The organism is Stenomitos frigidus ULC18 (assembly GCF_003003795.1).
Lineage (GTDB): Bacteria > Cyanobacteriota > Cyanobacteriia > Leptolyngbyales > Leptolyngbyaceae > Stenomitos > Stenomitos frigidus_A.
Genome location: NZ_PVWK01000027.1, coordinates 1 through 57,671, shown reverse-complemented (window position 1 = coordinate 57,671; position 57,671 = coordinate 1). Strand labels below are relative to the sequence as shown.

The following is a 57,671-nucleotide window of genomic DNA, read 5'->3' as shown; positions in this document are numbered from 1 at the left end:
TAATCACCTCGCTCGATCTGGCTAAAGACGCGATTGTAGCGCCATACAGAGAGCGGAATCACCACAATGCCCGTCACAACCAGCACAATGCCAATGCTTTGAGAGCTGAGAAACGACGGTGGCACTACGTCCTGGTGCGTCAAGGCAGATTGCAGTTCACGCAGGAACAGACCAAAGCGGGCAATCGCAAACCCAAAGCCAATAAGCGCAATGGCGGTTCGCAACCATGCTAAAAACGTTCGTTCGTTTGCCTGATGCTCACGCTGACGGTCAATTTTTTGCATACCCAATTTGCTGCGTTTGGATGGATTATCTCCTACTGCTACGCCGGCAGTCTACCAACTCCCCACTTCAGACGATCGCCTTTGCAACAGTCACTCGTTCTAACCCTTCGATCGCAAGGCGGTGCCCTGGTAAAAGCCCTAGCATATTGACAGAGATTGTGTTGCCAAAAACGTTTTGCGGATTTTGCAAGAAGTTATTTGGGTTATAAATGGGTGGACAGTGCCAATACAGCTCATAGCCAAGCTCAACCAGATATTGAATCAGCGCGGCGGCTTTGTCCTGGCGATCGTTCTCAAGATACAAAATTGGTTGACATCGCTGAATCGTTTCCGTTGCGCCTTTGAGCGCCGCTAGTTCCATCCCTTCCACATCAATTTTCAGCAGACGGCATTGCGGTAAAGCAAAACTGTCCAGCGTCGCAATTTGGACTCTCTCTCCAACAGCCTGCTCTCCAGCAGCTTTCTGGCTGCGATCGTGCTGGCTGAGACTCACACCACCATAGTTGTTGAGCTGGTGATAGTCGAGCGCCGGAATCTGGGCAAAACCTGGAGCTTCACCCAGTGCGATCGCGTAGCCATGCACGTTGGTAAGACTATTGAGCGCCAGATTTGCACATAGCGTTTGATACACAATCCGCTGCGGCTCGATCGCCAGTACGCTACCCTGCGCACCCACCGCTTTCGCAAAAAAGACGGTATGCGTACCAATATTCGCACCCACTTCTACGACCACGTCACCGGCTCGAATGAGCGGTTGGAACAGCGCCACTTCTCCTTCGCTCCACTCGCCATACAGCTCCAGCGATCGACCAATGTAGAGATCGTTGCGATTATACAAAAACGTCCCGTGGCGACAGACTTGCAGCCGATTGAAACCGTTGGGGGGGAGGGGGGAAGGGGTGTGGGGTGTGGGGTGTGGGGTGTGGGGGGAAGGCGTTTTGAGTTGGAAGGGAGAGTCTGAGGGGCTGGCTGGCTGGGGGGCTGGGAGGATGGGGACTTCCTCTGCTCCCTCTGCTCCCCCTACCTCTCCTGCTCCCTCTGCCTGCTGCCCCACTACCGATCGCAACGCCTCTGCCACTCGTTCAAAAACGCCATCCCAATCACCATCCTGCTCTTGCCGAAACAGGCGCATGGTGGGATACCAGGGCGTATTGTCTCGATCGCGCAGCCAGCGCCAGTCAGCGACGTTTGCCAGTAGTGTCCAAACCGGCTTACCAAGGGCACCAGCGAGGTGTGCAACGGCGGTATCGACACTGATCACCAGATCCAGTTGGGCGATCGCAGCGGCAGTATCGGCAAAATCATGCAGCTGCGTGTGCAAGTCCTGTACGGTTGCCTGCGCTGCCAGTCGCACTAAATCAGCTTCGGACGGATTCTTTTGGAGGCTGTAGAGGGCAACTCCAGGCAACTCTAACAGGGCTAAAAACTGGTCTAAGGCACAAGAGCGTCTGCCACTGGTAGAACTATCGGGATTTGCAGCCCAAACAATCCCGACTTTAAAGGGTGGATGAGCGCCTGGAGTGCCTTGATGATCTGATGCGTTCAAAGAGCGATCGACCACAGGCAACTTAAAATCAGACGCTGGCGACAGGTAAGGCACATCCCCTGGAATGTTTTCTAGCGTCGTTCCCAGCAGCAGCGGCAGATCCAGTAACGGCGCATGAACGTTTGTTTGGACATCCACATTTTCGCGATCGACGCAGCGATCGATGCCTGGAATGGTGTTCAGCAATCTTAGCAGCGGCTTCTGGCAGGCAATCACCACATGTCCACCCCGCTGTGCCACCAGACTGGCATACCGCGCAAACTGAATGGTGTCGCCATAGCCTTGCTCTGCCGTCAGCAAAATGACTTTGCCCTGCAAATCCGAACCGTCCCAGAGCGCATTGGGATAGCGTAGCGACGAGCATTGCCGACTCTGCCAGCGCCAGTGATACTCTTCAAAGCCTTGCTTCAGGTCACCCAGCAACAGCAGCACAATGCCCAAGTTCAAGTGAGCGTTGGCATGGTCAAGACTGTAGTGAATCGCCTGCCGATAATGCTCGATCGCCGTCTCAAATTTCCCCTGATCCACCAGCCCGCTAGCGTAGTTGTTGTGAGCATCCGCATGATCCGGCTGCAGCTGGATCGCTTTGAGGCAACTAGCGATCGCCTCCTCCAATTTGCCCTGTGCCTGGAGTGCCGAACCCAAATTGTTGTAAGCATTGGCAAGAGTTGGGTCAAGTGCCAGCGCCCGCCGATAGTAGACGATCGCCTCGTCCACCTGTCCCTGCTCTTGCAGTACCGTGCCTAGATTATCGTGAGCGCTGGCGTAATCTGGCTTCAGCTCAAGTGCTTGTCGGTAATACCCAGCCGCCTCTTCCAGTTTGCCCTGCCTCTGGAGTGCTGTCCCCAGGTTGTTATAAGCGCTGAAGGAATCCGGCTGAAGGGCGATCGCGCGTTCATAATGCTCAATCGCTTGCTCCACCAGCCCCTGCCGAAACAAAGCAACACCCAAACCATTGTGCGCGTTCACATGGCTGGGATTAAGCGTGACGGCCTGCTGGTAATGGGCGATCGCCTCCTCTACCTTGCCCTGTTTGTACAACGCCATCGCCAGATTGTTGTGCGCCGCGCCGTAGTTTGGCTCCAGCGTGAGCACCTGCCGATACTGGGCGATCGCCTCCTCCACCTGACCAGCCTGATTCAAGATAACACCCAGGTTGTACTGCGTCTCCGGTTGATTCGGTTTCAGCACTACCGCCTGTTGCTGGTGCGCGATCGCCTCCTGTATGCGCCCCAAACGACACAGCAGCGTTCCTAGATTACTGTGCGCTTCTGCACTCGGCTGCACTGTCAGAAGGCGATCGTAATAGCCAACGCTCTCCTCCGGTCTACCCGCCTGATCTGCAATTAACGCCAACCAGGTCAAGGCTGCAATCTGTTCTGGATGCTGCTCCAATACCTGATGGTAAAGCGCTTCCGCTTCCGCAACTTGTCCTGCCTGGTACTGCTGATGTGCAGCAGTCAGTTGATCAGTCGTGTGATCGAATAGTTGTGATGACATGGGGGCAAGGGGTAGAGGGGGGCAAAGGGGGCAGAAGGGGCATCGCTCTTTGAACACTTCGTGAGGCCGCTATGCAAAAGGGACTTCCCTCACTCCCACCGCGTCCCCAGAGTCTTCTGTTTCCTAATTTCTCCCTCTAAAATTCCCCTTATGCCAGCGGAAAGAACACCCGAAAATAGGTTGTCAGGATCGCCTCACCTAAAAACACCACGATCGCCGAACCGAGTGCTAAAAACGGGCCAAAGGGCATTGCCTGACGACGATCGAGCCAGCCTAGCGCGATCGCACCACCGCCAGCAAAGGCTCCGATCGCGCAGGCAAGAAAGCCTGCCAGCAGCAAATACTTCCAGCCCAACCAGGCGCCCATCATGGCAGCGAGCTTGGCATCACCCGCACCCATGGCTGCTTGTCCCAACGCCATTGAGCCCGCGATCGCAATCAGATCCAGCAACCACAACCCTACAACCGCACCCAAAACACCATGCATCAGTTGGGTCAAAGCCCCTGTGAAGCTAGCATTCACCGAGAAGCCAACCAAGGCCTGAAACAGCAGTCCGATCACCAATCCTGATTGTGTGAGTGGATTTGGCAGGGTCATTGTATCCAGGTCAATCAGCGACAGTGCCACCAACCAGCTTAAAAATATCCAGTAGCCGATCGTTTGCCACGTCCAACCAAACGTCCAGAATGTGAAAAGAAAGAAAAGCCCGGTAGCCGCTTCCACTAAAGGGTAGCGGGCAGAAATCGGACGTTTGCAGTGCCGACATCGCCCCTTGAGCAAGAGCCAACCCAGCGCCGGGATATTCTCACGCTTGCCCAAACGATGCAAACATTGCGGGCAGCGCGAAGGCGGAAACATTAGCGACAAGCCCGCAGGCAACCGATACACCACTACATTTAAGAAGCTACCAATCGATGCTCCTAGAATGAAGACCGCGATCGCCGCAGGCAGCTCAAATAAAAAGTCCATGAGAAAAACGGCTAGGGAACGTATTGCCAACAGTCGGCTTACACGTTTAACTTACCCCGCTGCTACAGAAAAAGTGTTGCTGCTCAACGTAAAGAAGCGATCGAAAGCCCCGACTTCTTTGTTCAATTCTGAGACGTTGGTTGAACCTGATTCAGAAGTCGGGGTTTAGTACCCACCGAAAGCCCCTACACCCCAAACCTGATCCCCTAATACATCTCCGACTCAATCTGGCTAAACGGCACAAAGCATTCCTGGGGCAGCAAAACGGGCTTTCCAGAAAAGATCAGCTTGCCTCGATGCGTAAAGCGATTGATTGCGACTCCTAGCGGCCGTTGAATGAGGCCGGGATGCACTTCGTAGTAGGTTGTGTAGATGAGCCGCGCTGAACGAATCAGAGCGGGGTCTAGTAACGCCGTAAAGTCCGAGTCATCCACCCTGCCTTGATTCTGTTTCTGCGAAACGTATACCACCTTTTTGCCCCTTTGTTTTTGCTGACTTTAGTATATCTGTACGTTCTCAGGAAGGGCTCATTCCTTTAAATTAACCCTCGATGACCGCCTCAAAAGGTCAAAAAAATTCAGATCCTAGACACGCTTAGAACATGCCCATGCATCCGAGTGTTCTAGTGTTGAGCCTGGAACCAGCGGTTTGGCAGAAGAGAACCAGCACCCAAAGCGACGGAAACCTCGTAAAAGTATACTCAGGTTCGACGGGTTGGAGCCGATCGCGCCAATTCTTTATAAAACTATACGGATTGGAGTGCCTGGATGAGCGCCTTGCCCATTGCCTGACAGCCCAAGAGCGTCATCCCTTCAGACATGATGTCGCCTGTTCGGTTGCCCTTATCCAAAACGGTCAGTACCGCTTGCTCAATGCGATCGGCGGCAACAGGTTGATTTAAGCCATAGCGCAACATCATCGCTGCACTCAAGATCTGTGCCAGAGGGTTTGCCTTATCTTGTCCGGCAATATCGGGAGCAGAACCGTGGACAGGCTCGAAAACGCCGGGGCCAGACGCGCCCAAACTTGCAGACGGCAGCATCCCAATACTTCCTGTCAGCATGGCAGCCGCATCGGAGAGAATGTCGCCAAACAGATTGCTGGTGACGATCGTGTCAAACTGCTTGGGCCAGCGCACGAGCTGCATCGCAGCGTTATCCACATACATGTGAGACAGTTCTACATCGGGATATTCAGGCGCGAGAGCCGTGATGCGATCGCGCCAGAGTTGCGACACTTCCAGCACATTGGCCTTATCGACTGAGCAGAGTTTCTTGCCCCGCTTCTGTGCCGTTTCAAACCCAACGCGACCGATCCGATCGATTTCTGACTCGGTATACGCCATTGTGTTGACGCCACGCTTTTCACCCGTTTCGGTGGCGAAAATGCCTTTGGGCTGTCCAAAATAAACGCCGCCCGTCAATTCCCGCACAACCATAATGTCTACCCCTTCCACGATTTCGCGCTTTAGGCTGGAGGCATCCACGAGCTGAGGCAAAATTTTGGCAGGGCGCAGGTTGGCGAACAGCCCCAAACCCGCACGCAGCCCCAGCAAACCTGTCTCAGGGCGCAAATGACGGGGTAATGTATCCCATTTGTAGCCCCCGATCGCCGCTAGCAGCACGGCATCACTACTTTTGCACCATTCCAAGGTTTCGGCTGGTAGCGGCTCACCCTTGGCGTCGATCGCCGCCCCACCCATGAGCGCCTCCTGAAACTCAAATGACAGATCCAATTGCTGACCAATGACCTTCAGCACCTCGACGGCAACTGCCATAATTTCGGGACCAATGCCATCACCGGGAAGTAGCGTAATACGGTAGAGCTGAGTCATAGTGTGTCGTTAAACGCGAGTGCTAACCTTTGCCACAGCGAATGTGCCGCAACGAGGCTGACAGGCTTGTCAGGCTAACGATCATACCGTGAGATGGACTCAACTCTAGCTTTGCCACACACGCAAAAGCGCTTGGTAGGGGCGCACGGATGTGCGCCCCTACCAAGGGTAAAAACTTTCTTGGAAACGACCTAAGGACTTTTCCCTGACTCTTGCTGCTCTATAGCGCGTTCTGTGCGGGCATTGGGATCTGCTTTGGGCTGCCAAAGCTTGAAAGAGCCAGTCATCAAGCTATTTAAGGCAACGCGAGTTTTAAAGCTGGCGCTACGCAACGGTTGAGGCAGGAATTGATCGCCGAAACCAATAAAGACTAGAGCCAAAATCAGAAAAATTGGAATCGCCGCTTTTGTGTTGAACATGGCTGGGGCAGGCAAAGGCCTGGTGGGGTAGGTAATGGCATAATTCCCATCACACGATGGTGGTCGATCGTACCCTTAATAAGCTCACCTCAATAAGCTCAAATCTGAATCTTCTCAAGTTGCGCAGCAGAGGCATGAAGCGTAAGCAACAGGGCTGCCAAACTGTCCTTTTTGTAGTGCCGAAAAGAATAGTTTTGGTTTTTGGTGTGGTTGTATGAGGTTTTAAATTCCTCAAAAAAAGCTCTGACAAAACACGATAGCGTTATCAGTCAAGTCTATCGTTCCTTATGCAAGTCTGTCGTTCATCTGTCAGAACTAGCAGTATCATGAGGCGCAAGAGGCGAGCCTCTGCTATTTCATCAGCAAGTATGAGTGGCTGTGGGCGCTAGTTTTGTCATTGGTGGAGGGTGAGTTATGGTGTACCGTGCAGTCTTCTTGGGGCGATCGCTTAGCATAGCCTTGCTGCTCTTGAGTCTTCAAGAGATCAGTGGGCGATCGGGCCTTGCCCACCCCACTAGCGAGACTCGCAGTGCTTCTACCCACACGTCCCAGCGCACCCTGGCACAGACAACGGGCGATCCTGCTGCTGCACCTCTTTATCCCTCCGCAGCCCCCCCTCCGACAGTAAACCCCCTGCCCAATCAGCGACAGCAGCAGGAAGAGCAGACGATCGACGCCGATTACCGTGTGAGCGCCCTTCAGCGCTATGGCAGCAGTACGCTTTGGGTCGGCTCCTGGCAAGGACTGGCACAAATTAACCCTGCGAGCGGCAAGGTTCGGGCACGGATTAGTTTGCCGAACCAAACGGTTGGAGCCTTAGCCATCGATCACGTTGGACGTCTCTGGGTTGGCACTTACGAAGGCTTAGCGCGCCTTGATCCCCGTACTGGTGCAGTCACTGCACAAAACTTTTCGTTACCGTCTAACCGCGTACTCTCTTTGCTGATCGATACACGTGGCTATTTGTGGGTTGGTACGGATGATGGACTGGCGCTCATTAGCCCCGATCGTGGGTTGCTGATGACGACGCTCAAAAACCTACCCGGTGTCAGTGCCAATGCCTTAAGTCTCGATGCCGATGGCAACCTCTGGGTGGGCACCCTGGATGGACTGGTGCAAATTAACACTGCCAGCGCAAGCGTAATGAAGCGGGTTGGCAATCTGCCAGGAACCACTGTGCAGACTTTAGCGTTGAGCCCGTGGGGGACGCTTTGGATCGGCACACCCAATGGCTTACTGGAACTGGACCAAGCTGGACAGGTGCGATCGGTCACGCCCTTGCGGGGGCAAAACGTGACAGCGCTCCAGTTTGACAAAGTGAACAGCCTCTGGATTGGCACCACAAACGGCTTGCTGCGGATTAACCCCTTCAATGGTGCCTCGGCAGGCGCGATCGCGAGATTGCCCTCCAGTCGCATTCTTTCTCTGTCACCTGATACTGGCGACAAGCTCTGGGTTGGCACGAGCGAAGGGCTCGCTTGGGTGAGCATGTCAACGTTTCGTACGGGGTCACACAATACATTTCGTCGCAACAGCCCATAAGGCAGTCGGGTGGAAGAGCGCAAGGTGTAGGGTGTAGAGAGGTGAGCTGTTTTTGGATCTCACCATGAAGTTGTGTGAGAACGCAGACCCTTGGCAGCAGAGCATTCGGTTATCTGTACCTTTCTCCTGGGTCTCCTCCTCTGTACGCTATTTCCTATACCCTTTTCTCGTATCCGTCTGATGTCAGTTACGACTCATCAATTAGCCCAATGGAAGCAGCAAGGACGCGCGATCGTTGCCTTGACGGCCTGGGATTATGCTCTTGCTCACGTATTAGACGAGGCCGGCGTTGACCTGATTCTGGTTGGCGACTCGCTGGCAATGGTGGCATTGGGTTACGACACCACGTTGCCAATCACGCTGGATGAGATTCTTCATCACGCCAAAGCGGTACGACGCGGTGTCAAGCGAGCGCTACTGGTCGCTGACTTGCCCTTCATGAGCTATCAAGAAAGTGTGCAGCAGGCGCTACATTCAGCGGGTCGCGCGTTGAAAGAAACTGGGGTACAGGCTGTCAAGCTGGAAGGTGGCAATCCGGCGATCGTGGCGACCGTCGCTCAACTAGTGCAGGCGGGGATTCCCGTTGTTGGGCATGTGGGGCTCACGCCGCAGGCGGTACACCGTCTAGGTTATCGTCAGCAGGGCAAGTCTCCCGAAACGGCAGAACATATTTTGGCAGAGGCGATCGCGCTGGAAAACGCTGGTGCCTTTGCCATTGTTTTGGAACACATCCCCACCGATCTCGCGCACCAAATCACCCAAAAGCTCACGATCCCCACGATCGGCATTGGAGCTGGCCCCCACTGTGACGGGCAGGTGCTGGTAACCGCTGATTTGCTTGGTCTTTCGGTACATCAACCGCCCTTCGCCAAGTCCTACATCAATTTACGGGAAACCATTACTCAGGCGGTGCAGGCCTATGGCGCTGAAGTACGGGAAGGAACGTTCCCACCAGGCTAATGCGATAAGGCAATTTCTCACCCCACTTGATTACACAAAATTTATGTAGTATTTTGGATATTAATTGAATACTGAATACATAAATCCAGTATTCAATGTAATCGTTATCCAAGGAGAAGGGTTATGACCGATGAAAGCTATGAGCGCATTGTGATCAAAGACCGGGACGGTGACTCTACTCTCAAGTTGGAGCGCCCGTTATTTGGAGACTTAACGATGACGCAAGAAGGCGGTAAAACCGTCATTCATAAAACGGCTTGGCTAAGCGGAACCACAACCTATGTGCCCGCGCCAGATGCATCGATTAAGGCAGAGAAATAAAGTACCACAACGAAAACTAATCGATCACAGCGCTCAACCTCGGTTGGGCGCTGTGTTTAGGAGGCTGTACCGATGAACAAGCAAGCGCCCCGCTACAATATTGCCCTTCGGTTGACGGGTTGGCTGTTGAAAAGCATCTACCTGCTGCTGCTGGTTCTACTGCCACTGCATCTCGTACTCCTAACATTCAACGTGACGTTGCCAATGGAATGGCTCTTACCCTATCTGGGCAGAACACTGCTGCTAGCAGTAAGCTCTTTTTTATTCGGTGGCTTTTGGGCAGCGCTGTCGCGGTAGCGATCGTCAACGACGTCCAAGCCCACATATACGGCTAACGAAATAGCCGTATGTGCAACAAACGCCCATCTAATCGGCGTGGATTTATATGTTTAAATTTATATATAATTTATGTTTGCAGTACACCATTGATATGTGGTAGATTGTGCAAATGCGAGATAACGCTTTCAACAGCGTTGTACTAGCTGGGCAAAGATCCTAAGTCCAGTCGAAGGCTTGCGATGCCTTCTCCTAAAGAAAGAGCTTGAGCTAAGGCTCTGAATTTTGCCGTGAGCCAGTTGGCTTTGTGCGGTTTCAGGCGCTTGATCGATTGCTTCATGCTCTAAACAAGTGAGTCGGGACAGGGTGCAGAGGTAAAATTCCCGCTTGGGAGCTTTGTTCCCAAACCTCTTTGATTTCAATGCTTTGCACTCTCCGGCAACAGCTGTAGAGGTGATTGCTGCTGATTTTTGATGAAATGTGTGAGGAACGATGACTGCTGCGAAGAAGAAACGTTTGAATCTAGACCTGACTCCCGAAGCCTATGATTTGCTGCAAAAATTGGCAGACGAATCTGGCAAAAATATGGCAGAAGTTTTACGTACTGGCTTAGCGCTATACAACATTGCTCAAGAACAACGACATGTCGGTCGCACGCTCGGTGTTGTGGAGGGCGATCGCGTCGTTAAAGAGATTCTAATTACTTAGGCATTTTCTGAGAAGATTTTACCGCTGTAGGGCGCAGAGCCTTGCGTCCCTAGAATAGAAGACTGATCAGCAGATCCATCATTTGTCAGTCTGGAAATTTTCTTAAAAGCCTGGATTTAATAAAGTCGGTAAATGGTCTACAGGTAGGGGCGCAGGCCGTGCGTCCCTACCCTTACGGGGAATGCTGTAACGGTCAGCCATCAATTTTTTCTGACCGCTGACCGCTGATCGCTGATAGCTGACCGCTAAATCCTACCGCAGCGCTCTTCCTCGAAGCGTCGTACTCCGTTGAGCCAAGATCGGGAAGTTTCTCGCCAAAATGCCCCATTTAACGCCAGCAGTGCCTTTCAGCATGTCGCCTTCAATGCGTCCGTTAAATTGAACTATGCCTTGCTGCCCTTGAATCGTTTCGGTGCGGTTGAAGGTGAGCCGATCGCCCATGAGCGTAATGTTAGGGATGGTGTATTTCTTACCCTCCACGATCGCGTCACCCTTAACCTGCTGAAACTGTTGGGTAAACCGCAGCGTATACGTCTGAGCACGTCCGGTTGCGTATTCTACCCGTCCTTTCCAATCACCAGCAAGGCGTTCGGGCACCACCCAATAGTAGAGAGTTTGGGGTGATGACGCACCAGGAACAGTAATCGTCTTATCGGGTTTCCAGTCACCGAGCGCAGGCGTGCGAGCAACAATGCGAGTGCCTGGTTTCAATTCACTCAAGAGTCTGGCGCGCAGTTTGAGAGCCGTGTCAGATGACGCATCAAGGTTCACGACACTAGCATCACGAAAATCGGCTTGCACCAGATCTTGCTGGAGAAACTGGGCGCTACTGCCCACACCTGCCTGCTGAGCGTTGGTGTTACTTAATTGCACCAGTTCAGGGTTGGTTTCTACCCCCACACTTCGCCGCACTCCGTACGTTTTGACTGCCGCGATCGTCAGCCTGCCATCACCAGAGCCGAGGCTATACACCACATCGTCGCGGGTAACGCCAGCTAGCTTCAGCAGTTCGGCAATGGTGGCATCGGGAATCGGTACGTAAGTGCTACTGGTCTGGCTGGGCGATATCGTTGTTGAGGGTGTGCCTATTGAGGGTGTAGCTGTTGAGGGTAACGATTGCGCGATCGTCACTGCTCGATCGCCCGTCCCACTCAACAGCACAAGGCTTAAACTCGCGCACAATCCCCACGCACTCAGTCTCATTGCTTTCTGTTGTAATGTCACAGCACCTACTCCCACTAGTAAAACGCAGACAATTCTAAACGCAGACAATATTTTTTCGTAGCGTATCAATCGGGCGACTGCTGGCTCTCACTTCTGGATAGACCCATGCGCGATCGATTAGTTCCCAAACTCTTTTAAACGAATTTAGTAGTGCGATTGTAAACCTCTGACCGCTTTTTGCTATGCTTAGTAAGTCTCAAAGCAGACCAAACCTCAGGGCTGCAGTCTGAACCAGGCTCTATCTAATGATCAGTCATTAGATCCTGTCGATTCTTCAGGCTAGAGGCGTAGTTCAAACGAAAGAATCTGGTTTTTCGAGCCAGTTTGTGCGGATGTGGCGGAATTGGTATACGCGCACGCTTGAGGTGCGTGTGGCATTGTCCTTGCGAGTTCGAGTCTCGCCATCCGCATTCTTTTTTTAAGCCTTACTTCTTTCAAAATGTGAATGAAAGGATAAGGAGATTTCTAGTAAACAAACTACCCGCTGTCTATGCCCTACAGGCAGGCTACGCCAACGACTCCGCTCAGCCACCTTGCACCCTGAGCAGAGTCGAAGGGTAAAATATTTGCTGGAAATCGCCTAAGTTGAGCAATTTGCTAACTTTATGCTTGCAGACCCATTGACTCAACTTATCCTCTTAAGATGTTGTCCGCAGGTTAAGTTACTGTAAGTTTTGATAGAGCTTTTTCAGGAAGCTCGGAAAATGATCAATTATGGTCAGAAGCTTTGAGGCATTGATTTGACTACTTTAGTCTTTTCGTGGTCTTGCCCTAAGTGGCACTACCCCAGTCTGGTAACGCTACTTAGAAAAAGACGTAGCAAAAGGCACGAGCGAGCATAGAGCAGTAGTTTGTGTTCGCCTCCCTTCTCCACAAGTTCAAGTGCAAACCAAGGCCTGATGGTGCCGCTGGCTGAACTGTTGCCGTTTGTTGATGCTAAAGGCTATGAGCTATGGGTCTAGTTGGTGTTAGCTGCCGAAACAGGGAGCCAGTGCCATTGGGCTGTGGGTAAGGAGACTGAATTAACCAGTGAGATGGAACGCTTCATTCAAAACTCAAGACTCTCTGACTTATCCTTCATCCTTCCCTATTCGTCCCTTGTCTTCCAACTCAAAATTCAAAACTCTGACTTATCCTTCATCCTTTCCTTCCATGTCTCGACTTGAACTTAGAAACCTTAACAAAACATTCACCCCCAAAGTCATTCCTGTCAAAGACATCAGCCTCTCGGTTGAAGATGGCGATGTGTTGAGTTTACTAGGGCCATCTGGTTGCGGGAAATCGACGATCTTACGCATGATTGCGGGGTTAGAACAGCCCACACGGGGACAGGTGTTGATTGGCGATCGCGATGTTACTAACGAACGACCAGGCGATCGCAACATTGCAATGGTGTTCCAGAGCTATGCGCTGTACCCACACTTAAATGTGCGCGAAAACCTCCGTGCCGGGTTGAAACTCAAGAAAGTGCCGACCGATGAAATTGAAAAACGGATTGCCGAAGTGTCAGAGATTCTGGGACTGGATGACCTGATGCATCGCAAACCGGGGCAACTTTCGGGTGGACAACGTCAGCGGGTCGCTGTGGGACGGGCCTTGGTGCGGCGATCGGACGTGTTTTTGCTGGACGAGCCTCTTAGCAACCTGGATGCCTTGTTACGAGAACATGTCCGCGCTGACCTGAAGCAGATTTTCTCGGTGCAAAAAGCGCCTGTCGTTTACGTCACCCATGACCAAACGGAAGCTATGACGCTCTCAACTCGAGTTGCCGTACTCAACAATGGCTATCTGCAACAACTGGATGCGCCAGAACAGATTTACAACCATCCAGCCAATCAGTTTGTCGCTGGTTTTGTGGGCAGTCCTCAAATGAATTTGTTTACGCTTGCTTGCGAGGGCAACTATGCGCTGTTGGGAGACTTCAAAACTCCTCTCCCTGACCTACCCACTATGCCGCCTCAAATTGTGTTGGGCATCCGTCCAGAGCATGTCTACCTCACCAAAGCGGACATGACTGCCACCCTTAAAGGCAAGGTGTTTCTCGTTGAGAATCTGGGGATGCACAATCTCGTTAGTGTCAAAGTACCGAACGCTAAGGGTGATCCGATCGTGCTGCGATTGTTGCTGCCACCAGAGCTATGGGCAAATCGGGAGTTGTCTCTGACGCTGGTGCCCGAAGAACTTCACTGGTTTGATGTGGAGTCGGGCGATTCTTTAGTACGGCAGTGAGCGTCAATCGGGGTCTTGCTTGTAGCGTCTTGGGTGGTGGCGATCGGTTCCTTGCGTCTGCTCTAAATACCAGCGTCGCCATTCCTTGGAACTACGAATCGCGAGCCATAACAGTAACAAGGCAATCAAACCACCCTGTCGGGGTGCATCCAGCGCAAATAACACCAGTAAAAAGCAGAGCCCATCTTGTGCGAAGACGACCCAGAGAGGAATTTGCTTTAAGCGGTAAAACCAACCGACCTGCACCAGTTGCAGCACCAGTGCGACCAGCCCGCCGATGCCGCCCAATAGCCAGACCAACCAGGTAGGGATGCCAGCAGCCTGTGCCACGGCCATGCCCATAATCGCCCCCACCAGCGGGCTAAAGAGTAGTTGAACCAGGTGTAGCGATCGTCGCCCTAGCCGATCTTTAGACGCAAACACCTCGACCAAAGACCAACTGACCAGCACGCCCAAAACGACTGGCGGCGGAATGTGTGATAGCAGCGGCACTCGCGACCATAAGCTGCCGCCATACAGCAACCCAATGAGCAACAGCGGGAGCGCAATTCTCATCCCCGCTGCTGCAGAAGCAGAGAGCACAGCCAGGATTTCAATCATAGGAATGGTCGAACTAAATTTCGCCCCCGTTGTTGCTAGAAATAACCACTCTCATTCACGTTAGCAGTAGCATCCTACTATTCCTAGTTTGGCTTTTTTTGCGCCACTGTGCAGTGGGGTATGAGCAATTGCAAAAAGTAACAGACTGCATGGTTGCTTGCAGGCTTTCGATCGCGATGAGCTTTCGATATCAGGAGGTTGCTGGAAGAAGCAGGGCACGGTCTGTGAAGGCAGTGTGTTGAAAGTGAAGTGTAAAGTGTACCTATTGGCGTGCGAACCGCTATCTGTCTATTTGCTCCTAAGGAAACTAAACGCTTAATGAAGCCCTACTCTCAACTCACGCTTGCTTCTTATCTCATGGGCCCTACGCTAATCGTGGTGAGTCATTTTGGTGCACTACTCGTTCTTTTTACTGGTTTATCTGTGGGGGCAATTGCCTGGGCAGTGGCACTATACGCCATTCGGATGTTTGCTACGACGGGCATTTATCATCGACTGTTGACGCACAAGAGCTATCAAGCACCAATGCCAGTTTTGTGGCTGGGCAGCATTGTCGCAGCTGCGGCTGGACAAATGGGACCGAGTTGGTGGAAAGCGCACCATATGGCGCATCATCAATTCTCTGACCAGGAGCGTGATCCACATTCGCCCTACCAACCATGCAAAGGAGCAAAAGGCTTTTGGTGGTCTCAGGTAGGATGGCTATTCTCCTCAGTTTTTTTGCCTGCAAAGTTACCTGCTGATGTTGAAAGTGATGTTGTTTTAAGACTGATCGATCGGTTGCACTTTCTTCCTACCATTGCGCTCGGTGCGATCTCATATTTCATGGGTGGCATGGATTATCTCGTGGCCTTTTTCCTCAGCACGACTGTGCTCTTTCACGGGGTTGCAACGGTGAACTCACTCACCCATCTCGTTGGCGAACAACCCTTTCGTACTAACGATGGCAGTCGAAATAATTGGTTCGTCGCGCTTCTGACCTTCGGTGAAGGCTGGCATAATTTGCATCATGCTTTTCAGTCATCCGCTCGACATGGCATCACCCTGCAAAAGGGACAGGTTGCTTATTTGCCTGATCCTACATTCTGGTTAATCAAGCTGCTTGAGATTTTCAATCTAGCGTCAAAAATTCGAGTGCCGTCCGAAATAGAACTTATCGATCGCGCTAAAGACCCTAGCCATCAAAATTTGGCGATGGCGACTGAAGCAGAAAAATCGAGCTAAACCTGGCTTGCGGTTGCAAAAGGCTTCAGAATGACTATAATTTCTCAAAAGATGAAATTTTCTTTCGTAGCAGATTCTTGAATTTGCTTCACCTCGATTCGCTCAGTCAATGTGTGTCAGCGCGTTGATGCAAACCATCAATGAGCTTTACGCGTTTGTTTGGGTATTTTCTGCAAAAGATTGTGCTGATGAGGGGCGCAAGGTGATTTCCGAGAAAAAAGGTACCGCCGCCTGGTAGAAGGCAGGTTTTGCCAGTGTCTTTGCCTTCAGCCGATCGCTTTGGTGTCAAACCTTCCCCCTACGGGTCTTTTGTTTGCTAGAAAGCTCCTAAGACCTTGCGCCCCTCAGTAAGATGGGCAAGTTATTAGCAATTTGTTTTCTGAAAATCTCCTAAGCTGTTTTCATTCTGTGTCTCACGCTGGATTGCACGATTGATTCGCTGGTCAATATCTTAAATGGAGACAAGCTAAAATGACCTCTGCCAACGCATTTCCAACGCTTCAAAAGTATCTTCCCATTACAGGCGACATTAATCTCAAAACACCGATCGCGTATAAAGCAACACGAGGAGCCGCTAGAGTCGTCGATGCTTTGCAAATGGCACTAGCGGAAGTGTATATTAACGGTTTGGAAATACCGGACTCGGTCTTTCGATCGATGATCCATACGTCTATGCCCATCTTATTTAAACATAGTCCTGGGCTGCTGGCTCCCTATGATTGGGTCTTAGAGGAATCTAGTGGCATTGCTGAAAGTTCGCGAGAACTCATGAAAGTGCAATACGATCGACCTCAAGCAATGCTGAATCGGATGTTAGGAGATTGGGATGTCATTTATCCCAAGTACAGTACAGGCTTTTGGCAAAACGGTGCTGCGAATTTAGAAGAAGCCCAAAGGCACATGATCGATCAGGTCATTGAGCGGTTAGGGATTACTGATGGCGACCATATTCTGGATTTTGGTTGTGGTTGGGGGTGTGTACCCAACTACATTCTTTCTAAGTTTCCGAATGTGCGCTTCACAGGGTTGAACTTGAGTCATGAACAATGTGAATACATGCGTCACAAAATGCAAGACCCTAACAGTTACCTGAGTTCTGGACGGTTTACGCTCTATGAAGGCGACTTAAACGAGGCTCAGTTTGACGAAAAGTTTGACAAAATTCTTTCAATCGGGGTCTTCTGTCATGTTGGGAATTTGACTAACGCCTTCCAAAAACTGGCATCACTGCTTAGGAGCGGAGGAAAGGTCTTTATTCACATCATCACCGTCCGTATTCCCAACCATATGTCGTCTGGCTTTACGCATAAGTACATTTTCCCGCACGGTCGCTACTGGAACTATGACGCAGTGCCTCACCACAACCGCGATCTGAAGACGATTGATCGCTGGTACATGAATGGCACCAACTATCATAAGACGCTGACAGACTGGTTAGAACGCTTTGATGCTAATCAAGAAAGTATCCAGCATTTAGAATATGGCATGGATTACGCAAAATTTCGGCGGCTTTGGCGATTTTACCTACTCCTACTGGGAACGATCTTTGCGACGTGCGATGGCGAATATAATGGGAACGGTCAATATCTCATGGTGCACGCGTAGTTGATCGAAAAGCAAATTCTTACCTTGCGATCGGATCTAGTTCCCGGTCAGTCTTCTCATACGGCTGCTTACTTGGAGCGGGGTAGCGGTGCTCCGCTCATCATGCTGCATGGCTTTTTAGGTGATGCCACCAATTGGCTACCGCTGATGGCGTTGATGGAGCCTCACGTGCGTTGTATCGGTCTGGATTTGTTGGGTTTTGGCGATTCTTCAAAGCCCCCCATCCGTTATGACATCGCGCAAGAAGTTGCGTTTGTCCATCAGGTATTGGCGGCTTTGAAGATTGAGTCATGCTACATAGTAGGCCACTCGTTTGGCGGTTGGGTCGGAGCAGCCTATGCCTTAGCGTATCCAGAAGCCGTGAAAGGGTTGTTGCTGGCGGCTCCGGCAGGCATTCGAGACGATAGCTTTTGTGGGCGTTACGATCATCTACGTCCTTTGCTCTGGCGGACTCCGGCTGTGGATTGGGCGCTCAAGCTGGCAAAACCGATCGCCTCAATCATCGGTCAACGTCCGGCAGTCGATCAGATCGCCTGGTTTCGTCAGGAACTAATGGCCCAACCTGCTGCCTGTTCATTTTTGCTCGATCGCCTGCGGCCAGAAGACGCGATCGACACCGTAGAGAAAGAGATTTACCGTTTGCAAGTGCCCACACTGGTGATCACGGGCGATCGGGATGAGACGATTCCCCTTTGGCATTCGCAAACGTATGCCAACGAGATTTCGAACGCTCAACTGGCAGTCATTCCCAACGCTGATCATGCTCTGCCGCAAAAGCATGCTGCTGAGCTAGCGGCTTTAATTGTGCCTTTTCTTACATCGAAGGCCTGATTTCACTGACTCAATGGTCGGTATTGGCATGACTCACCCGCTCATCTTCGTCATCTGATTGACACAGCAATTGGACGCATTGACAGTATGATTGTGAGGCTAACTAGAGAAAATTTATGATCAGTGAGCTCATTCACCTGTATCTTTTCTATGAGTGCATTGATGATGCCCTTGCTGCAAGAGCAAGGGTTGACTAAACTGCTGATCACTGGAAAATTTGGCTGTTTGATTTTAGCGTGTCTATTGTTTTGATGATGGCCTTATGATGGTGCTCTCTGTTTGACTAGATGTGTTAGCGCAAGCGTAAGTTTGACGTCCTTCTATTGATTAGATTGCAGCCCAACTGCACTTGGGTTGAGTATCAGTCTATTGTTCTTTGCGATGGCTTAGTCGAGCAGTCTTTCAGTTAGATTCCCAGCCGATGTTTCTCTGGGATCAAGGTTTGCCAACTGCTACGAATAATCCCAAACTTCTCTGCCCTTTATGGCCGCTTGTTAGCAGTGAAAAAGCGTTTTGTCACTGCTCCTAGCCAAAGAGAATAGTCTTTTGCATTAGGTTGATGGAGGAAGAGCATGGGGTGGCTGTTAAGAAAGCCTTCGTTGTCTTGGTTTCGGCAAGCAGGTTGGAAGCAACGCTGTCAAGCCAAAAGCGTATGGCAATGGGAGCCCTTGGCCTTTGCAGAGCACCCGTTGCTCCAACAGGGTGCGTCCGATACGGTGGCGTACGATCGCGTTCAAACAGAGCGGCGACTTAAGCCTTATAAGGTAACCGTTGTACTGCCCATATATAACGAACAAGCGTGTATTAACGAGACGTTTGATGCGGTGCTTGAGTACGCCCGTTATCACCCTACCTACCAATTCATTTTCGTGAATGATGGTTCTGTTGATCAGACGCAGCAACGGCTGGAAAGTCGATTAGCTCATTGTCAAACCGAGCAGATGACATTAGCATCGTATACGCCTTGCCGAGGTAAAGGGCATGCGGTTAAGACAGGCGTTGCATTAGGGGCGGGTGACTATGTCTGCTTTTTGGATAGCGACTTGGCCTATTCGCTCGATCATCTTGATCGGCTACTCGACGAGCTGAAAGAGGCGGATATCGTGATTGGCTGTCGCAATCTGTTGCCGGGTGGTGCAAAGGGTGTGCATCCGACACGCCGACTGGCTGGACGCGTTTTCAATCTGCTCTCTCAATGGATTTTGGCGCTGAACTTTAGCGATATGCAAGCAGGCATTAAGGGGTTTCGAATGCAAACCGCTCGACGTTTGTTTGCGAAACAAGTATTAACGGGATTCTCCTTTGATGTTGAGCTGGTTTATCTAGCAAAAAAACAAGGCTGTCAAATCGGCGAGATTCCAGTATCTGTTTCGATGCACCACGCACAAAAGACGTCCAATGTGCATTTGTTGAAGGATTCACTCAGAATGCTGCTTGATCTATTCAGAATTCGCTACTACGACATGACGAAACGGTATGACTAAGGTTGTTCTGCTGAGCTTTGATTTAGAAGAGTTTGATATTCCAGAAGAATACGGACAACTACTTGAACCAGCCGTTAAGTTTGCGGTTTCGCTCAAGGGCTTAGAAGCGCTCTTGCCGCTGTTGGAACAACTGCAGATTCGGTCTACTTTTTTTGTGACTGCGAATTTCGCGAAGCAGCATCCGCATGTGGTGCGATCGCTTGCCCAGACGCATGAAGTTGCCTCGCACGGCTTCTATCATGACTCCTTTGCAGTGTCAGATTTACGCCTCTCAAAAGACGTCCTCGAAGGCATTACTCATACTGCTGTGACTGGCTTTCGCATGGCGCGGCTGCAAGCGGTGAGTGATCGCGCGATCGCAGCAGCAGGCTATGTTTACAACTCGTCGATGAATCCAACTTATTTGCCGGGGCGTTACAACAATTTCTGGCAAAAGCGCACGGCTTTTTACTCACAGCAACTACTGCAAATTCCAGTTTCTGTCACGCCTCTCATCCGCTTTCCGTTGTTCTGGCTGAGCTTCAAAAATCTGCCGCTGCTGGTGTACAAAGTTGCTAGCCAGTTGACCTTACAGTGCGATCGCTATCTCAACCTCTATTTCCACCCCTGGGAATTTATAGATATCACGTCCTTTAAGCTGCCAGGTTACGTCAAACGTCATTCCGGCAATGTGATGCTGTTACGCTTAGAACGTTATTTGACGTGGTTGCTGCCGCAAGCTGAGTTTATTACGTTTTCTGAGTTTAAACTGGTGCACGCCATGGGACAGTTGTGAACCCATGCCCTGATACTGATTGCATAGACACTGAGTGCTATCCTTAGTGACGGCTGATACTGACCCGATCGTGGGGTCACTAGCAGGCGCTGTTGCTCCGGAAGGTAGTCTATCGATGTCGCCTCCCAACTCTTCCAACCCTCGGCTAATCAGAGCCGTTCGTCTGCTGAGTCTCGCTCTGTTAGTGCTGGCGATTTGTTTTCGCTTCATTCATTTGGATCGCAAGGTGTATTGGCATGACGAAGCCTACACATCGATGGTGATTACGGCTCGTCCTGGTAAATATTTTAGTGATGAACTGTTCCAGAACCGACTGGTCAGACCGGCTGATTTACTGGCCTATCAACAATTTGTGCCGACGCTGACGCTGCAAGACATGATGATCCGTAAAGGAGCGGAAGATGTTCAGCATCCACCCTTGTACTATCTCCTCTTACGGTTTTGGGCGATGGTATGGGGCACATCTCCGGCAGCAATCCGCAGCCTTTCCGCTCTACTCGGTCTATTACTGTTTCCAGCTGTGTACTGGTTGTGTCTGGAGCTGTTTGAATCTGCCTTAGCAGGGTGGCTTGCGATCGCGCTCTTTGCTGTGTCACCGCTTCAATTGGCCTATGCACAGGAAGCGCGCGAGTACGGCGTTTGGAGCGTGTTGATCTTAGTGAACAGTGCACTTCTGCTACGTGCTATGCGTGTTGCGACCTGGCGCAATTGGGTTTGGTATGGCGTGTCGCTGGCGATCGCCTTCTATACGGCTTTATTCACTGTATGGATTGTGGTCGGGCACTGGTTCTATACGATCGTGCTGGATGATGGAAACCAGTGCTTCAGGCTGCCACTGCGTGTGGGAAAACGCACCGTTTTCTACCTGGCTACGCTTTTTATTGTGCTGCTGCTGTTCAGTCCCTGGGTGTACGTTATGGTTACGGCAGGAAATGCGTTGGCAGTGACGACCTCCTGGACATCAGTGTCGTTGCCTCTGATGATTAACCTGCAGTCAACTGTTTTTAATTTCAGCCGAAGTTTTGTCGATTTCAATTTTGATTGGAGCGATCCCATTGCCTATGTGCTAGCGTTGCCGATTCTGAGTCTCCAGGGTTATGCGGTGTATCGTCTTTGCCGTACGGCTCCAACACGCATTTGGTGGTTTTTGCTAACCTTTATAGGTGGTACAGCCTTAGCGTTGGGAGTACCGGATCTTTTATCTGGGGGCCAACGCTTCATGGTGACACGCTATTTGTTCCCTTGCTTCATGGGTTTGCAGTTAGCGGTTGTCTACCTTCTAGCGATCGACGGCACTCAGCGGCAGTACTGGCGAATGCGGTTTGCCACGCTGACATTTGCCCTCCTCATGTTTCTGGGTGTGCTTTCCTGTAGTGTGTATACGCAGTCGAACACCTGGTGGAATAAGGTCCTCAATTCCAACTATCCTCAAGTTGCTGCACTGATTAATGAGAGCGATCGCCCACTGATTATCACTGATGCCTACAGCTATAATCCTGCCAGCATGATTTCCTTGAGTTATCTTGTCAAACCAACAACTCAATTTTTGTTGCTGCCGCCTGTGGGGAATTCGTTTCCGGTCAACAATTTGCCGGCGGACGTTGAGTCAATCTTTTTATTCAATCTGCCGCCAGTCTTTAGGCAACAGTTTGAGGCTACCTATCATCAGCGCACGGTCTCTGTCTTTGAAGATTCCTGGAATAGCGTCTGGGAAGCGCAACGATCGTTGCCAGAGCCGTGATGTCTTTGAACATCGATTCAGTCAGGTAAACCAGCTAGACATGGAACCATGAAGGCTTTTCAGTCATCCTCTCAAACAAACGGTATCCTTTTCGTCCTTGCCATCTGGTTGCTCAGCCGACTCCTTATTATTGCTGCGATGCAGTTACTGGCACCGCTGGTGTTTACATCGCCTGTACATACTGAATGGGCCTTGGGCAGCAGTCCGCATGATTTTGTACCTGGCTATATACCCCAACGCGGTTGGGAACTTTTCTCGCATTGGGATGGTAAGTGGTATCGCAGTATCGCGATCGAAGGCTATGAATATGTCAACGATGGACAACAACATTCGATCGCTTTCTTTCCCTTATTCCCCGTGGTTCTGCGTGGAGTGATGTCTTTAGGGTTGCAGTTTGAGGTTGCAGCGCCCCTTGTGAATAACCTGGCGCTGCTGGGAACTGTCATACTGTTGTATTTTTGGGTGGCGGAGTCTCATAGTATTCAGACTGCGAAATGGGTCGCTGCCGTGTTTGTCTTATATCCCTCTTCACTGTTTGGTACAGTTGCCTACACAGAAGGGCTTTTTCTTTTGGTCTCGACAGCCGCGTTACGCGCCTATGATCAACACCACTATGGTTGGGCTGCTTTTTGGGGCGCTTTGGCTTCTGCCTCCAGAGTGTTTGGGATGAGCTTGATTCCGGCGTTTCTCTTTTTGGCCTGGAAAGAAGCTCGACCACCGATCGCCTATGTGACGGGGCTAGCAGCTAGTGGTGGATTGCTTCTCTTTTGCTTATACTCTGGTGTGCGGTTTGGCGATCCACTGGCATTCATCCACACCCAGCAAGGATGGGAGCATGAATCGCTGTTGGAGATTGTTAAGAATGCGTTGACGCTAGACAAAACGAGCCTCTTTGCTGTTCTTGCCTTGTCCATAAGCGTGTTTCTGCTGTGGCGTTTTCGCACTCAAATGCCTCCAGTTGTTACGGCTTATGGTGTTGTTTCGTTGGTGTTACTCCTGTCGGCTGGAGTCACATCGGGCCTTTCCACGGCTTCTACCGCTCGCTATTTGTACGGCATTGTTTCTGTATCGGTGGGGCTAGGTCTTTGGCTAACCCGTTACCCCCGCTGGGGCTATGCCCTTCTCTGCTATTTTGCGATCCTCCTGTTCCAGGATGCGTTTCATTTTGCTGGCTGGGATTTTGTTGGGTAGGTTGAATCAAGCTGAGGCACTCATTGCAAAGCTAACTGGCTCTGCTCAAACGCCGCTCGAGAGGGAAACACCTTAGGATCGTGGATCAAATAAGACCGGAAATTATCAAGCTTGTGGTGCCAAAGTCCAGGTGGCGGTAGAGGGTTTTGGAACTAATGCCCTGGGCGATGATCGCTTCCACCCGGGCGGTAATGGTAGTGGGGAAAGTGCTCAAGGTTTCCAGTTGTTGCACGACGGCTTGAATCCGCTGCTGGGCATCCTCAGACCGCGATGCATTGAAGGGGACGATATTGTTACTGACTTCGGTGGGGAAGCTGCCGGAGCGTTGGGGTTGGTCTCCCAATTTCCAGTAATAGTTTTCCGCTGCCCGGGCCCATACCTGCGATCGCAGTCGGATTTCATGGCAATGGCCGCACCATTGGGCATATCCAGAAGACGCGATCGCTCAACGAGCAATAGCCGTCTGTTTCAACAGCTTTCAGATCGCCTCTCAGCAGCAGAGCAAACCTACTTGGATCGGTTGCCGCTGAGTGAATTGCCAGAAACGCAGGCCTTGGCGAGGGTCTTCAATTCCAGGAATGGTTTGAACCAGATAGACCAACAAAACTCCAAAACTGATGGTCAACGGCTCTATGCAGCTGCCCTGACATTGGTGCTGATTCATCCTCTAGCCTAATCCATGCCATTGTCAAAATTTGAATTTGGAATTGCTGACGATCACGGGTGCAAAAAAAGCCTCGGTAAAACACCAAAATGAGTGGATAACCATCCAGAAAACCTAGTCTTTGATCCATCAGAGTAGGCTGTGTCAACTGAGAAAGCGCTGTTTGTTCATTCTGGTGATTAGGCCATACAAAATCGGGGAGTTGGTCACTGACTCGCAGCTTTGTTGTCATCTTTATACCTCCCGCAAGGCGTAGCCTACACCATGTACCGTATGAATGAATCGTTTCTCACCCTTCTCTTCTAACTTCAGATACAGGTACAGGTAACGAATCTAAACCTCAATGATATTGGAATCGCCCATGAAGTCATAGCCCCAAACTGTACTATGCGCACTACCGACCATGTGTTGATACAACTTGTTGACGCAGTAGTGAGCTAAACCTGCTCCTAGCGTATGTTGCTTCTTTTTATAAGCAGCAACAGCTTATCGAAACGTGGTTGTTTCGATCGTTGCCTGAGTGGGGTTTAGCGGCTGATCTTGCTTGTCATCTTCACCAAGCTGCTGAAGGAGTTGAGCGACTAAGCCAGTCCAACCCGTTTGATGGCTGGCACCAATGCCTGCTCCGTTATCGCCGTGGAAGTATTCATAGAACAGGATAAAATCACGCCAGTGCGGATCGGTCTGAAACGTTTCACTGCCGCCATACACTGGACGATAGCCCGCTGCGTTTTTCAGAAAGATCTGAGTCAATCGTTGTGATAAGGCTGATGCTACCTCTTTGAGTGTAAGCATTTGACCGGAGCCAGTGGGGCATTCAACTTTAAAGGTATCACCCAGATAGTGATGAAACTTTTGCAGTGATTCAATGAGTAAATAATTGACTGGAAACCAGACCGGACCACGCCAGTTAGAATTACCACCAAACAGTCCACTGCTGGATTCAGCGGGTTCATAGTCCACCCGGCACTCCATGCCGTTGGCATAAAAAATGTAAGGATGGTCAGCATGATAACGAGAGACGGCTCGGATGCCATAGTCACCAAAGAATTCTGACTCATCCAGCATTTTTTGTAGAATGCGTCTGAGCTTTTCCTGCGAAGCGATCGCCAGCAAGCGGGTTGCACCCATGCCTCTTGTTTCCATACAAGCGACATTTCGCCGTAAATCAGGACGATTTTGGATGAACCACTCCAGACGTTTTTTGAAATTTGGCAGTTGTTGCAAGGTTTCTGGTGCCAGCGTTTCAACCGCAAAGAGGGGAATGAGACCAACCATCGATCGCACTTTCATTTCAATCTGGCGATCGTCCGGTAAATGCAGTACATCATAGTAGAATCCATCGGCTTCGTTCCAGAGCGAGGCTTCCATATCGCCGATGTGATTCATGGCATCGGCAATATAGAGATAGTGCTCAAAAAACTTGGTCGCAATGTCTTCGTAGACGGGATTGGTTTTGGCTAGCTCCAAAGCGATGGTCAACATATTGAGGCAATACATCCCCATCCAACTGGTGCCATCGGATTGATCGATATGTCCCCCGGTGGGAAGTGTGGCGCTGCGATCGAAGACACCAATATTGTCTAAGCCCAGAAAGCCACCCTGGAAGACATTATTGCCTTCAGTATCTTTGCGATTGACCCACCAGGTAAAATTGAGCATGAGTTTTTGAAAAACGCGCTCTAGAAACTGGCGATCGGCTCTCCCATACATCTTTTGCTCAATTTGATAAACCCGCCAGGTGGCCCAGGCATGAACCGGCGGATTCACATCGCCAAACGCCCATTCGTAAGCTGGTATTTGCCCGTTGGGGTGCATATACCATTCCCGCGTCAGCACATCTAACTGGTATTTGGCAAAGTCAGGATCAATCATCGCCAGGGTCACGCAATGAAAGGCGAGATCCCAGGCAGCAAACCAGGGATATTCCCACTTATCACACATGGAGAGAATATCATCGGTATAGAGATGGAACCACTCACGATTTCGACCGCGCTTGCGTTCTATCGGCGGCTTCGGTGCAGCAGCATCACCTTTCAACCAGTCTTCAATCACGTAGTGATAATACTGCTTGCACCACAACATGCCAGCAAAGGCTTGCCGCTGGACATGGCGCTGATCGTCACTAAGTGGAAACGGCGTAATGCGCTGGTAAAAGGCATCGGCTTCCTGTTTTCGCGCTGCAAACGCTGCGTTAAATTCATGCCCCAACGGGTCGGTTAAATTTGGGACATCACTGAGTCGTAATTGAATCGTTTTGGTTTCTCCAGGTAAAAGCATGAAGACATAGTGAATAGCCGCTTTTGTGCCTGTCTGGGCAGGATTCACCGTTTCTTTGCAGCCGTTGACAACATAATCATTAATGCCATCTTTCACATAGGGGGAAGCATTCGGAGTGCCAAAGGCGCGCTCATGATTGGTCTCGTTTTCTGTAAAAAGAATGTCTGCCTTGCCTGGAGCATAAAGCCACCGGTTTCCTAATGTCGGATGGAAGGCACCGATAACGCGTCCATCATGACCCGATTGCAGTGCTTGTAGGGTTGGCTTCTCTGCATCTCCATTCCATGACCAGGTATTACGAAACCAGAGGGTCGGCAACAAATGTAGCGTTTTTGCTTCCGTGCCGCGATTGATGACAGTAATTTGGATCAGCACATCTTCCGCCGATCGCTTGGCATATTCCACAAACACATCAAAGTAGCGATTCTCATTAAAGACTCCCGTATCCAGCAACTCATATTCTGGTTGATGGCGATCGCGGTGACGATTCTCTTCTACCAATTGAGTATAGGGAAAGGCTTGATGCGGATACTTATACAGCGCTTTCATATAAGAATGCGTGGGGGTATTGTCCAGGTAGAAGTAGTATTCTTTGACATCTTCACCATGATTCCCCTCGCTGCCTGTTAGCCCAAATAAGCGCTCTTTCAAGATGGGATCTTCCTCATTCCACAGGGCGATCGCAAAGCACAGCCGTTGATGGTTATCGGAAATCCCCAATAACCCATCTTCACCCCAGCGGTAGGCACGCGAACGTGCCTGGTCATGGGGGAAGTAGTCCCAGGCAGTGCCATACTGACTGTAATCTTCGCGTACGGTACCCCACTGGCGATCGCTCAAATAGGGTCCCCATCGCCGCCAGTGGGCTTTGTGGGCGATTGCTTCTTCTAACCGCAGTTCTTCTTGAGTTGGAGTTGCCATCGTGAATGTCACCTTATACAAAAAATTAGTTTTGCTAGCTCACGCGATCGTGCCATCATCAAAAACATTTGCTTGGATTCCATCAGCCAGATTCAAGGAACAGCCGATTCAAAGAGGGACATCCAAAGATGATTGAACATCCTATGTCGCACCCATGCGTTCAACCAAATGATCACCCACCCGCAACGCATTCGCAATAATCGTCAGCGTGGGATTAACAGCCGCACTGGAGCGGAAGAAACTGCCATCCACCACGTAGAGATTGTCTACATCATGGGTGCGGCAGTTGAGATCAAGGACAGACGTCGCTGGATCGTCACCAAAGCGACAGGTGCCACACTGATGCGCCACACCTTGCAAGGGTAGCTTTTTGCGGAAGTAGAAGGAGGCAGGAATGATTTGCTCACCGCAGCCAATGCCTTTGAGAACGCCAATCCATCGATTCAGTAAGCGATCGTAGGCTTCGGTATTGTTCTCGGTGTAATGTAATTGAATGGACTCTCCCCGCAAGGTGACGCGATTATTCGGGTAAGGCAAGTCTTCCGCTGTCAGCCACCAATCGACGGAGTGAGACGCGATCGTCTCAAACGCATGCTGTTCCCGAAACGACAGCCCCAAAAACGAAGGAGATTCCTGAGCAATCATATCGGCATTGATTTTACCCAGCAATTGCACATGACCCATCGGATAGTCGAATTCCTCATCCCCCCAGTAAAAATCATTCACCGCCATCGTTTTCTGAAAGGTTGTCAAATTCGCTTTTGTAGTGACTCCAATAATGGCACCATTCTGATGCTTCATTAAGTTGCGTCCAACTTGATCAGAACTGTTTGCCAGCCCGTTTGGATGGTTGTCATTGGCTGATTTTAACAGCAGCGCCGCAGAGTTAATCGCACCACAAGCAACCACAACAATGTCACTCCAAAACAAATGAGTTTCACCGTTTAGTTCGACTTCTACGGCTGTAACTTCTCGCCCAGAAGGATTGGTATGTAGCTGTTTGACCTTTGCTTCTGTCAACAGCGTCACATTGGTGTATTGCTCGGCAGGGCGCACACAGGTGACATCCGCATCAGCTTTTGCATCGACCAAACAGGGGAAACCATCACAGGTATTGCAGCGAATACAGGCGCTCAAGCGACGATTGACTTCGTTTAGCTTAACCGCCAACGGTAGGTAAAATGGATGATAGCCTTGATTCTGCAAGGTATCGTGTATTTCTTGAATGCGGGGTTCGTGGCTGATAGCGGGATAGGGGTATGCCTCGCTTGCAGGAGGCTCGGTCGGATCAATACCATGCTGACCATGCACCTCGTAAAGCTGTTCTGCTTGCGTGTAATATGGCTCGAAGTCGCGGTACTTGAGTGGCCATGCGGGAGAGATGCCACCTTTATGAATGACCCGATCAAAATCCTGTTCTCGCCAGCGAAAGAGGGCACCGCCATAGACTTTAGTGTTACCGCCGACAAAGTAACCGACACCGGGATGGATTGCCTGTCCTTTGTGGTCATACCAAACTTCTGACGTGTGGTAACGCTCTTGCTGTACCACTTGCACAGTGTCCCAGTTGGCTTTTTCTCTAGGCAAGAACGAACCGCGCTCCAGGATGAGAATCTTTTTGCCAGTAGGCGCGAGACGATAGGCAAGGGTGCCGCCGCCTGCTCCAGTGCCGATGATGATGAGGTCGTAGTGAGTCGTCATGGGGAGATGGGGGATGGGCAGATGGGGCGATGAGGGGATGGACGTGCAGCAAAGGCAACGTAGGCTATTTTTCAACTAAGCGCATTGCATGACCATCCGGATCGCGTACGATTAATGCTTTTTTGAAGCCTAGTCTTTGCTCTGGAATGGTCACAACCTTAGGAGAGATGAACGTGGCTTGATTAAGTCGCAATCGTTCGGCGATCGCCCCTACATCCTTTACCACTAGAGTGGTTTGCCAGTGCAACAGATCATTCGGTCTAGCATCGGCAGGGAGCGATCGCCCATCCGTTGGTTTCAGGTATTCCAAGAACTCAATGCCGGGTCCAGCAGGAGAACGCAACCCGCTAATGTGCAGTCGCGCACCTTGCACATTGTTAAGATGTTCCTGCTCAGTGCCGTAATTCAGGCTTTCCCCTGCCACTCTCAGACCCAGCAAATCCCGGTAAAATTTAAGGCTGGCTGCTGTATTAGAGACCACGATCGCCGTGTGATCAATGCCTAAAAATATTTGATTCGTTGGCTTTTGCCATTTCGGATCACCTTTGCCAGATGGAAAGTAAATAATTTCTAAATTATGTCCATCTGGATCTTTAAAGTAGAACGCACGAATGCCTGCGGCAGCTTGATTGGAGTCAGGAATACGTTGGGGAGCCGTAGAAGCGTGTTGTACTTTAAATTTACGTAAGTGTTGATAGGCTTGATCCATATCGCTGACGGCGATCGCACTATGTTGAAACCAACGATCGTTGCTACAGGAATCAATGGGAATGGGTCGCCCCTTGGGTGTGAGATATTCGGTTAGCTCAAGCAATTCATTACCCAGTTGTAATTTCACTACTCGCAACCGCACACCAAAAAGCCCTTGCAGTTGTTCATACTCCGTCCCCAGCACTTCCACATCAGAGACTTTCTTGAACGACAAGACATTCGAGTAAAAAGCGACTGCCCGATCCATATCCGAAACGGTCATACCCACTGACTCGACTGCAACCACGGCGTTCTGAACCGTCTGGGTTTGAGCCAGTTGAACCGGGGTTGTTGCCTGACTCGACAGCGCACTTTGGGAATCTGCGTGCTGTTGAGGTGCCGCAACAATCACCGCAAAGGCAATGACAGAGAGGAGCGATCGCTGGAGTCGTTTATGAAATCGTGTAGGCATTGTCAAACCTTGGCAGGAGATACAGGCTGAAGAAGGGAGATTGACAGGGCTAATGCAGATTGTAAGAAGGCTTCAACTTGCTGCTGTTGCGCTTCCACACTGCTAAACTCAGTGAGTTGGGATGCAGGCAATACCGCCCCCACCCAGTGCTGAGTATGCCAAAAGCCATGACCGTCGAGAACAGGAAGACTGGCTGTGTCTGGATAGGGATAGGGCGACACGTACCAATAGGGCTCGTTATAGTTGGCGTCTCCAGGCGATAAACCAACGCCGACTGTGAGTGCGCTTCCATTTCTAGTACCGGGAAGCATGATGAGTGTTGCCATATCGAAGTGATGCGGCCAGATACGGATAGCGGTTGCATCCTCATTCGCTGTGATGATGGATTGAAAGAGTAGATACGTATTGACGTAGTAATCGGTCAGTTCGCTCAACGCTGATGGTTGACTGGCATCAAAGGTGGCACCGTGAGCCAGGGGATGATCAGGAAAGTCATCGGGTGGATAATCCAGAAACGCAATTTTGCTGGCATCTGCACCCAGTTGAGAAACCGCTTGCTGAAGCCAGCTTAGTCCTTCTACCATCGTCTTTCCATGTAAGGGAAGGGATACGATCGCTTCACTCTGCTGATTCAAGAGGATTAATTTCAGATTGACTGGATCAAGCGCCACTTGAAACGGTTGAGCGGCTCGAATGGCTGCACCCACAAATACTTCTAAAACTGGATGCCACGACAAGCTGGTGTGGCTGTAATCTGGGAGTGCTTCTGCCAAGGCCGTGCCTGTAGCGGCAATAAACTGGATTGCATAATGCAATTGCAGTCTACCTTCAGTCAGGACTTGAGGCTTGATTTTTTTTGTCATGTGCCAGGTTGTAGTCATAGTCAATGGCCATTGATTAGAGAGTTTACAAAGCTAACGCCATAAGTCATTTCAGTCGTTCAATCAGGTGGTCTCCTACTCGCAACGCATTCGCAATGATCGTTAAAGTCGGGTTCACAGCACCACTAGAACAGAAAAAGCTACCATCGGTAATGTAGAGATTGTCAATGTCATGGGTACGGCAATTGAGATCTAACACCGAGGTGGTCGGATCATCCCCGAAGCGACAGGTGCCAACTTGATGCCCAACGCCATCCAGAGGCAGTCTGCCTGTATAGGTTTGACCCGCACCCGCAAAGTAAGAGCAGTTCGGCATAATTGCCTGTCCGCATTCAATGGATTTCAAGATCTCGATCCAGCGCTGCTCCAGGCGATCGTAGGCTTCCAAATTGTTTTCCGTGTAGTCCAGAATGATTTTGTCACCATCGACTCGAATGCGATTGTTGGGATCGGGCAGATCTTCAACGGTGAGCCACCAGTCAATGGAATGAGTCGCAACGTCTTCAGGGGTCAGCGGTGCATAGGCGGCAGCATTGCCTTCCAACGCTTCTTTACTAACTTTGCCCAGGGTTTGAATTTGTCCCATTGGATAGTCGTAACCATCCTCACCCCAGTAAAAGTCATTGATAGATAGAGTTTTCTGAAACTTCGTGGGATTCGGCTTTTTACTGACACCGATAATGGAACCCAACACGTGCTTCATAAAATTGCGTCCGACCAGATCAGAACGGTTGGCGAGTCCATGCGGATGCGTTTCATTCGCAGATTTGAGCAGCAGGACAGACGTATTGATGGCACCACATGCGATCGCCACTATATCGCCAGAAAACTGCTGCACATGAACCTGCCCTGATTCTGGGTCACGCACTTCTACCTCAACGCTGGAGATTTCGCGTCCAGAAGGGCTCGTGTGCAGTTTCAGCACCTTAGCGTCTGTCAACAGCGTCACATTGTCTGCTCCCATCACCGGACGAACCGTGCTGACTTCAGCGTCCGACTTGGCATGAACCAGGCATGGAAACCCATCACAGGTATTGCACCGAATACACTCGCTCAGATAGCGTTGTGCCTCATTTAAGTGAATGCCAACAGGTGTGTGGTAAGGATGCAGACCTTTGGACTGTAAGACCTCTGAAATTTCTTGGATGCGCGCTTCATGGCTCACAGCAGGATAGGGAAACTCTGCACTCCGAAACGGTTCAGTTGGATCTTCCCCACCTTTTCCATGCACCTGGTAAAGCTTTTCTGCCTGTACGTAATAAGGTTCGAAGTCCTTGTACTTCAGCGGCCATTCGGGTGAAATACCATCTCTGTGCTGAAATTTCTCAAAGTCTTTTTCGCGGAGACGGAACAGTGCCGCACCATAGACTTTTGTGTTGCCACCGACAAAATAACTCATGCCGGGATGGAGTTCCTTGCCATCTTTGTCGTACCAGACTTCAGAGTTGTGGTAGCGATCGCTATTGAACACCGTTTTCACATCCCAGTTTTCTTTTTCCCTGGGTAGAAAAGGACCTCGCTCCAGCACCAGAATCTTCTTACCGCTTTGGGCTAAACGATAGGTCAGGGTGCCACCCCCTGCACCTGTGCCAATGATAATAATGTCGTAATGGTTCATTGTAGACATTTCATGCGTTCCTTGTTGAAGAGAATCATGGCAAAGTTTGAATATCGGTCAGTATGCTTGGTCTACCGGATCTAAAGCTGATGCTTGGCTGAAAGTTTCGCTTAGAGGGTATTAAAAAAAGAATTGTCTGTGATGTTTAGCACTCAGAGATCCCCCCTAGCCCCCCTTAAAAAGGGGGAAACAGTCTTTAAGTCCCCCTTCCTAAGGGGGATTTAGGGGGATCTGTACGATTTGCTACAACAAGTAAGACTTTTAAAACATCCACTTAGAACGATGAGAGAAGAGGCAAGCTCAACAGAACATAAAACAGAGCAACAGTCGTTTGAATAAACCTGCCTCTACAATTCGAGGACAACTTTAGCGGTCTTTGGTTTAGAGATACAAATGAGTACTGAACCGTCCTCGATCGCAGCTGTAGGCGCTGTTTGATAGTCCACTTCACCCTCTAGAAGTTTGCACTCGCAGGTGCCACAAATCCCTTGACGACAACTATACGGAGGGTTCAACCCATTGGCTTCCGCAAACGCTAGAAGGCTATCGGCATCCCCTTGCCAAATGACTGTTTGATTGGATTGGGCAAAGACGATTTCTGCTGCTTCAACGTCGGCGTGGTCAACGTCAGTGGTTACGCGATCGCTGGTTGCCTTACTTGCCTTGGTGAACATCTCAAAAAAGACATGGTTGTCAGGTACACCCGCCTGCTTTAAACCGCTACGGATGGATTCTAAAAAGGGCGGCGAACCACACAGAAAATACTCGGCTTCTTGCATCACCAGAGATTGAATGAGAGCCGTATCGACGTAGCCGACGCTGTGGTGATGATTCGCATCTTCGTCACGGGGACGGCTGTAAGCGAAATGAAGCATCAAATTAGAGTTTTGCGCTGCGATCGCCCTGATCTCATCACGAAACGCATGAAACCTGCCATCGCGTGCACCATGTAGAAACCAAACGGGGCGATCGGGATTTAGACGAGTAGCCGCTTTTGCCATGCTAATCATGGGTGTAATGCCAACTCCATTACTAATCAGCACCGCAGGCAATGTCTTATTTACATCCAGGATGAATTTACCGCTGGGGGGCTTTGCCGGAATCACCGCACCCTCATGAATCTGATCATGCATAAAATTTGAGGCAATGCCTGGTGGGACATCCAACCCGCTTGGCATCAGTTCCCGCTTGATGGAGAGGCGATAGTATACATGTGGTTCAGGATAGTCTGATAGCGAATAGGTGCGAATGATCGGTCTTGCTTGTCCTGAAATATCCAATTTAATAGTGAGAAACTGACCAGGTTGAAACGTTGGAATATCGCCCTTATCTTCTGGCTCTAAGTAGAAGGAGGTAATTTCCTCACTTTCTTTTACTTTGCGAATGACGACAAAGTTGCGCCAGTCTTTCCAGTCCGTGCTTTCGGTTGCTTGAGTAGATTGTCCATCACGTAACGTTTGAGTTGTGTTTTTCTGATCTCTCTTATTTGTATAAGCAAGACCAAAGAATGCGCCACATCCGGCTCCAATCAAGGAGGTATACAACGCTGTTTTGTAAGCAGATTCGTCTTTTGATTTGGTTACTCCTATGACGATCGCAGAGGCAAGAGCGATCGCTGAAAGGGCTGTCAATCCGGCGGTTAAACTTCTGGCAAAGGGATGCTGAATTCTTGCAAGACTCTCAAACATACTGAGTTCCTCATAAATGACGGCTGACTGATACAACCCAGGTAGGGGCACTTTAGAAGATTAGCTCGTTCAAATTAAAGCGTTTGAGCAGTTGCTTTACAGCAATGGATCGCTTAATCGCTGTGATCTATTACCGACCATCGGTTCGCGGTAGCCACAGCGAAAAATGCAGCGTTTAGTGTTGTGATGGTGCAATTTGGCGCAGCGTATCGCTTTTCGTCCTTTCCAGCGGACATAAACCTCAGACGCAGCTAACATTCCCAAGAGTGGGGCAGTAAAATAGATCCAAAGAGCCGTCCAGTTATGAGCGGGAATTGCAGAAGCCAATGTGCGAGCGGGATTCATACTCATGCCAGAGAGGGGCGCTTCTAAGGTGATGTAAGTCGCAATCAATAGTCCTGCGAAGACTCCAGTAAAGCGTGCCAGTGTCGGTGTATTGGAAACGACCAGAATCATCATCATGATGCCAAAGGAAATGATCAGTTCTGCCAGAAAAGCGATCGCAGTTCCACCCGCTCCGGGAATGGTGACAATGTAACTAACGGTGGGATGAGCGATCGACGTTCCTAGAAGCTTTGCTGCCAGCAGCACTCCCAGCAAACCGCCCACAAATTGTGCCAGGATGTAAAAAAGGGCATCCATCCGTTTAACCTTACCTAAACGAAAAAAGGTAAGAGTGACAACTGGATTTAGATGTGCGCCAGATTGTTTGCCCCAGGGAGAGTAGATGATGGCGATCGCGGTCAATCCCATCGTAATCCCAATCATCAATCGTCGCGCGAGTGGATCAGCAATGAACTGATGGATCAGTGAAGCTGGATGCTCCAAGACCGCTGTCGCAATACTGGCAGAAACCATGAAGAGACCTAAGCCAAAAGCTTCCATCAGATATTCCGGATAGTGATGACGTAAAGCATTCATACCGTTTCACCCTTCATCCTTCATCCCTTCACTATTGCTCCTGGTAATTCCAAAGCAACCCACCATCTACAAAGAATGTGCTGCCGGTGATGTAATCGGCATTGGACGAAGCCAGGAATGCTACCAGGGACGCTACATCCTGCGGTTGCCCTAAGCGACCCAGTGGAATATTTTTGAGCAAGGCACCGAGTTTTTCGGGGTCATTCAGCAGTTTGGTGTTAATGGGCGTTTCGATCGCGCCTGGTGCAACGTTGTTAATGGTGATACCCAAAGCACCCAATTCCACTGCCAGATTACGGGTAAACATTTTCATCCCGCCCTTGCTAACGCAGTATGCCGTGAAATTGGGGAAGGGGAGATCCTCATGCACTGAACTAATATTGATGATTTTGCCAGGACGCTTCGTTTCCATCAAATGCTGCACAAAGGTTTGCGTGGCAAAGAACACACCCTTTAAATTGACATTCAGCACTGCATCATAATCTGCTTCCGTCACGTCCCAAAATGGCGCGTGTTTCTCAATGCCAGCATTGTTTACGAGAATATCCAGCTTGCCAAAATGCCCAATACTTTCAGCAATCAGCTCGCGCACCATATCCACATTGCCTAAGTCTGCTTGAACCGTATAAGCCTGGGACTGTGGACACTCTGCCAGATAGCACTTACCCCCGATCGCCTTCACCTTCTCCAGGGTTTCTTCAGCGCCTTCTGGGTGAGAGCGGTAGTTAATCACGACATCGGCTCCTGCTTGAGCCAACCGTAGAACAATGCCCTGTCCAATACCCTGGCTACTGCCCGTCACAAGAGCAACTTTGCCTTTAAGTGTCATGAGGTTTCTCCTTATCGGATCGATGTGTTGTTTGTGGTTCGTTCTTTGTGCTTGATAACAACTACTGACTACCGACTGCTAACCAACTTGGCAGCACCAAACGTTGCATTAAACTTGCGGCACCAGATGGCAGCAGATTGATACTCTGCTACATTGACTGTTGCAGGAATGGCATACCGCTGAGTACCGCTAAATTTACGTAACGGTGCCAGAAGCAGATAATCCCCTGCTTGCAACGGATACGCGGGTGGCTTTGTGGCACCCAATACATTACTAGAGCGATGTAGAATTACAACGAGATCGGGACCCTTGTTGGAGGTCTTAAAGCCCTCACCAAGTTCCAGAAAGAGTTTGCCGTCTTGGGCGATAATCCGTGCCGTTCCCTGAGTGGATTGTTCGCCAGAGGCAAAACTGCCAGACTTGATCGTTGTTGGCTTTGTGGAATTCATTGCTTGAGCAATCAATTCTGACGTTATCGATTGTGCAGCAGCACTTGTAGCCGAAGGAAGAGGGCTTTCAGCCGCCTGATTCTTGATGGTTCTGCCTACATAACCAATAAAGACCAAGGACGCTAAACTTAACAAAATCCAACGTTTCACGTTCATCGTTGAAATTTCCTTAATCAACATTAGTAAGCCGTGTTTGTGATTATCAAATTCACCGACCATTGTTGCTGGGCATCATGATCGCAAGATGATAAATTTCTAAGGAGTTCAGTCCGCAATCCTGAGATTGCAGCGAGAATTTTTTAAGGTTATTCTCAGCAAGCTTTTATGTTTAGCTGGTTGAGTACAGCGGCTCAGTGCTTTTTCACCGACAAAACATGATAAATTTTATGAGATTACATTCTTGATGCAGGTAGTTCATTCCCATGAGTTACATTCAAGAAGATGATGAATCCGCACAGTACCGTGTCTGGCAGCGAGAGCGGCAGGCAATGGCAATCTTGTCTTCCCTTAACTATCGCACTGGGGAGCTAAGTTGCTATTTACACGACATCGCCTGTGCAGTCAGCCAATTGGTCAATGTGGATTGGACGGTCGTCACCCTTTGCCAGGAAGGCTTTGAAACCGTTTTGGCAAGTAGCCTGGACATGGGCGATGCGCCTCGAGTGTACTCTCTGCATGGTCAGTTGACCAGCACCGTGATCCAAAAACGGTGTACGTTAGCGGTGAAAGACGCGATCGCGCAACCAGAATATGGCGAACCAGCAGAAGGCTATCGGGCGTATTTAGGTGTACCACTGCGAACGGCTGAAAGCGAAATGATTGGTACGGTCTGTTCATTTCATCAGCAACCGCGCGAGTTTACACCAGCAGAAATTCAGATTGTTGAACTGTTTGCTGAACGGGCAGCAACGGCGATCGATCATTATCATCTCTACCAGCAACAGCGCCAATTTAATGAAGCACTAGAAGCGGAAGTCCAAAAGCGGACTGAAGAATTGCGTGTGGCTCAAGCTCAACTGCTTGAAAAAGAACGGCTAGCCGCAATTGGTGAATTTGCTGCCATGATTGTGCATGAAATTCGTAATCCCCTGACAACGATCATGATGGGGTTAAAGTATTTCAAAAAAATCGTTTTGGCGATACCGGCGCAAGAACGCCTGGTACTTGCTCTTGATGAAGCAAATCGCTTGGAGCGTCTCTTGGGTGAGATTTTGCAATATGCTAAGCCTCATATCTTGCAACTGGTTGAGTTGGAGCTAAACGAGTTTCTTCCCAAACTACTGGCAACAAGCCGCGAGATGCCAGAAGCACAAGAGCGTCAAATTGAGTTTATACCTGCTGTCTCTACGGTAAAAATTTCAGGCGATGCCGATAAACTTAAGCAAGTGCTGATTAATCTCATTCGTAATGCCTGCGAGGCAATCCCAGCGGGAGAAGTTGTCAGATGTGATGTCGATCGTTCCACTCCAGATGCTGTCTCTATCAATGTTCATAATAGTGGAGCGCCAATTCCAGCGGATGTTCTACCCAAACTGACCCAACCCTTCTGTTCGACGAAGCCCGGTGGCACTGGGTTAGGGCTAGCCATTACCAAACGCATTGTGCAGGCGCATGGTGGTACGTTAGCGATTCAATCGACGCTAGAAAGTGGGACGATCGTCAGTGTTAAGTTGCCAGTGCTAACGTGATCACGCTTCATTCGCTCTTGGTGCTTAGCTACACTACCGTCACCAACTTTGACAGTACAACGCGCTTGAGTGCCTCAAGGTGCTTTGAAAAAAAGCAATGACATCCTGATCGATGTCCGCACTAAGCAAAGCCGTACCATAAGCATTCCCCTTCAAGACTCGTAGCGTATGGCTGACGGCGGATGAGACCCTGTCGATTTGCTCTGGACCACTGATTGTGGTAGATCGCCAAAGCTTCACGGGACAGGCGAGCCGCCGCGATCGCAGCCATCATGTCTGTACTTAGGGTTAGGGAGCAAAGAGACTTAACTGAACCGGTTTAGCGGGTCCTGTCAGCGCTCTCCAATGCTGATCAAAGGCTTTCAGGTTGCGGCATTTGTTTTTCGCTAGCTTGGGAGCAACAATATAAAACTCCTCGAAAGCTGGATAAATGCCTTCTTGTCGTCGGTGGAGATAGCACCGTTTGCCGTGCAGGTCTTCTATTGTGGCATGATGACAATGGCAAATTGTCTCTAACTTGGGCTCCATCTGAGCTTTGTTGCCTTCATCTACCAGAACCACTTTGCGATCGGAATTGACGTAGGGCTTGCCGTTTTTTCCCATCAGTTGCTTATAGAACCTGTTTGACATCTTTATAATAGTAAGAGCAGGCACCTACACTCTTTACAGCTCATCGTCATGGCATTTGGGTGAGAACCCGATACGCTCACCATAATGATTAGCGCATGTGGTGTCAACTTGGCTCAAATTATGTCGTGTTCATTCTACATTCACTCAAAAATCAGCGATCGCTCACAACTGCTGATTGCTGCTATTGAAGTTATATCCATCAATTAAGGTGCACTGCTTCGTTCAGATCAGGTTCGTTCCCAACGAAACTTGCGATCGGCTTCCTGGATCAGCACATCGTTAATGCTGGCTTCGCGTCGTTGCATGAGCCCATTTACGGCAAACTCCCATTGTTCATTGCCGTATGAGCGATACCATTGTCCGGCTTCATCGTGCCACTCATATTCAAAGCGGACAGAGATACGGTTATCAGTAATGCTCCACAGTTCTTTTCTGAGCCGATAATCCAATTCTTTATCCCACTTGCGACGCAAAAAGAGTGTAATTTCTTCACGACCGTTCAAAAACTCTGAGCGGTTACGCCATTGCGAATCTGGGGTGTAGGCAAGCGCGACGCGATCGGGATTGCGGGTATTCCAGGCATCTTCGGCGGCTTGCACTTTTGCTTTGGCCGTTTCTAACGTGAAGGGTGGTAGAGGTGGTTTCGTTTCCATCGGTTGTCCTATGAATGGATGTGAATTTAAGTTAGACGGGGTTATATGGTGAGTATTCTATGAATTGCCAGCGTAGAGGCGTAGCGTTGGTAGTGGCGATCGCCTGACTCAACTCAAATTCCACTAACCGTTGAGCACCAGCAAACTCTGAGAGGCGCTCTGAGTCCCAAATAATCTGAGCGGTGCCAGTCAGTTGCAGCGTTTCACCACGTTCAAAAGCGATGGACAGCAACCCGGCGTGTGGGTTCTGAAACAAATTGCCAAAAGTGTTGAACATATTGTTTCCGGCATAATCTGGGAACAGCAGTTTGGTATCGCTGATCACCTGCACAAAGCCCGGATTGCCACCACGATGAGAAGCATCGGCACCATCTGGATGGCTGCTGGCGATGAAAAAGGTGTCCGTTTGAGCCAGCCATTGCTGCTGTTGCGGTGACAACGATTGGCTCATGATCGTCTCCGGTAACGCTGCTTCAGAACTCACTTGAGGATCGAAGTGACGCAGTTGAATATATTTGGGGCAGTTGAAATACGCCTGTTGGGTGTGGAGATGGATACGTCCATCTGCTTGAATCTCAACGGTGCCGTTCAGCCTCAAGCGTCGTCGCGTTGCCAAATCAATCACCAACAACCCCAGATCGTGACCAGACTGCAACGTTTCACGTAACGGATCGCCTGCAAGGGGAACGGCATTGATTTGCACACATTGCTCTGCGATCGGCTGCACGAACCCTGCTTTACCCGTGAGCATTGATGCCCACACATTGCCGCTGCCGTCCACCGTACTCGCGATCGCCCAGGTTTGGTTTTGTAAGAACTCCTGAGCAGCCGGCTTAATTACTGCGCCCAACAAATGCGTCAGGCGATCGGCTTCAGCCTGTACACCAACCCTTGCTTGCACTGCTTGTTCCCCAGCATGAAAGACTGCCATGAGAAGCTCCTTTATCTCACGTTCAAAATTTGAACTACAAACCCGGCATGCCTACATAGCCAGGAAGTTGTTTAATGCGATCGATCCAAGCCACGATATTTGGGTAGGCGTCTAGCGAAAGCTTGCCATCAGCTGCCAGTCCGATATATGGAAAGCAGGCAAGATCAGCGATCGTGGGCCGATCGCACTCCAACCATTGCCGTGTTGCCAGATGCTCATCAATGGCCTTCAGCACGGTGTAGGACTGTTTCTCTATGGCTGCCACGTCGATCGATGCACCAAAGAGATAGTGCAATCTTGCTGTCGCTACCGTATTGGCAATTTCTTTAGATGCCGTTGAGAGCCATTGGGAAACTTTACCCAGCAACGCGGCATCTTCGGGAAGCCAGTCTGACCCACCATAGCGCCGTGCCAGATAAACCAAAATTGCCTGAGAGTCGCGTATCACCACATCCCCATCGACTAGCACAGGCACTTGACCAAAGGCATTCAATGCTAAGAAAGGCGGTTTTTTGTGTTCTCCCGACTTTAAATCAACGGCGACCAGTTCATGCTCCACTCCCAGTAAAGAGAGTAGCAGCCTGACTTTGTAGCAATTGCCAGAGAGTAGAAAATCATACAGCTTGACCATTTAAGAATCCTCTTTGTGTTATGAGAGTTAGCTATCAGCCTTCAGCTATCAGCCTTCAGCTATCAGCCTTCAGCTATCAGCCTTCAGCTATCAGCCTTCAGCTATCAGCCTTCAGCTTTAAATCCTGGACTGACCGCTGACTACTTTTAAAACTTTTAATGTACCAATCGTTCGGTACAGATACAATGTACCAATCGTTCGGTATACTGTCAATAGAGTGTTGACACAAATGATGTTGAGAGAGGAAGCGGTTGGCCGTTTGGTCAATGTATTTCGGCAGTATGGCTATGAGGGCGCAACGCTGGCACGGCTCTCAAGCGCAACGGGGTTAGGCAAGGCAAGTCTCTATCACCACTTCCCTGGTGGGAAGGAGGAGATGGGTGGCGCTGTTCTAGAGCATCTTAAAGGCAAGTTGGAATTTGGTATGCTGATACCGTTACGCAGCAACGCTGACCCAGTTGAGCGTCTGCTAGCAATGGCTCGAAGCGTGGATGCGTTCTATAATCACGGTCAGCAGGCTTGCTTGCTGGCGATGCTGGCCTTGGGCGAAGCCAACGATATGTTCCATACTCAAATCCAACACGTGCTCAATGTGTGGATTGATGCTCTGGCAGGTGTTGCGATCGATGCAGGGATTGATGCAACGGTAGCTCGACAGCGTGCTGAAGATGCCATTTTGCAAATTCAAGGCGCTCTGATCCTGGCAAAAGGGTTAGGTGATACAGCACCGTTTCAACGCGTTTTGTCCACCTTACCAGACACACTTCTAACAACCTGCCCTTCGCTTGCAGATTCAGGAACACGGATAGATCCGTGCCAAGCACTCTATAAAGCTCGTTGACGTTGCCTCTTCCTAAAGCGCTAGTAACCATCAACCGGACGCCTCTTTCCATGTAGCGCGTTTTTGTCTAACCATAGTGACCAGTAGGAGCAATCAATGGCGTTCACGACTTTTAAAATTGCTGGTTCTAAAGCACTTGATGCTCTCTACCTGCGACGTGAGTTGTTTCCAAAAACTGGCGACTATCCTTTCCTCATCGGTGACGCGGAGTCATTGCAACGCATCAATGAAGCGGCCGAATTTTACGACCAGTCTACTGCCGAAATCATTCAGCGATCGATGGCTGTCGATGTCGATCAGTGGCTTGCTGAGCGTCGTGAGGAAGCCGCAGAGGATGAATTCTCAGCTGAAGATATGCTTGGTACCTGGACTGGTGATGTCCCTGAAAAGGGTTCAGTGAACCTACACCGAGATATATTGACGGGCGAAATCAAACCTGAGATCTTCCTCGGTCTTGCAACCATCAAAGAGCCGTGGCAGTTACCAGCCGTTCTAAAATACGGTGCATGGAATGCCTGTCCCGAAGCAGAAATTCATTGTGTCTTTCACCGCAAATGGCAAACCCAATTTGGGGCGCAGATCGCCGGCCTCTCTGGCGACGTCATAGAATGCATCGTCACCAACCCGCCTCGTGATCAGGCAACCGCCATCGAGCTTGCGTGGGAGCAATATTTTTACTGTCCTGACATTGTTGAGCAAGGCTGTGAATCAATCAGTTATCTCGCGGGTACCCTGCTCAACTCGCCCTACTGGTTTTTCTGGTGGGACTGAGAACCTGGCTAACGATCGCAGGCACCGGAGCGACAGAACAAGGTTCTTCAAAGAGAACATGCGATCGTCGATCTTGTAAGGTGAGTTGCTGTAAAGCAAACGCACCACTTTATTGGGCAGTCTAAAGTCATTTCTCTCTGAGAATGCCTAATGACCAATGACCGAAGGGTAAGCATTAAAGGTAAGTCGCTCAAACGAAAAGATTAGACTGCCTATCGGGTCACGACAAAAGCAGCCAGCGCGATCGCGATCACATCTTCAATCAAAGCAGCGGGAATGGCGCCAATCCGGTCGATCGCTGCTATACGTGCAGCTTTACCGCCATAAGCGCCAACCAGTGCTCCTACGACGCCGATGATCGCTCCGACTGGTGCAGGGCCGCTGTGCGCCGCTGCAATGAACCACCCCACAACACCACCACTAATCAAACGAGCGATTAAAGCTGGAGGACTTGTGCGAGAGGTCATTTGCGGCAGCTTATCACCAACCAACTCAGCCACAGCCAACACTGCAAGCACAATGCCTGCAATTCCACCCCGTGCTAGAAATAAAGCGGCAGGGGCTGTAAAGGCCCGTAATCCCGACACGAAACCCAGCGCGAATGCAAGCAGTAAAGCCATAAACGGAAGCATCTGGACTCTAGACCCTCATAGTAAACTCTGAAGCTCGCTCAAAACAATGAGGTAGTCTAAGGCCTCAGACTCTTACTGGAAAACCATAGGCTTTGCAGTATTGGCTCAAGACACGATCGCAACCTGAGGCGGCGATTGGGCTGGCACTGCTAGCGCATCGCCGCAATACGCTGTTACCATTGGCGATCGATAGCCGTCTGGTATCCAAAGCACAGGGAAAAAGCTCTCATCCATCTCTGACGTTCCCATACGGCGATAGCGGCTGAAGATATACCCATAAGCATCTCCAGGTGGTCGAAAAGCCGCATCAGCCGGAAACGTACTGACCGCAAAACTGCGGCGAGTGCGATCAGTGGTGGTGTTGCCTGCCGAACCATGCCAGAGGTCGCCATGCACAAAGACGCAGCCACCCGGTGGTAGTTCGATCGCCACAATCTCTGGCTTTGCCACGCCTGCCGCTGCGGCTGCTTGCCAGAGCGGTTGGCGATAGTCGTCTTTCAGCGCGTGCAAAAAGCGGGGTTGATCTTCACAGTGCCACTGATGGGAACCGGGAACGACTTCAAGTGTGCCAGCGGTTGCGATGGCGTCACTCAACGCAATCCAGCAGGTGATCATGGTAGACGGAGCAATACAAGCCGCATAAGTATTATTGCGATGGAAACTCACTGCTGGCGCGTCCGGTGGTTTAATCCAGCAGCTATCGATCGCAAAGCGCCCACCATTCCAGCCAGCCAGCGTGGCATTGAGGCGTGCAATTTCGGCAGAAAATGAAAAGCTGGCAACCGTGCGATCGCATCGCCAAAGTCCGCTCATTTGACGGGTAGCATTGGGTTGGCTCAATCCCGGTCGCCCGTGCCATTCATCGGGATAGACACCCGTTTCAAATTGCGTCGCAAACAACGGATCAAAGCGACTGGCAATGCGATCGACCCATTCTGGCGCTAAAAACGACTCTAAAACCAGAAAGCCATCGGTTTGAAACTGGCTTCTTTGCGCTTCAGTCAGTTGCACAGGTTGGTGCGTCATACAGTGAGTCCAGTGAGTCTCTTTGTGTTGGAAAATTAGTGTGTGTGAGCGGTCAGCGGTCAGCGATCAGCTATTAGCCATCAGCATATTAGCCGTCAGCCATCAGCTATTAGCAGTCAGCTATCACCTTTCCTAAAATAATCAACCCATTGCTCAAATCCATTGATCAAAGAAGATCCAGTTGATGGAACGTTAGCAGTCAACCGACGCTTTAGAGCTGACCGCTGACCGCTGACCGCTGACCGCTGACCACTAGCTAATGGCTAATAGCTGATCGCTAAAATTCAACAAGCGACAGCCATCGCTAGTGCGTCTTCACAGTAGTCGGCTAAAAATGGCGTGCGGTAGCCGTCCTGCTGCCAGACGATCGGGAAAAAGCTCTCATCCATTGTGTCGTCACCGTACCGCTTATAGCGACCAGGAAGATAGCCACCTTGAACGTAAGCATCGGTCGACTTAAAGCGTGCATTAACTGGTACATGCGCTACAACCAGGCTTCGACGCACGGTGTTGGGCATGAGATTTTTGTTCGAGCCATGCCACATGTGCCCATGATGAAACACGCAGCTTCCGGCAGGCATTGCTAACAGTGATACTTCTGGTTGCGTAATACCAGCCTGCTCCGCTGCCTGCTCCATTGCCGCACGATAGCCTCTGTTTACCGCATGAAACTCAGGCACCGCTTCTGAAAGTGTCCATTTGTGAGAGCCACGAACGTACTCGATCGTGCTGCCACCGGGAATCGCCTGACTGAGGGCAATCCAGCAAACCACAATTTCTTGTGGCGTGTAGTAAAAGTTGTACATCGAGTCTTGATGCAGCGTCGTTTCCGAAGCACCATAGGGCTTCATCCACAAGCTATCCGATATCAGCCGTGAACCTGACCAATGGCCCAATTCAGCGCTCATTTGCCCAATTTTGGCAGAGAGCACGACAGAGGCAAGGGCGCGATCGCTCTTCCAAACATTACTCATCTGCGCCGATGCGTGGGGTCGTCCGAGATAAGGATTCCAGTACCATTCATCAGGATACATTCCCGCTTCAAATTCGCCAGCAAACAGAGGATCAACGCGCTCTACAAGCTGCTGGACGATCGCATCCGTCAGCAAATTTTCGACAATGAGAAAACCATCATCGTGGAAACGAGTAACTTGTGCTTGAGTAAGCAAAGACATGGTTAACAGTCATCCCAACAGCGTCACTTAAAACTTTACCCTGGCTTGCCTCTTTTGCACCACTTCAAACAGCCATTAGAAGGCTAAATATTTGAAATTCATCATATTCTTGTTTTATGTTGTAAACGCGACAAACTTCCCCTGCGAATCGGTTATTATAACAAGCTGGTTTCCGCTTTGCGATCGCAGCGTCAAGGCAGGCAAGAAAAGCATCCGTGCGCCTCGGCTGACTAGACCGCTGCAAACTGTAGTTCGCTGTGGGGGCGGATTTTGCCTGGGCGACTCATGATGACCGATCAGAGAGTCACTAAACCTAACTCTTACAAAAAATTGGTCAATTAACCAATCATCTCTGCCTGAAAGCCGCTCATTGACGATGGTAAAACAGTAAAACTAGCACCCTGAGACTTAAGTAAAATGATGACTGACTCTCCTAACCTTTTGGTGATCCGGCATGAGCCCTGCAGCAGTTTGGGAATGCTAGAAACGGCAGTAAAAAAGGCTCAGATTCCGTTTCGTTATTTAGATACTTCTCAAGGAGAGATCTTGACAGAGCCAGTCTCTCATTACTCCCACATTGTCATTTTAGGCGGTACAGTTAGTGCGTATGAAGACGATCGCTATCCATTTCTACAGACAGAATTTAAACTATTAGAAACTGCGATCGCGCAAGAAATTCCGCTTTTAGGCATCTGTTTAGGTTCGCAAATCCTGGCGCGAGTGCTAGGTGCTCGCGTTTATCGTGGTGAGTCTGGTCGGGAGGCCGGATGGTGTGACCTGGAACTCACCGAAATGGGTCAGGAAGATGTACTGTTTCAGGGCTTCCCTGATCAATTTAAAGTGTTTGAATCACATCAAGACACGTTTGAACTGCCGTCACACTGTGTGCATCTTGCCACTAGCAACATGTACCCAAACCAGGCATTTCGCTACGGCAATGCGGTTTGGGCGATTCAGTTTCATCTCGAAATGGACGAACATGCACTCGGCAGTTGTGCAGACCTCATTGAGCAGGAACTTGAGGAAAGCCACATACAAGATACGACGTTGGCGCAACTTCTGGCAGAAGCCGCGTCTCATTCTCCGTCGGTGGCACCACTTGCTGATCGCTTCATGCAGCAGTTTCTTGCTGTCAACACTCAAAAAATCCTGCAGGCGTCGTTCTAAATGCTGGTGTGAATGCGCGACATGCACGGATGAGTCTATGTTCTGGTTAGATGCTGGGCTATCTTAGGGAAGGTTTACACAACGTAACTATTGGTTGGAGATCTTAACGTCTGTCCAAAGCATAGCCAATGGGCGATCCCCGCATTGTCAACAGCCATTTATCCGGATTATCACGGATGGTATGGCAGATCGAATTGAGAAGAGCGATATTAAATAAGGAAGGAAGTGAGGCGTCCAATTGCCTTCAGTGTTCCAATCCAGTCTGATGACTCTCTGCAAAAAGTGCACCGCTTAAACATTGATTGCTTAGCAATTTAGTTGCTTAACGTTTGACTGGTTGGTGCTAGCGGGCAGCGCACTAATGTGCTGCTAGCGATCGTTTGCAATGCATTCTTTTTGCAAAACACTCCAACGAAACCAAACCGTACCTCGACTCACTTCATCTCTTTTTTTAGGAGGACGGCCTTGCTATGTCGCAACTTTTCAAAACCGATTTAGAAGAATATGCCCGTCAGTGTACTCTACAACGACGACGTTATGAAGAGTGCCTTCAACAAGCCCAACAAAGCTGCACGGTGATGTCAGAAACCATGCGTCATGACACACTAGGAAACCCGATCGAAGTGAAGCAAGTCGATACCTGCGTTGAGCAATCGGTGCAAAGCTGCATGATTGAGCTACTAGAAATGCCGGTTGAGCCATTAGGCTGGGATGACGAGGATGCAGCTTTAGGTGATACAAGAACCGTATCCACTAGAGAGCCGCAAGGGCAGGGCGATCGTGCACAAGTATCCCATCAAACTAGTGCCAAACCAGCAGCAAAAAGCCCTAGTCCTGTCGGTTTTGGTGCTCCATAAGGGCTCGTTCAAACGCAGGCTGATGGAGTTTTAGTTGGGGGTGATTTACGTCTGTAGAGGCCTTGTTTCTAGCGCTTCTATAGACGTAAGAGACTTGCCAGACAAATAGTATCCCGACGTAGGGATATGGCACTGCCATATCCCCACCAACGTTTACGACTGACTGGTACGTTATCTTGGCGCCGCTCCCTAAACGATTGGATTTAAAGCACTACCCACAGTATTGGGTAGTGCTGGATTGTACTTTCAGATACAAACTCCCTTATGTAATTGCGTCTCAATGGGAAGGATCGCTTTGTAGACGCTCCTCGTGCCTGAGTCGAATTCTGGTTTTCTAGACTCTACTCAACTTTTATTTGATCTACAGCAAGGCAATGTGATTGCCTGTAGTCTTAGCGGTTGCCTTGAACCAGAAGCGATCGCACGTCGAGTCACTGATGGCATGGTGGCTGAATTTGGCTGTGCGTTTGCTCGCATCTGGCTCGTTGAGCCCGATCGTACAGCCCTGTGCCTCGTTGCCTCATCAGGTATGTACACCCGCATTGATGGTTCGTTTGCCAGAGTGCCAATGGGAGCCTTTAAGGTGGGCAAAATTGCCCAGAATGGCATTCCGTTTCTCAGCAATGCTTTGGCGGATGAGATATGGGTGCGCGATCGCGACTGGGCGATCGCCAACGGTATTCATGGCTTTGCTGGCTATCCTCTCACGGCTGGTGGTGATGTGGTGGGTGTGCTGGCTGTCTTTAGCCGACAGGCCATGGCACCCGAATTTCTGGAGGTTTTACAGAGCCTCTGTGCTACGGTTACGATCGCCCTCGAAATTGCGCTGCATCATCAACAAGCAAAGCAAGCCTGGCACCAGGAAAAACAAACCTGGATGACTGCTAAACACAATCATCATAGCTTTAGCCCCCTCTCTGAGCAGTTGGCAGGTCTTTTAGCCAATGTACGCCTGACGCTAGTGGGTACCGAAATTCCGCTGTCAGCACCGCTGACGTATCTATTTTTGCGGGCAGCGGAAATCTTGCGTGACATGCAGTGCATGTACTGCCGCTTAACGTATGGCACCGCACAAATCTCTCTAGAAGCAATGGCCTCTTCTCTGATGCCCAAAGCGTCGCCAAACGGTCATCCTAGTACCTCACCGCTTGGCGAACTTTTGTTTGCAGCGACCTGCTTGGGCGGTAGTTTACAGAGCTATGCGGGGGCTGATCAGCGTGCGGCACAAGTATTGCTGTCTGTTCCCTATCCTGGCTGCGTATTAGGCCCACACGTACATATTCAGTGCGGCTTGCCTGTTTTGCAGATGGCGTTCACACAACTGGCCTATCTGGCAGGGTTAACTGTTTGTGCTACCGCAGAAACGGTGACCGTCCCGGTGCTTACAGACCATCCTGCGCTACTGGAAACCCGTAACCCGATTCTCTGGGTGGCGACGCAGACACAGCCAGTGCCTAAGCAGGCAAGCGCCAAAATTGATTTGACGATTACGCCTGCCCAACTCCATGCTGCGGTCGAAGCTGTCACTCAAGGAGAGACCTGGGGCTTAGCGCTCAAAGCAGAGGCTGAGGCAAAGAAGCTGTCTGAGCGCGAACAAGAAATTATGACGCTCCTGGCTCAAGGCTTGCGCGATCGCGATATTGCCAACACCCTATACATCAGCGATCGCACCGTCAAATTCCATATCAATAACATTCTGGTCAAGCTCAAAGCTAAGACACGTTTCCAGGCACTGTATCAGGCCACGCGCAATGGTTGGATCAACCCAGAAAACTTGGAGCGATCGCAGACTCAAACCTCAAGCTAGTAGACTTCCGAGGAAAAATTTACCGTTGGGTGCGGGCAGGTTTTGCTAGCGTTTTGCCCTCTAGCCGTTCACCTTGTGAGCAAACCTGCCCCTACGAGTCTTTTATCTGCTAGAAATCTCCCTAGAGTCTCTGGCTGCTTTAGACTGCGATCGCTCTACCAGCAACCAAAAACTAACCACTGATCTATCAAGTAATCACTGTTGGCTTCTCCATGCCTGTATGCGTGTGGATACCCGCGATCGTGTCGGCGATCGTGATTAGCTCACCTAGCGCTTGTTGAGGGTCAAGCTGATGCTTGGCGATATTGGGCTCATAGCTTTCTAGATAAACCCGTAGCGTCGCGCCCTGCGTACCCGTACCAGAGAGTCGTAGGACAATACGAGAGTCATCGGTAAAGCCAATTCGCACGCCCTGATTGTTACTGACGCTGCCGTCAATGGGGTCGGTATAGCTGAAGTCGTCGGTGTATGCGACTTCGTACGCGCCAAACTTTTTGCCCTTCAGCGTGGGCATTTGCTCGTACACTCCTTTCATAAGCGTTGCTGCACGATCGCTGTCCACACCTTCGTAGTCATGGCGCGAGTAGTAGTTGCGTCCATACTGCTGCCAGTGTTCCGTTACAATTTGCTCAACCGACTCTTGCCGTACTGCCAGAATGTTGAGCCAGAACAGCACCGCCCACAGGCCATCTTTTTCGCGCACATGGTTGGAGCCCGTACCAAAACTTTCTTCACCGCACAGGGTGACTTTGCCAGCATCCAGCAGATTGCCAAAGAATTTCCAGCCCGTGGGCGTTTCATACGACTCAATGCCAAGGCGTTCAGCGACGCGATCGGCCGCCTGGCTCGTCGGCATCGATCGCGCAATACCTGCCAGTCCGTCTTTATAACCAGGTACGAGTTTGGCGTTGGCAGCAAGCACCGCCAGGCTATCGCTGGGGTTGACGAAAAAGTGACGACCCAGAATCATGTTGCGATCGCCATCACCATCAGACGCAGCGCCAAAATCGGGTGCATTCTCGCCAAACAGGATCTCGACCAGATCGTGAGCATAGACCAGGTTAGGGTCAGGATGTCCACCACCAAAATCTTCTAGCGGGATACCGTTTTGCACTGTGCCAGCGGGCGCTCCCAAGGTTCCTTCAAACAGCGCGTGGGCATAGGGACCAGTGACGGCATGGAGGGAGTCCATACACATGCGGAAGGAGCCGTTGGTGAGGAGTTTGCGGATGCGATCGAAATCAAACAACGACTCCATCAGTGCCGCATAGTCAGCTACCGCATCAATCACTTCAACAGTGCTGTTGCCTAACGGAAAACTGCCCAGACTATCCAAATCAATATCGGTCGCGTCCAGGATTTTGTACTGAGCGATCGCCTTGGTGTGGGCAAAGATGGCCTCTGTCACCTTTTCTGGTGCCGGCCCACCGTTGCCAATGTTGTACTTAATCCCAAAATCCTCTCTCGGCCCACCGGGATTGTGACTCGCGGACAGGATAATCCCACCAAAAGCACCATTTTTACGAATCACACAGGAAGCAGCAGGCGTCGAAAGAATGCCGCCTTGCCCGACCAGTACACGACCGAAGCCGTTGGCCGCTGCCATTTTCAAAATAACTTGGATCGCCTCACGGTTGTAATAACGACCGTCACCACCAACGACTAGCGTTTGCCCCTGAAACCCTTCCAGACTGTCGAAAATAGACTGGACAAAGTTCTCCAGGTAATGGGGTTGCTGAAACGTTGGCACTTTCTTACGCAACCCAGAGGTTCCAGGCTTTTGGTCGGTAAAGGGCGTGGTCGAAACTGTTTGTATATTCATGCAAAATCCTTTTCAGGCCGATGGTTGGCGCACCGATTGTGTGGTGCTGACTAGGTTGAGGTAGAGCTGACCCGCTCAGTCGGTAGTCTAAATAATTTGTAGGATGGGTAGAGTCGTTCCTCTAGAGCAATGAAGGCATCTCAACTGCTGTTAATTAGCATGGCTATTCATAGGACTTTTTAAATAGCTGCACACTTTAGCTGAGCGGTCAGCGGTCAGCATTCAGCACTTAAAGAAGAACTGAGCGCTGACAGCTTTCAGCTGAAAGCTTAAAACCATGACGTCATTTCTTTACAGGCCCATAATGTTTGCGCGATCGCACCGTTGCTCTTCAAATCATACGCCTCAGGGGTTAAGAGATCAGGTAGCGAGTGCGGTCAGAAACCATTACTTCACAACCTTTACCACGGTGCCAAGGGTCACTTGCTTAAAGAGTTCTTCTACATCCTTGTTGTACATGCGCACACAGCCATGCGAGGCAGCCCGACCGACTGAGCGAGGTGTAGGCGTGCCATGAAACCCAATCCAGTTTTTACCATCTGTCCAGAAACCAATCCAGTAGCGACCCAGAGGATTTTCGGGATCGCCGCCTGGAATCACGACACCCTTTTGCAACGGGTGCACCCAGGTCGGGTTTTTGATCATTTGCTTGACTTCATACGTACCTACAGGGGTTTCCCAACCAGGACGACCCACCGCGATCGCGTAGCTCTTCAGGGGTGTCTCACCGCGATACAGCGTGACCTGACGACGACTCAGGCGAATTTCTAGCCGCAGGGCTTGTGTGTCGGCATCAGTCGGCGATAAGTCTGGCTCAAACCGCAAGTCTGGATGAAAACCGGGATCAAGATAAGGCGCGAGTGCCGCTGGTATCCGTAGATGGCTGGGCGGCTTTGCGTTCTCCTGTTCAGGTGGCTTTGGCGATGCCTGTGGAGGCGCTGCTGGATTCTCAGTCGTTTGAGCTGGCTGAGCCGACGAGCTTGCAGAGGATGGCTGGTCGGCTAATATGGCCAACGACAGTGCCAAAAAACTCACTAATAGCAAACGTACTCTAAAGGTCAATAGCGCACGCGTTCTGGTTTTTGACAGCGCAAACGCTTGTTTGACGGAAGGTTGCAGCATTACTTAACGGAAATTCAGGAGACTACCTTCGATGAAAGCAGGAGAACAGACGACTCGCAATACACCCCTGGTGAGACCTCTGCAGGGAGCGTTTTTGTCACTCCTATCCCGGCAGATATGGTTGATCTCTGTGAGCACCCATCATATGCCATTCTTCAGACCGATGTGCCATTACAACTTGCATCCGATGATGACCGAGACGGCGATCGCACGGTAAGAGGGATTGGGGCATGAAGCCAAAGGTTGTTTTCAAGCTGCTCAAAGCGACGGTGACGGAATGGCAAGAAGATAAAGTGCCACTGTGGGCGGCTGCCCTAGCATACTACACGATCTTTTCGTTGGCTCCACTGCTGTTGATTGCGATCACGATCGCAGGCATTGCGTTTGGGGAGGATGCGGCACGCGGTGAAATTGTTGGTCAAATTCAAGGGCTGGTCGGTAAAGAAGGGGCGACCGTTATTCAGTCGATGATTCAAAACGCGCATCGACCTGGCTCGGGCGGAACGGTCGCCACAATCGTCGGTGTAGCCACGCTGTTGTTTGGGGCGTCCGGTGTGTTTGGGCAATTGCAGGATGCGCTGAATACAATCTGGGGAGTCAAACCAAAACCAGGACAGGGGATTAGAAGTTTCCTTCAGGCACGCTTTTTGTCGTTTGCGATGGTGCTAGTGATTGGCTTTCTGTTGCTGGTATCGCTGGTACTGTCGGCAGCACTGGCCGCGATCGGCACCTTTTTCAACCATTTGCTACCCGATGTGGCGATCGTGGGTCAACTAGTCAATTTTTTTGTCTCCTTCGGTTTCATCACGCTTTTGTTCGCTGCCATCTACAAATTTTTGCCTGATGTCAACGTTGCCTGGAAAGACTTATGGATCGGTGCCGCTACAACTGCTTTATTGTTCAACATCGGCAAGTTTCTGATTGGACTTTACCTGGGTAGTAGCGGCGCAACTTCAGCGTATGGGGCAGCCGGTTCACTGGTCGTCATTCTGCTATGGGTGTTCTACTCGGCTCAGATTATTCTGTTTGGCGCGGAGTTTACCCAGGTGTTTGCCAAGTATCGTGGCTCTGAGATTACACCCAGTACTCATGCCGTTTGGATCTCGCCAGCTAACCAGTCACGAGCAGAGTTGCTAACCGATCGTGCCGCCAGCCAGGATGATGGCAGCGTGATACCAGTGCGTCAACCAGCAGCATCCCATAACGCTCGATCGGTCGCGGCTCTACTGGGTTCTGTCGTCATGCTGGCAGGAGCAGCACGGCGGTCAACTCAGCGATCGCGTCGCCGGAGAGGCCGCTAGCGTTGATCATCCCGTCTCAACGACAGCCCAAGCTTTCACGCGTGGCAACACCCGTTGCTGGATTAACGCCCGTCGCGCGCTTGCAGAGTTGAGTCAGATCGTAGCGATCGATAATCGCATCGGTGAAATCAGCTCCAGTGATGTCTGCGTCTTCAAAAATGCTGCTAGACAGGGTGGCTCCCACCAGAATGGCATTCGTCAGATTGGCTTTATAGAAGGTGACGCGATCGCCCAACGCATTTTCCAAATTGGCACCCGTCAAGTTCGCCCCTAAAAGATTGCCCTTTGTCAAAATGGCACCCACCATATTGGCTCCAGCAAAGTTAGTGCCTCGCATCTCGGCAGCCACAAAAACACTGCCAACCATGTCGGCGTTGGAAAAGTCCCGGTTATCTAAATTGGTATTGCTGTAGTTGATCGTTTTTGCTTGAGCCAGCGCTGGTGCGGCTCCTAGCAGCACCCACAGCCACGCCAGCGCGATCGCCAGCAAGACCACTAGAGAGCGTCTCATAAGCTTCATTGCAGACAGTTGCATGGAAAAATATGACCTAAGAGTCAGAAAATCATTGCTTCAATCTAACAACTAAACGCAAACGAGCGACACCTTCAAACTCAGTTAGTTTGCTGGAGTTGTCCAGTCGTCCCCCAGACGAATCGTCAGGTCAGATTCTAGATCGCCTGTTGAATCGGCTTCTACTCGACCAATTCCTAGCAAGCCTTTCAGCGTTTCGGCATTCGTCAGATCGCCCTGCTGCGCAATAATTTGAGTCTGGCTCTGTTTCTCTGACCAATCAGAAGCAACGTAGACGTTAGAAAACCCTCGTTTCACGAGATAGCGACGTAGCTGATCAGCAGCGTCTGTTTTGCTCGAAGCATTTTGAATGGCAATTTTAAGGTCGTTGGCAGAACGAATCTGGTCGCTTGTCGCAGTCGTTGGATCGATGTTGAAGTACTGCTTCATAACGCGATCGCGCCCCTCAGGGTTCATGATCCAATAGCTGGCATTGAACTCGGTGGGAGTGCTAAAACGACCGGGTAGCATCACCATCTTAAAATTACCCTGACTCAATTGACGCCCAGCACCCGTCAGGGCAAGCATCTCTTCCACGCTCAGGTTGGTGTCAATATACTTCTGCATCGCCGACACCAATCCAGGTAGTCGTGGGATGACTGCTGGATTAGTGACTCGTTTTAGTAAGGCTTTAAGCAACGTCTGTTGACGCTGCACGCGTCCAATATCGCCATAGGCATCGTGGCGAAACCGAGCAAACTGCTCTGCCTGGTTGCCATTCAACGTTTGCAACCCAGCAGCAAGGTTGATCGTGAGTTTTTGGGTTTTATCCACATACGACATGGCCTCGGGGACGTAGACCTCAACCCCACCCAGCTGATCAACCAGTTCTCGAAAGGCTTCGGTATCAACTCGTACATAGCGATCGATGGTAATGCCATTCAAAACGCCACTCACCGTTTTAGCGGCCAGTTCTGCGCCGCCTCTGACATTGGCATCGTTAATCTTGGTGACCCCAACATTGGGAATGTCAACCTGAGTATCACGCGGTACCGACAACAGTTTGACCGAGTCGTCCGTTGGGTCTACTCGTAGCATTAACATCGTGTCGCTGCGCCCATTAAAAAGCTCTTTTGAGCCTGACTTGGCGCCAGGGACACGATCGATGCCCATGACCAGAATGTTGACTGGGCGACCCACCTGATACTGAAAGCCAGACTGCCAAAGGTTTTTGTCTGACGGCTGTGCCCCTTTTTGATTCAATGCGCTGCCCGTTGGCAGCGGAAGCACAAGCGCAACCGTAATGCCGATAGCGGTAGAAAGCGCTGCCACTGCCACCAAGGTTAACCGCTTCAAAAACCACTGAGAGGAAGGATCTTTCTGGGGTGATGGATGAGCGACTAATGGCTGTAGTGGAACGGTAGAACGTAAGTGTCCTTTGGACTGATGAACATTCGCGCCTCTTTCAATTTGTGTCACTACCAGCGATCCTTTTTATTGAACTCAGGCAACTACAGCCCGCCCATTCAGACTACCGAACCTAACTTGTCGAGATTATAGCGCGAGCTTGCCCTAGACCTGATCTGCATCCAGACAGAATTACCTCTGTACACTCTATGAGGCCGCGATCGAGCCTTGGGTGCCCTATACAACAGCAATAGTGGTTTAGACGTGGTAAAAACAAGCGCCTGATCACGAATGAGAGGCTGCGGAAAAGCATCTAGACCCTTCTAGTAGGACTTACACACGGTTTCTGAACAACCAGGTTTTTAAGCACCAAAGGGATACTCAAAAACCTGGTTGCTCACGAAGCAGCCTGGTTGCTGCACAGCCCCCGAAGCTTAGAAACACGAATTTAATCACTTCGGCATTTCCCGTAGGCGCGCACGGCCCGCCCCTACATGTAAGCAATTTGTCAATTTTATTTAATCCACGATCCTTAGGAATGAGAATTCAATAAAACCGACAATTTTGTAGGGGCTTAGCATTCGGGTAAAAGCGCTTACCGTAGCCGAAGGCAACCCTGCCGAAGGCTAAGCCCTTACCGTGAGGATGACCGATGTTATTTAATCCACGATCCTTAGCAACAACGGGTTAGCAATAACGGTAAAGTCTAGTGTCACCGAACTTCGATCAACGCTTGCTGGAGCACCTGCTTCACATGGTCTGCCAAACGGAGCGACAGTGCCACAATGGTCAACGTCGGGTTCGCATAACCGCCCGTCGGAAACACCGAACTTCCGGCAATAAAGAGATTTGTCAGGCCATGCACACAGCACTGTTCATCCACAACGCCCTGCTTCGGATCAATGTGCATGCGTGTGGTGCCCATGTGATGGGCGACGCCAGAAGGCGACAGGACTTGGAGTGGTTCAGACCCTTCACGCCGCAGTTCACCCAGGCCTGATCGCGCGATCTCTGCTGTCAACAATTCGTGGGTGCGACGGATGCTCTCAGCGTCAAGATCACGCCAACGCCAGTGCAACTCCAGCTTTTGACAGCCTAACGCGTCTCGCTCTGAGGATAAGGTCAACCGATTATGAGGATTGGGTGCCTGCTCGGTCTGATAAAACAACTGAAACATTTTGAAGCGGCGGTGATTATGCGATAGCTCTGACCAACCACCGCGTCCAAAACCGTGAAAGAGAGACTGCTTTTTGGTTGCGGCGAGATAAGCGGCGATCGCAACATAATCCAGCCCTTGAAGCATTTCATAGAGCCGTTTGGGAATCTGATCCGGTCGTTCACCAGCCGCGATCGTTTCGCCTAACGTTTTGAATGCCACGATCGCTCTAGACTGACGTAGGCTGGCTCGTGGGAACATCAACACACCCACATTTAAGAGCTGTTCGCGCTGCATCAGTGCTTTCGAGAGCGTCAATTTACCCATAACAGGCACTTGCTTAACCTGACGCAGATCATACAGAGCCATTTTGTCAATCAGCTTGGGGCTTTTCGGGATGAACATACCACCATCAACGAGGGGATGATCCATGAAAAAACGACCCACCAGATCATGCTGATTACCCAAACCAGATGGCTGCTGTTGCTGCGAGACTAGCAGCAAGCGGGCATTTTCCAAGCCACCTTTCGCGAGGATAAAAATCTTTGCAGCAACGGCAAAGTGTCCGCCCTCGAAGGTTGCCACACGAACACGAGTAACCGTTTGTGCTGGTTCGTTTGCATGCAGTTCTACAGCCGTAGCGTTGTAGTAAACCGTGATGTTTTTTGCCTGCGCCAACGCGTCACGAGACTCAGACGCAAAGGCATCACGAGGCCCAAACTGGAACATGGTCGTCGTCACTCGATCGCAATCAAGAGGCAGTCGGGCAGTTGTTTCGCTCTCCCAGCTTTCTGCGTCATAGTCAAACGGTCCAGCTTGACAGGCTGCCTGAGCACGTTGATAGAACGGGGCCAGGTGCGATCGTGAAAAAGGCCAACCGCTGTAGGGCAGCCAATCGCGTTGCTCGAAATCAATGTCGTCCAGAGGCGCATAGCGAACGCCCATCTGCCCACTGCCGATCTTAATTGACCAGATATTAGCATTGCCGCCAAGCTGACGGTGACGCGTCACATGCGGTGGTAAAAACGGATCGCCCGTGGTGGTTGCCTCCGAGAGTGTCTGTGCCTGTGGGTCAACCTCTAGGCCACCGCTTTCCAACACACAAACTCTTGTGTTAGTTCCCATGAACTCACGCGCCAAACTCATCGCAGCGGGGCCGCTCCCA

52 protein-coding genes, 1 tRNA gene and 1 pseudogene (1 of these 54 running past the window's edge) are annotated in these 57,671 nt (G+C 50.5%); 22 read left to right on the top strand and 32 right to left on the bottom strand.

Annotation, left to right across the window (positions count from 1 at the left end):
* The 6 genes from C7B82_RS05650 to C7B82_RS05625 all read right to left on the bottom strand — a co-directional run.
* A protein-coding gene (locus C7B82_RS05650; RefSeq protein WP_106255334.1) for a YidH family protein crosses the window boundary here: on the bottom strand, window positions 1–284 show its 5' portion. 214 nt of this gene lie to the left of the window's left edge; 284 of the gene's 498 nt are visible here — the first part of the coding sequence; it begins with the start codon at window positions 282–284; its stop codon lies beyond the left edge, outside the window.
* 67 nt (window positions 285–351) lie between these two features.
* The gene (locus C7B82_RS05645; protein ID WP_106255333.1) at window positions 352–3,330 is read right to left on the bottom strand and encodes an FkbM family methyltransferase; all 2,979 of its coding nucleotides are present in this window, start codon (window positions 3,328–3,330) and stop codon (window positions 352–354) included.
* 148 nt (window positions 3,331–3,478) lie between these two features.
* Window positions 3,479–4,300, bottom strand: coding sequence for a prepilin peptidase (locus C7B82_RS05640; protein WP_106255332.1), 822 nt, complete (start codon window positions 4,298–4,300; stop codon window positions 3,479–3,481).
* A 206-nt stretch (window positions 4,301–4,506) separates the two neighbouring features.
* Window positions 4,507–4,770 (bottom strand): hypothetical protein, encoded by a 264-nt coding sequence (locus C7B82_RS05635; protein WP_106255331.1) that lies wholly within the window; start codon window positions 4,768–4,770, stop codon window positions 4,507–4,509.
* A gap of 275 nt (window positions 4,771–5,045) precedes the next feature.
* The gene (leuB, locus tag C7B82_RS05630) at window positions 5,046–6,134 is read right to left on the bottom strand and encodes a 3-isopropylmalate dehydrogenase (RefSeq protein ID WP_106255330.1); all 1,089 of its coding nucleotides are present in this window, start codon (window positions 6,132–6,134) and stop codon (window positions 5,046–5,048) included.
* A 191-nt stretch (window positions 6,135–6,325) separates the two neighbouring features.
* A complete protein-coding gene (locus tag C7B82_RS05625; RefSeq protein ID WP_106255329.1) occupies window positions 6,326–6,553 on the bottom strand; it encodes a hypothetical protein in 228 nt (75 codons plus the stop codon).
* 414 nt (window positions 6,554–6,967) lie between these two features.
* Here C7B82_RS05625 and C7B82_RS05620 point away from each other — a divergent pair, with 414 nt between their 5' ends.
* The 5 genes from C7B82_RS05620 (at window position 6,968) to C7B82_RS05600 (ending at window position 10,360) form a co-directional block, all read left to right on the top strand.
* Window positions 6,968–8,095, top strand: a complete 1,128-nt coding sequence (locus C7B82_RS05620) for a ligand-binding sensor domain-containing protein (RefSeq protein ID WP_106255328.1) — start codon at window positions 6,968–6,970, stop codon at window positions 8,093–8,095.
* Between the two features lie 180 nt (window positions 8,096–8,275).
* Complete coding sequence (gene panB, locus C7B82_RS05615; RefSeq protein WP_106255327.1) at window positions 8,276–9,055, top strand: 3-methyl-2-oxobutanoate hydroxymethyltransferase; 780 nt, start codon at window positions 8,276–8,278, stop codon at window positions 9,053–9,055.
* A 123-nt stretch (window positions 9,056–9,178) separates the two neighbouring features.
* On the top strand, window positions 9,179–9,376 hold the full coding sequence (locus C7B82_RS05610) for a hypothetical protein (protein WP_106255326.1): 198 nt from the start codon (window positions 9,179–9,181) through the stop codon (window positions 9,374–9,376).
* 72 nt (window positions 9,377–9,448) lie between these two features.
* Complete coding sequence (locus C7B82_RS05605) at window positions 9,449–9,673, top strand: hypothetical protein (RefSeq protein WP_106255325.1); 225 nt, start codon at window positions 9,449–9,451, stop codon at window positions 9,671–9,673.
* Between the two features lie 471 nt (window positions 9,674–10,144).
* A complete protein-coding gene (locus C7B82_RS05600) occupies window positions 10,145–10,360 on the top strand; it encodes a hypothetical protein (RefSeq protein ID WP_106255324.1) in 216 nt (71 codons plus the stop codon).
* Between the two features lie 252 nt (window positions 10,361–10,612).
* Here the strand turns inward: C7B82_RS05600 and C7B82_RS05595 are convergent, their stop codons facing one another.
* Window positions 10,613–11,584 carry a methyltransferase domain-containing protein gene (locus tag C7B82_RS05595; protein ID WP_219904050.1) on the bottom strand — a complete coding sequence of 324 codons (972 nt, stop codon included), beginning with the start codon at window positions 11,582–11,584 and terminating at the stop codon, window positions 10,613–10,615.
* A 328-nt stretch (window positions 11,585–11,912) separates the two neighbouring features.
* Here C7B82_RS05595 and C7B82_RS05590 point away from each other — a divergent pair.
* Both C7B82_RS05590 and C7B82_RS05585 read left to right on the top strand, forming a co-directional pair.
* A tRNA-Leu gene (locus tag C7B82_RS05590) sits at window positions 11,913–11,994 on the top strand.
* A gap of 742 nt (window positions 11,995–12,736) precedes the next feature.
* Window positions 12,737–13,813, top strand: coding sequence for an ABC transporter ATP-binding protein (locus C7B82_RS05585; RefSeq protein ID WP_106255323.1), 1,077 nt, complete (start codon window positions 12,737–12,739; stop codon window positions 13,811–13,813).
* A 3-nt stretch (window positions 13,814–13,816) separates the two neighbouring features.
* On the opposite strand, the gene C7B82_RS05580 is transcribed toward C7B82_RS05585, so the two are convergent.
* Window positions 13,817–14,413 (bottom strand): DUF4126 domain-containing protein, encoded by a 597-nt coding sequence (locus tag C7B82_RS05580; RefSeq protein WP_106255322.1) that lies wholly within the window; start codon window positions 14,411–14,413, stop codon window positions 13,817–13,819.
* A gap of 357 nt (window positions 14,414–14,770) precedes the next feature.
* Here C7B82_RS05580 and C7B82_RS05575 point away from each other — a divergent pair, with 357 nt between their 5' ends.
* From C7B82_RS05575 to C7B82_RS05545, 7 genes are all read left to right on the top strand, one after another.
* Complete coding sequence (locus C7B82_RS05575; RefSeq protein WP_245939746.1) at window positions 14,771–15,637, top strand: acyl-CoA desaturase; 867 nt, start codon at window positions 14,771–14,773, stop codon at window positions 15,635–15,637.
* A 471-nt stretch (window positions 15,638–16,108) separates the two neighbouring features.
* A complete protein-coding gene (locus C7B82_RS05570) occupies window positions 16,109–17,242 on the top strand; it encodes an SAM-dependent methyltransferase (protein ID WP_106255320.1) in 1,134 nt (377 codons plus the stop codon).
* Window positions 17,243–18,073, top strand: coding sequence for an alpha/beta fold hydrolase (locus tag C7B82_RS05565; RefSeq protein WP_181357361.1), 831 nt, complete (start codon window positions 17,243–17,245; stop codon window positions 18,071–18,073).
* Between the two features lie 572 nt (window positions 18,074–18,645).
* A complete protein-coding gene (locus C7B82_RS05560) occupies window positions 18,646–19,557 on the top strand; it encodes a glycosyltransferase (RefSeq protein ID WP_106255319.1) in 912 nt (303 codons plus the stop codon).
* Window positions 19,550–20,332 carry a polysaccharide deacetylase family protein gene (locus C7B82_RS05555; RefSeq protein ID WP_106255318.1) on the top strand — a complete coding sequence of 261 codons (783 nt, stop codon included), beginning with the start codon at window positions 19,550–19,552 and terminating at the stop codon, window positions 20,330–20,332. Before C7B82_RS05560 ends, C7B82_RS05555 begins: the two co-directional genes overlap by 8 nt.
* Window positions 20,333–20,366: 34 nt before the next feature.
* Window positions 20,367–22,073, top strand: a complete 1,707-nt coding sequence (locus C7B82_RS05550) for a glycosyltransferase family 39 protein (RefSeq protein WP_106255317.1) — start codon at window positions 20,367–20,369, stop codon at window positions 22,071–22,073.
* A 48-nt stretch (window positions 22,074–22,121) separates the two neighbouring features.
* Entirely contained in the window at window positions 22,122–23,264 is a 1,143-nt protein-coding gene (locus C7B82_RS05545; RefSeq protein WP_106255316.1) for a mannosyltransferase family protein, read from the top strand.
* 85 nt (window positions 23,265–23,349) lie between these two features.
* On the opposite strand, the gene C7B82_RS05540 is transcribed toward C7B82_RS05545, so the two are convergent.
* Complete coding sequence (locus C7B82_RS05540) at window positions 23,350–23,607, bottom strand: hypothetical protein (protein WP_106255315.1); 258 nt, start codon at window positions 23,605–23,607, stop codon at window positions 23,350–23,352.
* Window positions 23,608–23,664: 57 nt separating this feature from the next.
* Between C7B82_RS05540 and C7B82_RS31330 the strand changes: the two genes are divergently transcribed.
* Window positions 23,665–23,940, top strand: coding sequence for a hypothetical protein (locus C7B82_RS31330; RefSeq protein WP_146141060.1), 276 nt, complete (start codon window positions 23,665–23,667; stop codon window positions 23,938–23,940).
* A gap of 222 nt (window positions 23,941–24,162) precedes the next feature.
* On the opposite strand, the pseudogene C7B82_RS33610 reads toward C7B82_RS31330, so the two are convergent.
* The 10 genes and pseudogenes from C7B82_RS33610 to C7B82_RS05485 all read right to left on the bottom strand — a co-directional run.
* Window positions 24,163–24,309 (bottom strand): annotated as a pseudogene (locus tag C7B82_RS33610) (winged helix-turn-helix domain-containing protein); the annotation flags it as partial.
* A 105-nt stretch (window positions 24,310–24,414) separates the two neighbouring features.
* The gene (locus C7B82_RS05525; protein WP_106255313.1) at window positions 24,415–27,129 is read right to left on the bottom strand and encodes an MGH1-like glycoside hydrolase domain-containing protein; all 2,715 of its coding nucleotides are present in this window, start codon (window positions 27,127–27,129) and stop codon (window positions 24,415–24,417) included.
* 141 nt (window positions 27,130–27,270) lie between these two features.
* Window positions 27,271–28,830, bottom strand: coding sequence for a GMC oxidoreductase (locus C7B82_RS05520; protein WP_106255312.1), 1,560 nt, complete (start codon window positions 28,828–28,830; stop codon window positions 27,271–27,273).
* A 64-nt stretch (window positions 28,831–28,894) separates the two neighbouring features.
* On the bottom strand, window positions 28,895–29,992 hold the full coding sequence (locus tag C7B82_RS05515; protein ID WP_106255311.1) for a VOC family protein: 1,098 nt from the start codon (window positions 29,990–29,992) through the stop codon (window positions 28,895–28,897).
* A gap of 2 nt (window positions 29,993–29,994) precedes the next feature.
* Window positions 29,995–30,873, bottom strand: a complete 879-nt coding sequence (locus tag C7B82_RS05510) for a hypothetical protein (RefSeq protein ID WP_106255310.1) — start codon at window positions 30,871–30,873, stop codon at window positions 29,995–29,997.
* Between the two features lie 46 nt (window positions 30,874–30,919).
* Window positions 30,920–32,500, bottom strand: a complete 1,581-nt coding sequence (locus C7B82_RS05505; protein ID WP_181357360.1) for a GMC oxidoreductase — start codon at window positions 32,498–32,500, stop codon at window positions 30,920–30,922.
* Window positions 32,501–32,838: 338 nt separating this feature from the next.
* Window positions 32,839–34,179: a 2Fe-2S iron-sulfur cluster-binding protein gene (locus tag C7B82_RS05500; protein WP_106255350.1), complete on the bottom strand. Its 1,341-nt coding sequence runs from the start codon at window positions 34,177–34,179 to the stop codon at window positions 32,839–32,841.
* A 96-nt stretch (window positions 34,180–34,275) separates the two neighbouring features.
* The gene (locus C7B82_RS05495; RefSeq protein WP_106255308.1) at window positions 34,276–35,100 is read right to left on the bottom strand and encodes an MIP/aquaporin family protein; all 825 of its coding nucleotides are present in this window, start codon (window positions 35,098–35,100) and stop codon (window positions 34,276–34,278) included.
* 31 nt (window positions 35,101–35,131) lie between these two features.
* Window positions 35,132–35,929 (bottom strand): glucose 1-dehydrogenase, encoded by a 798-nt coding sequence (locus tag C7B82_RS05490; protein ID WP_106255307.1) that lies wholly within the window; start codon window positions 35,927–35,929, stop codon window positions 35,132–35,134.
* A gap of 68 nt (window positions 35,930–35,997) precedes the next feature.
* Window positions 35,998–36,534: a DM13 domain-containing protein gene (locus C7B82_RS05485; protein ID WP_106255349.1), complete on the bottom strand. Its 537-nt coding sequence runs from the start codon at window positions 36,532–36,534 to the stop codon at window positions 35,998–36,000.
* A 266-nt stretch (window positions 36,535–36,800) separates the two neighbouring features.
* Between C7B82_RS05485 and C7B82_RS05480 the strand changes: the two genes are divergently transcribed.
* Complete coding sequence (locus tag C7B82_RS05480) at window positions 36,801–38,066, top strand: GAF domain-containing sensor histidine kinase (RefSeq protein ID WP_106255306.1); 1,266 nt, start codon at window positions 36,801–36,803, stop codon at window positions 38,064–38,066.
* 288 nt (window positions 38,067–38,354) lie between these two features.
* On the opposite strand, the gene C7B82_RS05475 is transcribed toward C7B82_RS05480, so the two are convergent.
* The 4 genes from C7B82_RS05475 to C7B82_RS05460 all read right to left on the bottom strand — a co-directional run bounded on the left by C7B82_RS05475 (window position 38,355) and on the right by C7B82_RS05460 (window position 40,911).
* Entirely contained in the window at window positions 38,355–38,696 is a 342-nt protein-coding gene (locus C7B82_RS05475) for a hypothetical protein (RefSeq protein ID WP_146141059.1), read from the bottom strand.
* A gap of 227 nt (window positions 38,697–38,923) precedes the next feature.
* Window positions 38,924–39,349 carry a nuclear transport factor 2 family protein gene (locus C7B82_RS05470; RefSeq protein WP_106255304.1) on the bottom strand — a complete coding sequence of 142 codons (426 nt, stop codon included), beginning with the start codon at window positions 39,347–39,349 and terminating at the stop codon, window positions 38,924–38,926.
* Between the two features lie 31 nt (window positions 39,350–39,380).
* Window positions 39,381–40,280: a pyridoxamine 5'-phosphate oxidase family protein gene (locus C7B82_RS05465; RefSeq protein WP_106255303.1), complete on the bottom strand. Its 900-nt coding sequence runs from the start codon at window positions 40,278–40,280 to the stop codon at window positions 39,381–39,383.
* 34 nt (window positions 40,281–40,314) lie between these two features.
* A complete protein-coding gene (locus tag C7B82_RS05460; RefSeq protein ID WP_106255302.1) occupies window positions 40,315–40,911 on the bottom strand; it encodes a glutathione S-transferase family protein in 597 nt (198 codons plus the stop codon).
* A gap of 229 nt (window positions 40,912–41,140) precedes the next feature.
* On the opposite strand from C7B82_RS05460, the gene C7B82_RS05455 reads away from it, so the two are divergent.
* Window positions 41,141–41,752 carry a TetR/AcrR family transcriptional regulator gene (locus C7B82_RS05455; RefSeq protein ID WP_245939750.1) on the top strand — a complete coding sequence of 204 codons (612 nt, stop codon included), beginning with the start codon at window positions 41,141–41,143 and terminating at the stop codon, window positions 41,750–41,752.
* Window positions 41,753–41,848: 96 nt separating this feature from the next.
* The gene (locus C7B82_RS05450; RefSeq protein ID WP_106255301.1) at window positions 41,849–42,523 is read left to right on the top strand and encodes a DUF4253 domain-containing protein; all 675 of its coding nucleotides are present in this window, start codon (window positions 41,849–41,851) and stop codon (window positions 42,521–42,523) included.
* A gap of 212 nt (window positions 42,524–42,735) precedes the next feature.
* On the opposite strand, the gene C7B82_RS05445 is transcribed toward C7B82_RS05450, so the two are convergent.
* From C7B82_RS05445 to C7B82_RS05435, 3 genes are all read right to left on the bottom strand, one after another.
* Window positions 42,736–43,143 carry a DUF4126 domain-containing protein gene (locus C7B82_RS05445; RefSeq protein WP_219904047.1) on the bottom strand — a complete coding sequence of 136 codons (408 nt, stop codon included), beginning with the start codon at window positions 43,141–43,143 and terminating at the stop codon, window positions 42,736–42,738.
* Between the two features lie 117 nt (window positions 43,144–43,260).
* Window positions 43,261–44,181 carry a phytanoyl-CoA dioxygenase family protein gene (locus tag C7B82_RS05440; RefSeq protein ID WP_106255299.1) on the bottom strand — a complete coding sequence of 307 codons (921 nt, stop codon included), beginning with the start codon at window positions 44,179–44,181 and terminating at the stop codon, window positions 43,261–43,263.
* 284 nt (window positions 44,182–44,465) lie between these two features.
* Window positions 44,466–45,356 (bottom strand): phytanoyl-CoA dioxygenase family protein, encoded by an 891-nt coding sequence (locus C7B82_RS05435; RefSeq protein WP_106255298.1) that lies wholly within the window; start codon window positions 45,354–45,356, stop codon window positions 44,466–44,468.
* 420 nt (window positions 45,357–45,776) lie between these two features.
* On the opposite strand from C7B82_RS05435, the gene C7B82_RS05430 reads away from it, so the two are divergent.
* From C7B82_RS05430 to C7B82_RS05420, 3 genes are all read left to right on the top strand, one after another.
* Window positions 45,777–46,523, top strand: a complete 747-nt coding sequence (locus C7B82_RS05430; protein ID WP_181357359.1) for a type 1 glutamine amidotransferase — start codon at window positions 45,777–45,779, stop codon at window positions 46,521–46,523.
* A gap of 470 nt (window positions 46,524–46,993) precedes the next feature.
* Complete coding sequence (locus C7B82_RS05425) at window positions 46,994–47,380, top strand: hypothetical protein (RefSeq protein WP_106255296.1); 387 nt, start codon at window positions 46,994–46,996, stop codon at window positions 47,378–47,380.
* A gap of 310 nt (window positions 47,381–47,690) precedes the next feature.
* Window positions 47,691–49,187, top strand: a complete 1,497-nt coding sequence (locus C7B82_RS05420; protein WP_106255295.1) for a GAF domain-containing protein — start codon at window positions 47,691–47,693, stop codon at window positions 49,185–49,187.
* A gap of 187 nt (window positions 49,188–49,374) precedes the next feature.
* Here C7B82_RS05420 and C7B82_RS05415 read toward each other — a convergent pair whose 3' ends face one another.
* The 3 genes from C7B82_RS05415 to C7B82_RS34170 form a co-directional block, all read right to left on the bottom strand.
* Window positions 49,375–51,009, bottom strand: coding sequence for an alpha-D-glucose phosphate-specific phosphoglucomutase (locus tag C7B82_RS05415; protein WP_106255294.1), 1,635 nt, complete (start codon window positions 51,007–51,009; stop codon window positions 49,375–49,377).
* 387 nt (window positions 51,010–51,396) lie between these two features.
* Entirely contained in the window at window positions 51,397–52,131 is a 735-nt protein-coding gene (locus C7B82_RS05410; RefSeq protein WP_106255293.1) for a L,D-transpeptidase, read from the bottom strand.
* 103 nt (window positions 52,132–52,234) lie between these two features.
* Entirely contained in the window at window positions 52,235–52,363 is a 129-nt protein-coding gene (locus C7B82_RS34170; protein ID WP_281258930.1) for a hypothetical protein, read from the bottom strand.
* Here C7B82_RS34170 and C7B82_RS05400 point away from each other — a divergent pair.
* Window positions 52,362–53,432 (top strand): YihY/virulence factor BrkB family protein, encoded by a 1,071-nt coding sequence (locus C7B82_RS05400; RefSeq protein WP_106255291.1) that lies wholly within the window; start codon window positions 52,362–52,364, stop codon window positions 53,430–53,432. The genes C7B82_RS34170 and C7B82_RS05400 overlap by 2 nt on opposite strands.
* A 16-nt stretch (window positions 53,433–53,448) precedes the next feature.
* Here C7B82_RS05400 and C7B82_RS05395 read toward each other — a convergent pair whose 3' ends face one another.
* The 3 genes from C7B82_RS05395 to C7B82_RS05385 form a co-directional block, all read right to left on the bottom strand.
* On the bottom strand, window positions 53,449–53,943 hold the full coding sequence (locus tag C7B82_RS05395) for a pentapeptide repeat-containing protein (RefSeq protein WP_245939745.1): 495 nt from the start codon (window positions 53,941–53,943) through the stop codon (window positions 53,449–53,451).
* Window positions 53,944–54,048: 105 nt separating this feature from the next.
* Complete coding sequence (locus tag C7B82_RS05390; RefSeq protein ID WP_106255289.1) at window positions 54,049–55,422, bottom strand: LCP family protein; 1,374 nt, start codon at window positions 55,420–55,422, stop codon at window positions 54,049–54,051.
* Between the two features lie 640 nt (window positions 55,423–56,062).
* On the bottom strand, window positions 56,063–57,671 hold a 1,609-nt coding region (locus C7B82_RS05385; RefSeq protein ID WP_106255288.1), incomplete at its 5' end, for a GMC oxidoreductase.

Bases quoted from the DNA above. Each gene is read 5' to 3' on its own strand.
- C7B82_RS05570 (WP_106255320.1), top strand. From the start codon at position 16,109: ATGACCTCTGCCAACGCATTTCCAACGCTTCAAAAGTATCTTCCCATT.
- C7B82_RS05470 (WP_106255304.1), bottom strand. From the start codon at position 39,349: ATGGAAACGAAACCACCTCTACCACCCTTCACGTTAGAAACGGCCAAA.
- C7B82_RS05555 (WP_106255318.1), top strand. From the start codon at position 19,550: ATGACTAAGGTTGTTCTGCTGAGCTTTGATTTAGAAGAGTTTGATATT.
- C7B82_RS05440 (WP_106255299.1), bottom strand. From the start codon at position 44,181: ATGACGCACCAACCTGTGCAACTGACTGAAGCGCAAAGAAGCCAGTTT.
- C7B82_RS05585 (WP_106255323.1), top strand. From the start codon at position 12,737: ATGTCTCGACTTGAACTTAGAAACCTTAACAAAACATTCACCCCCAAA.
- C7B82_RS05575 (WP_245939746.1), top strand. From the start codon at position 14,771: ATGGGCCCTACGCTAATCGTGGTGAGTCATTTTGGTGCACTACTCGTT.
- leuB (WP_106255330.1), bottom strand. From the start codon at position 6,134: ATGACTCAGCTCTACCGTATTACGCTACTTCCCGGTGATGGCATTGGT.
- C7B82_RS05445 (WP_219904047.1), bottom strand. From the start codon at position 43,143: ATGGCTTTACTGCTTGCATTCGCGCTGGGTTTCGTGTCGGGATTACGG.
- C7B82_RS05480 (WP_106255306.1), top strand. From the start codon at position 36,801: ATGAGTTACATTCAAGAAGATGATGAATCCGCACAGTACCGTGTCTGG.
- C7B82_RS05515 (WP_106255311.1), bottom strand. From the start codon at position 29,992: ATGCCTACACGATTTCATAAACGACTCCAGCGATCGCTCCTCTCTGTC.
- C7B82_RS05455 (WP_245939750.1), top strand. From the start codon at position 41,141: ATGATGTTGAGAGAGGAAGCGGTTGGCCGTTTGGTCAATGTATTTCGG.
- C7B82_RS05485 (WP_106255349.1), bottom strand. From the start codon at position 36,534: ATGAACGTGAAACGTTGGATTTTGTTAAGTTTAGCGTCCTTGGTCTTT.
- C7B82_RS05495 (WP_106255308.1), bottom strand. From the start codon at position 35,100: ATGAATGCTTTACGTCATCACTATCCGGAATATCTGATGGAAGCTTTT.
- C7B82_RS05545 (WP_106255316.1), top strand. From the start codon at position 22,122: ATGAAGGCTTTTCAGTCATCCTCTCAAACAAACGGTATCCTTTTCGTC.
- C7B82_RS05415 (WP_106255294.1), bottom strand. From the start codon at position 51,009: ATGAATATACAAACAGTTTCGACCACGCCCTTTACCGACCAAAAGCCT.
- C7B82_RS05435 (WP_106255298.1), bottom strand. From the start codon at position 45,356: ATGTCTTTGCTTACTCAAGCACAAGTTACTCGTTTCCACGATGATGGT.
- C7B82_RS05465 (WP_106255303.1), bottom strand. From the start codon at position 40,280: ATGGCAGTCTTTCATGCTGGGGAACAAGCAGTGCAAGCAAGGGTTGGT.
- panB (WP_106255327.1), top strand. From the start codon at position 8,276: ATGTCAGTTACGACTCATCAATTAGCCCAATGGAAGCAGCAAGGACGC.
- C7B82_RS05645 (WP_106255333.1), bottom strand. From the start codon at position 3,330: ATGTCATCACAACTATTCGATCACACGACTGATCAACTGACTGCTGCA.
- C7B82_RS05500 (WP_106255350.1), bottom strand. From the start codon at position 34,179: ATGTTTGAGAGTCTTGCAAGAATTCAGCATCCCTTTGCCAGAAGTTTA.
- C7B82_RS05640 (WP_106255332.1), bottom strand. From the start codon at position 4,300: ATGGACTTTTTATTTGAGCTGCCTGCGGCGATCGCGGTCTTCATTCTA.
- C7B82_RS05425 (WP_106255296.1), top strand. From the start codon at position 46,994: ATGTCGCAACTTTTCAAAACCGATTTAGAAGAATATGCCCGTCAGTGT.
- C7B82_RS05410 (WP_106255293.1), bottom strand. From the start codon at position 52,131: ATGCTGCAACCTTCCGTCAAACAAGCGTTTGCGCTGTCAAAAACCAGA.
- C7B82_RS05560 (WP_106255319.1), top strand. From the start codon at position 18,646: ATGGGGTGGCTGTTAAGAAAGCCTTCGTTGTCTTGGTTTCGGCAAGCA.
- C7B82_RS05450 (WP_106255301.1), top strand. From the start codon at position 41,849: ATGGCGTTCACGACTTTTAAAATTGCTGGTTCTAAAGCACTTGATGCT.
- C7B82_RS05605 (WP_106255325.1), top strand. From the start codon at position 9,449: ATGAACAAGCAAGCGCCCCGCTACAATATTGCCCTTCGGTTGACGGGT.
- C7B82_RS05430 (WP_181357359.1), top strand. From the start codon at position 45,777: ATGACTGACTCTCCTAACCTTTTGGTGATCCGGCATGAGCCCTGCAGC.
- C7B82_RS05395 (WP_245939745.1), bottom strand. From the start codon at position 53,943: ATGAGACGCTCTCTAGTGGTCTTGCTGGCGATCGCGCTGGCGTGGCTG.
- C7B82_RS05505 (WP_181357360.1), bottom strand. From the start codon at position 32,500: ATGTCTACAATGAACCATTACGACATTATTATCATTGGCACAGGTGCA.
- C7B82_RS34170 (WP_281258930.1), bottom strand. From the start codon at position 52,363: ATGCCCCAATCCCTCTTACCGTGCGATCGCCGTCTCGGTCATCATCGG.
- C7B82_RS05460 (WP_106255302.1), bottom strand. From the start codon at position 40,911: ATGGTCAAGCTGTATGATTTTCTACTCTCTGGCAATTGCTACAAAGTC.
- C7B82_RS05490 (WP_106255307.1), bottom strand. From the start codon at position 35,929: ATGACACTTAAAGGCAAAGTTGCTCTTGTGACGGGCAGTAGCCAGGGT.
- C7B82_RS05400 (WP_106255291.1), top strand. From the start codon at position 52,362: ATGAAGCCAAAGGTTGTTTTCAAGCTGCTCAAAGCGACGGTGACGGAA.
- C7B82_RS05520 (WP_106255312.1), bottom strand. From the start codon at position 28,830: ATGACGACTCACTACGACCTCATCATCATCGGCACTGGAGCAGGCGGC.
- C7B82_RS05610 (WP_106255326.1), top strand. From the start codon at position 9,179: ATGACCGATGAAAGCTATGAGCGCATTGTGATCAAAGACCGGGACGGT.
- C7B82_RS05600 (WP_106255324.1), top strand. From the start codon at position 10,145: ATGACTGCTGCGAAGAAGAAACGTTTGAATCTAGACCTGACTCCCGAA.
- C7B82_RS05475 (WP_146141059.1), bottom strand. From the start codon at position 38,696: ATGTCAAACAGGTTCTATAAGCAACTGATGGGAAAAAACGGCAAGCCC.
- C7B82_RS05525 (WP_106255313.1), bottom strand. From the start codon at position 27,129: ATGGCAACTCCAACTCAAGAAGAACTGCGGTTAGAAGAAGCAATCGCC.
- C7B82_RS31330 (WP_146141060.1), top strand. From the start codon at position 23,665: ATGGCAATGGCCGCACCATTGGGCATATCCAGAAGACGCGATCGCTCA.
- C7B82_RS05580 (WP_106255322.1), bottom strand. From the start codon at position 14,413: ATGATTGAAATCCTGGCTGTGCTCTCTGCTTCTGCAGCAGCGGGGATG.
- C7B82_RS05510 (WP_106255310.1), bottom strand. From the start codon at position 30,873: ATGACTACAACCTGGCACATGACAAAAAAAATCAAGCCTCAAGTCCTG.
- C7B82_RS05625 (WP_106255329.1), bottom strand. From the start codon at position 6,553: ATGTTCAACACAAAAGCGGCGATTCCAATTTTTCTGATTTTGGCTCTA.
- C7B82_RS05620 (WP_106255328.1), top strand. From the start codon at position 6,968: ATGGTGTACCGTGCAGTCTTCTTGGGGCGATCGCTTAGCATAGCCTTG.